Source organism: Streptomyces sp. NPDC033216 (assembly GCF_055577115.1).
The window spans coordinates 323,910-381,580 of the sequence record NZ_JBVIQK010000001.1; the positions used below are offsets into that span (position 1 = coordinate 323,910).

A 57,671-nucleotide genomic window follows, 5' to 3' on the forward strand; every position below is an offset into this window, starting at 1 on the left:
GGGGCGTGGCGGTGCGGCGGATCTTCCTGCTCGGCGCGGCGGCGGAGCTGCCGGCCGTGCAGGCGGCGGCGCCCGCGCTGTTCGGGGCACAGGTCGTCGTACCGCAGCCCGCGGACTACGCGGCGATCGGCGCGGCGCGGCAGGCCGCCTGGGCGCTCGGGGTGTCGCAGGGCACGCTCGATCCGCGCCATCCGCCCGCCTGGCCCGGTCCGGCGGCGCAGGTGCTGGACCCGGGCGAGGAACTGGCCGTGGGTCAGGCCGTGCGGCAGCAGTACGTGTCGGTGCGGGAGCAGACGCATCCCACGGCGTTCCGTTCGTAGGGCCGGGGACGACCGTCAGCACGACGCGGTCGGCTTAATCAGTTGAGGTAACACCGGTGGGGTGTCGGACGATAGGGGCCAGGGGCAACCAATGCCCCTCACCCCGCCGACTCCGAGAGACGAAGCGTGCTCATACGACTTCTGCGCACCTACCTCAGGCCGTACAGGAAACCCATCGTCCTGCTGGTCCTGCTCCAGTTCCTCCAGACCTCCGCCACGCTCTACCTGCCCACGCTGAACGCCGACATCATCGATGACGGCGTGGTCAACGGTGACACCGGTTACATCCTTTCCTACGGCGCCCTGATGATCGGCATCTCCCTGGTGCAGGTGGTCTGCAACATCGGTGCCGTGTACTACGGCGCCAGGACGGCGTCGGCGCTCGGCCGGGACATGCGGGCGGCCGTCTTCGACCGGGTGCAGTCCTTCTCCGCCCGCGAGGTCGGCCAGTTCGGCGCGGCCTCCCTGATCACCCGGACCACGAACGACGTCCAGCAGATCCAGATGCTGACGCTGATGTCGTTCACGCTGATGGTGTCCGCGCCGATCATGTGCGTGGGCGGCATCGTCCTGGCCCTCGGCCTGGACGTGCCGCTGTCCGGGATCCTGGTCGCCGTGGTGCCGGTGCTGGGCATCTGCGTGACCTTGATCGTGCGGCGGCTGCGGCCGCTGTTCCGGTCCATGCAGACCCGGCTGGACACGGTGAACCGGGTGCTGCGCGAGCAGATCACCGGCAACCGGGTCATCCGTGCCTTCGTCCGCGACGCGTACGAGGAGCAGCGTTTCCGCAAGGCCAACGACGACCTCACCGACATCTCGCTGAAGGCCGGCAACCTGCTCGCGCTGATGTTCCCGGTGGTCATGACCACGGTGAACCTGTCGTCGATCGCGGTGGTGTGGTTCGGCGCCCACCGGATCGACAGCGGCGGGATGCAGATCGGCGATCTGACCGCCTTCCTCGCCTACCTCATGCAGATCGTCATGTCCGTCATGATGGCCACCTTCATGTTCATGATGGTGCCGCGCGCCGAGGTGTGCGCCGAGCGCGTCGAGGAGGTCCTGGACACGGAGTCCAGCGTCGTCCTGCCGAAGGCGCCGGTGCGCGAGCTGCGGCGCCACGGCCACCTGGAGATCCGGGGCGCCGGCTTCGGCTACCCGGGCGCAGAGGAGCCGGTGCTCAAGGGCGTCGACCTGGTGGCGCGGCCCGGTGAGACCACCGCCGTCATCGGCTCGACCGGCAGCGGCAAGTCCACGCTGCTCGGGCTGGTCCCCCGGCTGTTCGACGCCACCGACGGGCAGGTCCTCGTCGACGGCGTCGAGGTGGCCGACCTCGACGCGGCGCTGCTCGCCAGGACGGTCGGACTCGTGCCGCAGAAGCCCTACCTGTTCGCCGGCACGGTCGCCACCAACCTGCGGTACGGCAACCCGGACGCGACGGACGAGGAGCTGTGGCACGCGCTGGACGTGGCGCAGGCCAAGGAGTTCGTGCAGAAGCTGGAGGGCGGACTGGACGCTGTCATCGCGCAGGGCGGCACCAATGTGTCAGGTGGTCAGCGGCAGCGGCTCGCCATCGCCCGTACGCTCGTGCAGCGCCCGGAGATCTACCTCTTCGACGACTCCTTCTCCGCCCTCGACTACGCCACCGACGCGGCGCTCAGGGCGGCCCTCGGCCGGGAGACCGCCGAGGCGACCGTCGTCATCGTCGCCCAGCGGGTGGCCACCATCCGCGACGCCGACCGGATCATCGTCCTCGACGAGGGCCGGGTCGTCGGCGAGGGCACCCATCAGGAACTGATGGCGGACAACGAGACCTACCGGGAGATCGTGCTCTCCCAGCTCACGGAAGCGGAGGCTGCCTGATGGCCGGGCCCATGGGGCGCATGATGGCCGGGACCGGACCGGAGAGTCGCACGCTGGACTTCAAGGCGTCCGGCCGACGGTTGCTCGGCCACTTCAGGCCGGAGCGGCTCACCCTCTACGCGATGCTGTCCTGCGTCGTCCTGAGCGTGGGTCTGAACGTGATCGGGCCGAAGATCCTCGGCCGGGCCACCGACCTGGTGTTCGCCGGCATCGTCGGGCGGGAGATGCCGGCCGGGTCCTCCAAGGACCAGGTCCTCGACTCGATGCGCGAGCGCGGTGACGGCGATGTCGCCGACATGCTGAGCGGCACCGACTTCACCCCCGGTCAGGGCATCGACTTCGACGCCGTCGGCCACGTCCTGCTGTTCGCGGTCGCGGTGTTCGCGGTCGCCGGCCTGCTGATGGCGGTGGCGACCCGGCTGGTCAACCGGGCCGTCAACCGCACGATGTACCGGATCCGCGAGGACGTGCAGACGAAGCTGTCGCGGCTGCCGCTGTCGTACTTCGACAAGCGGCAGCGCGGCGAGGTGCTGTCCCGGGCGACCAACGACATCGACAACATCGGGCAGACGCTCCAGCAGTCACTGGGCCAGCTCGTGAACGCGCTGCTCACCATCGTCGGTGTACTGGCGATGATGTTCTGGGTGTCGTGGATCCTCGCCCTGGTCGCGCTGGTCACCGTGCCGTTGTCGGCGGTCGTCGCCGCCCGCGTGGGCAAGCGCTCGCAGCCGCACTTCGTGCAGCAGTGGCGCACCACCGGCAAGCTGAACGCGCACATCGAGGAGATGTACAGCGGCCACACGCTGGTGAAGGTGTTCGGCCGGCAGGAGGAGTCGGCGCGGCAGTTCGCCGAGCAGAACGACGCGCTGTACGAGGCCGGGTTCAAGGCGCAGTTCAACAGCGGGATCATGCAGCCGCTGATGTTCTTCGTGTCGAACCTCAACTACGTGCTGGTGGCCGTGGTCGGCGGTTTGCGGGTCGCCACCGGCTCCCTGTCGATCGGTGACGTGCAGGCGTTCATCCAGTACTCCCGTCAGTTCTCGATGCCGCTGACGCAGGTCGCGTCGATGACGAACCTGGTGCAGTCGGGCGTCGCCTCGGCCGAGCGGATCTTCGAACTGCTGGACGCGGAGGAGCAGCAGGCCGACCCGGTGCCGGGGGTGCGGCCCGAGGCACTGCGCGGGCGGGTGGCGCTGGAGCACGTGTCCTTCCGGTACGACCCCGACAAACCGCTGATCGAGGACCTCTCGCTGGTCGTCGAACCGGGCCACACGGTGGCCATCGTCGGCCCGACCGGCGCCGGCAAGACCACCCTGGTCAACCTCCTCATGCGGTTCTACGACGTCACCGGGGGGCGCATCACCCTCGACGGCGTCGACATCGCGCGGATGTCCCGCGACGAACTGCGCGCCGGGGTCGGCATGGTGCTCCAGGACACCTGGCTGTTCGGCGGCACCATCGCGGAGAACATCGCGTACGGTGCCGCGCGCGAGGTCACGCGCGGGGAGATCGAGGAGGCGGCGCGGGCGGCCCACGCCGACCGGTTCATCCGGACCCTCCCCGACGGCTACGACACGGTGATCGACGGTGAGGGCAGCGGGGTCAGCGCCGGTGAGAAGCAGCTGGTCACCATCGCGCGGGCGTTCCTGTCCGACCCGGTGATCCTGGTGCTCGACGAGGCGACGAGTTCCGTCGACACCCGCACCGAGGTGCTGATCCAGAAGGCGATGGCGAAGCTGGCGCACGGTCGGACGTCGTTCGTCATCGCGCACCGGCTGTCGACGATCCGGGACGCGGACACCATCCTGGTGATGGAGAACGGTGCGATCGTCGAGCAGGGCACGCACACGGACCTGCTGGCGGCGGACGGGGCGTACGCGCGGTTGTACAAGGCGCAGTTCGCCCAGGCGGTCGCGGAGGTCGACTAGGACCAGGGCGTGTCGCGAGAGGGGCGTCGTCGGCCCGCGGGGCGGGTCCGGCGGCGTCCGGTGCGTGCGACGGCGAGGCGGAGGGTCGCACCGGTGCCGGGTGTGTCGGGGCGATCCCGGCGAAGCGGGTGCGGGCGCCTCCTCTGCGGGAGTGCGTGCCAGGCGTCGCCGGGCGGACGGTACTTTCGGAGAACGGCCTGGAGAGACGGACGAGGGGGGGGCCGCGTCCCGGCGGGCGGCCCCCCGGTCAGTCCAGGTAGCCCCTGAGCTGGTCCGCGAAGGCGTGGTCGCGGAGCTTGCCGAGGGTCTTGGACTCGATCTGCCGGATGCGCTCCCGGGTGACGCCGAAGATGCGGCCTATCTCCTCCAGGGTGCGGGGGCGGCCGTCGGCCAGGCCGTAGCGGAGCTGGACGACCTTGCGCTCACGCTCGCCGAGCGTCGACAGCACCGCCTCCAGATGCTCCCTGAGCAGCAGGAACGCCGCCGACTCCACGGGGCTGGCGGCGTCGCCGTCCTCGATGAGGTCGCCGAGGTTCACGTCGTCCTCCTCGCCCACGGGGGCGTGCAGGGAGACCGGCTCCTGGGCCAGCCGCAGCACCTCCCCGACGCGCTCGGGGGCGAGGTCGAGCTGGGCGGCGACCTCGTCGGCGGTGGGCTCGTAGCCGCGCTCCTGGAGCAGCCGGCGCTGGACGCGGACGACGCGGTTGATCAGCTCCACCACGTGCACGGGGACGCGGATCGTGCGGGCCTGGTCGGCGAGGGCGCGGGACATGGCCTGCCGGATCCACCAGGTGGCGTAGGTGGAGAACTTGTAGCCGCGGGCGTAGTCGAACTTCTCGACCGCCCGGATCAGCCCGAGGTTTCCCTCCTGGACCAGGTCGAGCATGGTCAGACCGCGGCCGACATAGCGCTTGGCGACCGACACGACGAGGCGCAGGTTCGACTCGATGAGGCGGCGCTTGGCCATCCGGCCCATGACCACGAGCTTGTCCAGGTCGAGGGCCAGGTCGCTGTCCACGTCGGGGGTGCCGCTCAGTTTCGCCTCGGCGAACAGGCCGGCCTCCACGCGGCGGGCCAGCTCCACCTCCTCGGCGGCGGTGAGCAGCGGGATCCGGCCGATCTCGCGCAGGTACTGGCGGAACAAATCCGAGGAGGGGCCGGAGGTGTCGACGAAGCGCGGGGCGGGCGCATCGACGGGTTCGGGGACCTCGTCGAGCGCCTCGGCGGGCGGGTCCTCCGATGCCGGGCCGGCCGGCCCCGCCCCTGGCTCCGGCTCCATGGCCGTCTCCAGGTGACGTACGGCACGGTTCTGCGGTGGGACCGCGACCAGGACGCCCCTCTCGCCGTCCGGTTCCGTGCCGTCGGTACACGCGTCGGTCTGGGTGAGGGTCCGGGTCTGCACGGGGGCGACCTCCAGGGTGATCGCTGCCGGGAGATGCGGCAGCGCTGCTTCGAGGGCGGAGTCGGCGGCCTCGCCGCTGTCCGTCCCGTACGCGATGAGCGGAACCGCGGGGGTGAGGGACCCGTCGGGGACGGATCGGCCGCGCTCCGAGGACTCAGGCACCGCCACCCAGTGTGGAGTACGACACATCGCCGCCACGAGGGGCGTGCGATGAATTTTTGCGTCCGGTCCGTGACCGGGTGCTGATCCGCCGGTCGGAATCCGCTCAGAGCGCCGCGGCCCCGTGCCCGCGCAGTGCCTGGTCGTACTGCTGGAGGACCCACAGCTCGTTCTGTACGGCCGCCAGTTGGGCCGGGTCGCCGCCGGCGGAGAGCCGGGCCAGCTGGGACTGGACGTCGCGGACCCGGCGCTCCACGGCGCGCCGGCGGACCTGGACGAGGACGGTGCCCGCGTACACGTCGTCGACCGCGCGCCGCATGATCGGCTCCACGGCCAGCTCGGTGACCATGGCGCGGACCGTGTCGTCGGGCGCGGCGTCCCGCACCCGCACCAGGTACTCCTGTCCGTCCTGTACGCCCGACTCGGCGCCGCCCGCGTCCTGGATCGCCGCGCGTACGGCGGCGTAGGGGGCGGCGGTGAACTCGTCGACGCCGTACGCGTCGAAGGCCGGGGAGACCAGCTCGGGGCGCTGGAGGGCGAGCTTGAGCAGCTCGCGCTCGGTGGCGTAGACGGGGTTGCGCAGGGTGAGGGCGGGGCCGCCGGCGGCGGGGCGGGGGGCGGCCTCGTAGGGCTGGGCGGAGCCGCCGCGGGCCGGTGCCGGGCCCCTGCCGCCGCGGTCGCGGGCCCAACGGGCCAGCTGCGCCACGCGCTTGACGACGAACTGGGTGTCGAGGATGCCGAGCATGCCGGCCAGCTGGACGGCGACCTCGTGCTGGGCACCGCTGTTCTTGATGCGGGCGACGACCGGGGCGGCCTCGTCGAGGGCGGCGGCCCGGCCGCCCGGGGTCTCCAGGTCGTAGCGCGCGACGATCTGGCGGAGAGCGAACTCGAACAGCGGGGTGCGGGGTTCGACCAGGTCGGCGACCGCCTCGTCGCCCTTGGCCAGCCGCAGGTCGCAGGGGTCCATGTTGTCCGGCGCGATGGCGATGTACGTCTCGGCGGCGAACTTCTGGTCGTCCTCGAAGGCGCGCAGGGCCGCCTTCTGGCCGGCCGCGTCGCCGTCGAAGGTGAAGATCACGCGCGCGGAGCCGTTGTCCATCAGCAGGCGGCGGAGGATCTTGATGTGGTCGGTGCCGAAGGCGGTGCCGCAGGTCGCGATGGCGGTGGTGACGCCGGCCAGGTGGCAGGCCATGACGTCGGTGTAGCCCTCGACGACGACCGCGCGGGACGCCTTGGCGATGTCCTTCTTCGCGAGGTCGATGCCGTAGAGGACCTGCGACTTGCGGTAGATCGCGGTGTCCGGCGTGTTGAGGTACTTGGGGCCGTTGTCGCTGTCGTAGAGCTTGCGGGCGCCGAAGCCGACGACCTCGCCGCCGATGTCGCGGATGGGCCACATGAGCCGGCCGCGGAAGCGGTCGATGGGGCCGCGGCGTCCCTCCTGGGCGAGACCGGAGAGGACCAGTTCCTTGTCGCTGAAGCCCTTGCCGCGCAGGAAGCGGGTGAGGTGGTCCCAGCCCTGGGGGCTGTAGCCGACGCCGAAGTGGACGGCGGCGGCCTGGTCGAAGCCGCGCTCGGCGAGGAAGATCCGTCCGGCGTCGGCCTCGGGGCTGACGGCGAGCTGCTCGGCGTACCACTCCGCGGCGATCTTGTGGGCCTCGACCAGGCGGATGCGTTCGCCGCGCTGGTGGGAGGGGTTGTAGCCGCCCTCCTCGTAGCGCAGGGTGATGCCGGCCTGGGCGGCGAGGCGCTCGACGGCCTCGGAGAAGGTGAGGTGGTCGACCTTCATCACGAACGTGATGGTGTCGCCGCCCTCCTGGCAGCCGAAGCAGTGGAAGAGGCCCTTGCTGGGGCTGACCTGGAAGGACGGTGACTTCTCGTCGTGGAAGGGGCACAGGCCCTTGAGGTTGCCGCCGCCCGCGTTGCGCAGCTGGAGGTACTCGGACACCACGGCGTCGATCGGAACCGCGTCCCGAACCGCCTTCACGTCCTCGTCGTTGATCCGTCCTGCCACGTGGTGATTCTACGGGGGTGGACCGACAACCCCGGGACGGCGAACCCCGCGACGGCCGGGGCCTGTCGTTTGGAGCATCCCGGCGTCGCGGGGTCCGGCATGTGCGTCTGCGGATTTGTCGCCGGTTGCCGATGCTCCGCGTCGCCGCCCTCCTCCGCCGTGCAGCCGCACGCACCGGACCCCGCTCGGGTCGACCACGTGGCGCCGCAGCTCACGGCCAGGCTGATCCAAACGACAGACCTGGTTCTAGGCGGTCAACCCCTCGAGGGGCACGTGGGGATCCGCCAGCGCCTCGGTGTCGACCGGGACGCCCGTGCGCACCAGCTTCTGGATGTGCTCTGTGACGTCCCACACGTTCACGCTCATCCCCGCCAGCACCCGGCTCTCCTTCACCCAGAACGCGACGAACTGCCGCTTCCCCGCGTCCCCCCGGATCACCACCTCGTCGTACGTCCCCGGCGGCGCCCAACCGCTGTACTCCATCCCCAGGTCGTACTGGTCGGAGAAGAAGTAGGGCACGCGGTCGTAGCTGACGTCCCTGCCGAGCATGGCGCGGGCGGCGGCCGGTCCGCCGTTCAGGGCGTTGGCCCAGTGCTCGACCCGCAGCGTCGTGCCGAACGTGCCGAGCGGGAAGGACGCCACGTCGCCGGCGGCGTGGATGTCGGGGTCGGAGGTGCACAGCCTGGCGTCCACCGCGATGCCGCCGCCGTGGACCCGGTCGGCCAGCTCCAGCCCGGCCGCCTCGGCGAGCGCGGTGCGCGGGGCGGCCCCGATCGCGGCGAGCACGTCGTGCGCCGGGTGTTCCTCGCCGTCGTCCGTGCGGGCGGCGAGAACCATGCCGTCCTGGCCGACGATCTCGGTGAGCCGGACGCCGAAGTGGAAGCGGACGCCGTGCTCGCGGTGCAGCTCCGCGAAGACATTGCCCAGCTCCGGGCCGAGGACGCCGTGCAGCGGGGTCGGCTCCGGTTCGACGACGGTGACCTCCGCGCCGTACTCACGGGCCGCCGCGGCGATCTCCAGGCCGATCCAGCCGGCGCCGGCGATCACGAGGTGCCCGTTCTCGCGGCCGAGTGCGGCGAGGACGCCCTTGAGGCGGTCGGCGTGCGCGAGGCGACGCAGGTGGTGGACGCCCGCGAGGCCGGTTCCGGGGATGTCGAGGCGGCGGGGTTCGGAGCCGGTGGCCAGCAGCAGCTTGTCGTAGTGGACGAGGCTGCCGTCGTCGCCGAAGCGGACCGTCCTCGCCGTACGGTCGATCACGTCGACGGTCCGGCCCAGGTGCAGCTCGATGTCGTTGCGCGCGTACCAGGCGGGTTCGTGCACGAAGACGCTCTCGCGGCTCTCCTTGCCGAGCAGGAAGCCCTTGGAGAGGGGCGGGCGCTCGTAGGGGTGGTCCCGTTCGTCGCTGATCAGTATCACGCGGCCGGTGAAGCCCTCGGCCCTGAGTGTCTCGGCCGCCTTGGCGCCGGCCAGGCCCCCTCCGACGATGACGAATGTCTGATCCGCGTCGACCACGTGATGCCTCCTCGTAACAGTGCCGCCACCCGAGCGTCCCCCACGCGGCGGGAGGGGGGAAGAGGGGGTGACCCGATCAGGCCAGGGAGTGTCACGTGCGCGGCCGTGCGGGCGCGGGGGCCCGCGCCGTTCAGGACTTTCCGGTGAAGCGGGCGTGCAGGGAGCGGGCCGAGGCGTCGGTGAGGGAGGCGATCTGGTCGACGATCACCCGCTTGCGGGCGCGATCGTCGACGGCCCGGTCGAACAGGGCGCGGAACTGGGGGTCCAGGCCGTCGGGGGCACGCGCGGTGAACGCCTCGGCCAGCTCGCTGATGACCACGCGCTGGTCGGCGCGGAGCACTTCCTGCTCGGCGCGCTGCATGACGTACCGGTCGGCGACCGCCTTGAGGACCGCGCACTCCAGGCGCGTCTCGTGGGGTACGACGAGCTCGGCCGCGTAGCGGGTGAGGCGTCCCGAGCCGTACCTCGCGCGCGTGGCGACCTCGGCGGCCAGGCAGAAGCGCCCGATGAGCTGGCTGGTGGCGTCCTTCAGGCGGGCCTGGGCGACGGCCGTGCCGTCGTAGCCGTGCGGCCACCACTGCTGGTCCTGGAGCCGGTCCAGGGCGGCGGCGAGTTCTGCGGGGTCCGTGTCCGCGGGGACATAGCGGCCGACGGCGACGCGGAAGACCTCCGCGCGCTCCGGTTCGGCGTGCAGGCAGTTGGGGTCGATGTGGCCGGCGTGCAGGCCGTCCTCCACATCGTGCACCGAGTAGGCCACGTCGTCCGACCAGTCCATGACCTGTGCCTCGAAGCACGTGCGGGTGCCGGGGGCCTCCTTGCGGACCCAGTCGAAGACGGGGCGGTCGTCGTCGTAGACGCCGAACTTGGGGGACGCCGGGTCGGTGGGGTGGGCGCCGCGCGGCCAGGGGTACTTGGTGGCGGCGTCCAGGGTGGCGCGGGTGAGGTTGAGGCCGACGGAGCCCTCGGGGGTGAAGCGCTTGGGTTCGATGCGGGTGAGGAGGCGCAGCGACTGGGCGTTGCCCTCGAAGCCGCCGCAGTCGCGGGCGAAGTCGTTCAGCGCCTGTTCGCCGTTGTGTCCGAACGGGGGGTGGCCGAGATCGTGGGAGAGGCAGGACGCCTCGACCAGGTCCGGGTCGCAGCCGAGGGCCGCGCCCAGTTCCCGGCCCACCTGGGCGCACTCCAGGGAGTGGGTGAGGCGCGTGCGGGGGGTGGCGTCCCAGGCGTCGGTGCGGGTGCCGGGGGTCACCACCTGGGTCTTGCCGGCGAGCCTTCTGAGCGCCGAGGAGTGCAGGACGCGGGCGCGGTCGCGCTGGAATGCGGTGCGGCCGGGGCGCTTGTCGGGCTCCGCCGCCCAGCGTTCTGTTGACGGCACGTCGTAGGGCATGTCACGACAGTAAGCGGCGGCAGTGACAATCGGGGCGTCACCCGGCTGCCGGGTGGTGCGGAACGCGGCTTTGCCGCCCCGTGTGCCCTCAGGCGGCGTTGCTGCCGACGCTCACCGCGCATGCCTGGTCGTAGCGGTGCAGGACCAGGTGGGCCATCGCCTCGTGGGTGCCGAGGGGGGCCGCGGCGATCCAGGGGGCGGCCTGCGCGCACTCGGTGGCGAACCGGCCGGGGGCCGTGAAGCAGGAGGCGACGGCAACCCGGTGGCGGCCTCTCGCGGCCAGGGCGCGGATCGCCGCGGGAACCGTGGGCGCGGCCGTGGAGGCGTACGCCGGGACCACGGGGACGCCGAGACGGTCCGCCAGGAGCCGGGCCGTACGGCCGGTGTCGACGGCCGAGTCCGGGTCGCGGGAGCCCGCCGCCGCCAGGACCACCGCGCTCTCGCGGCGCTCGGCGTCCGTCATACGGGTGGGCCAGCCGGCCTCGACGAGACGCGCGTACAGGGTCTCCACGAGGAGGGGGTGCGGGCCGAGCGGTGCGGCCACGCGGGTGTGTACCCGCACCTCGGCGGCCATCTCGGGGATGTCCCGGCGCACGTGGTAGCCGCGGCTGAGCAGCAGCGGGACGAGGACCGCCGCCGCCGTGTCCGCCGCGTCGAGGCCGACGAGGGTGTCGGACAGCAGCGGCTCGTTGAGTTCGATGTGCCCGAGGTGCACGGGCAGGCCCGGACGCAGGTCGCGGACACGCTCCAGGAGCGTGCTGACGGTGATCAGGGCCCGCGGGTCGCGGCTGCCGTGGGCGACGACCACCAGGGCGGGCGGGCCGGGACGCCGGCGGCCGTCGAGCGGGACGAGGCTGGGCCGGCCGGCGGGCTGGGAGCTGATCCGGTTCATGAGGTGCGCCGTACTGTCGAGGTGGGAGCCACCGGGCAGCGGGCTGCCGGGGCGGTGGTGGGACTCGTCGTACATGGAGGGCGACGCTGTCATGGACCGATCCTGGCGGCGCGAGGTTGCGCCGCCGTTGCGTGACCGTCACGAGTGTTTTCCGGGGGTTCACCGCGCGCGTGGCCGCCTTGTGAGGTGCGGTGCGAGCCCTGGGGCCGGTGTGTGACGGGGCCGGTGTGACCAGAGTGACGCGAGCTGACCGAACCGGCCCGCCCCTCGTGGCGTCTTCCCGGGTCGAGGCCGCAAGGGCAGGCCGGACCGGCAGCAGGGGGCACCGTATGAAGATCCGCCGACCGCGGCTTCCGCACACCCGCACGGGGTGGCGGCGACTGGTGCAGGGCGTGATGGCCGCCTGTGTGCTCGGGCTGCTCCCGGCCACCTGGCTGTACGTGTCGACCGGTGACCGGCTGGGCACGACGGCCGACGCGCCGCGCACCGAGGTCGCGGTGGTGTTCGGTGCCGGTCTGTGGGCCGGTGAGCCGTCGCCCTACCTCGCGCACCGGCTGGACGCGGCGGCGACGCTGTACCGCGAGGGGCGGGTGAAGGTCGTGCTCGTCACCGGCGACAACAGCCGTGAGGACTACGACGAGCCCGACGCGATGCGCACCTATCTGACGAAGCACGGCGTTCCGGACGCGCGGATCGTCAGCGACTACGCGGGCTTCGACACCTGGGACTCCTGCGTACGCGCCAGGAAGATCTTCGGGGTCGACCGGGCGGTCCTCATCAGCCAGGACTTCCACATCCGGCGGGCGGTCGCGCTGTGCGAGGCCGCGGGCGTCGACTCGTACGGCGTCGGCGTCGCCGCCAAACACGACGCGACCTGGTACTACGGGGGAGCACGGGAGATCTTCGCGGCCGGCAAGGCGGCGCTGGACGCGGTGTTCGAACCGGATCCGCGGTTCCTCGGACCCGAGGAACCCGGTGTGACGCGAGCACTGGCGTCGGCCGGATAGGGGCCGTACAGCGCACCCGCCCGCGTCCGCCCCCCGCCGCGCCTCCCACCCGGCCCTGTGCCTCCTGCCCGCCCCCACACCCACGCCTCACGCCGGGCGGGCGCCCGCCGGGAGGGCACCACCACACCGCCGTAACAGGACACCGCACGGCGTGTAACACGGCCGAAGCACGCTGGAGCGCATGGAGACCACCTCGACGCCCACCCACTGCCCGTACTGCGCCCTGCAGTGCGGGATGAACCTGTCGCCCACGCCGGAGGGCGGCGTCGAGGTGACCGAGCGCGTGGACTTCCCGGTGAACCGGGGCGCGCTGTGCGGCAAGGGCCGCACAGCGCCGGCCGTGCTCTCGTCCCGGGTGCGGCTGACCTCCCCGTTGGTGCGCTCCGGCGGCACGCTCGTGCCCGCCACGTGGGACGAGGCACTCGACCGGATCGCAGGTGAGCTGGGCAGGATCCGGACGGAGCACGGACCCGACGCGCTCGGGGTGTTCGGCGGGGGCGGGCTGACGAACGAGAAGGCGTACACGCTCGGCAAGTTCGCGCGGGTGGTCCTCGGCACCTCGCAGATCGACTACAACGGCCGCTTCTGCATGTCCTCCGCGGCGGCCGGCGGCATCAAGGCCTTCGGCCTGGACCGGGGGCTGCCGTTCCCCCTGGAGGACATCCCGAGGACCGGCTGCGTGATCCTCGTCGGTTCCAACCTCGCGGAGACCATGCCGCCCTCGCTGCGCTTCTTCAGCGAGCTGCGCGAGAACGGCGGCACGCTGATCGTCATCGACCCGCGCCGCACGAAGACCGCCGAGCAGGCCGACCTGCATCTGACGCCCCGGCCCGGTACCGATCTCGCGCTCGCGCTGGGGCTGCTGCACCTGGTCGTCGCCGAGGGACGGGTCGACGAGGAGTACGTACGGGAGCGGACGTCCGGCTGGGAAGAGGCACGGGCGGCGGCGATGGCCCACTGGCCGGAGCATGTGGAACGGATCACGGGGGTGTCCGTTCCACAGCTCCGGGAGACCGTGCGGATGTTCTGCGAGCCGCAGTCCGCGATGGTGCTCACCGCGCGCGGTCCCGAGCAGCAGTCCAAGGGCACCGACACGGTCGGCGCGTGGATCAACCTGTGCCTGGCGACCGGGCGGGCGGGCCGCCCGCTGTCCGGGTACGGCTGCCTCACCGGGCAGGGCAACGGACAGGGCGGGCGCGAACACGGCCAGAAGGCGGACCAGCTGCCCGGCTACCGCAAGCTGGACGACCCGGCGGCGCGCCGGCACGTGGCCGAGGTGTGGGGCGTGGACCCCGACAGCCTGCCCGGTCCGGGGCGCAGCGCCTACGAGCTGCTCGACGCGATGGGCACCGACATCCGCTCACTGCTGCTGATGGCGTCCAACCCGGTGGTGTCCGCGCCGCGTGCCGCGCACATCGAGGAGCGCCTCAAGTCGCTCGACTTCCTCGCCGTCTGCGACGTGGTGCTGTCGGAGACGGCCGCTCTCGCGGACGTCGTCCTGCCCGTCACCCAGTGGGCCGAGGAGACCGGGACGACGACCAGCCTGGAAGGGCGCGTGCTGCTGCGGCGGCGGGCGATCACTCCGCCCGAGGGGGTGCGCAGCGACCTGGAGGTGCTGCACGAGCTGGCCGCCCGGCTCGGGGTGGAGAAGGGTTTCCCCACCGATCCCGAGGAGGTCTTCGAGGAGCTGCGCCGGGCGAGCGCGGGCGGGCCCGCGGACTACTCCGGGATCACCTACCGGCGCCTGGCGGAGGAGAACGGGGTGTTCTGGCCGTGCCCGGCGGCGTGGGGGGCGGCGGGCGCGGAGGGAGCGGCAGGCGCGAAGGGCGCCGTCGCGGACGGCGACGGCGAGGACGGCGGTTTCGACGTGTTCCCGGAGGACCCCGCGCACGACGAGGCCGGCACCGTCCACCCCGGAACACCCCGTCTCTTCCTCGACCGGTTCGCCACGGACGACGGCCGGGCGCGTTTCGTGCCGGTCTCGCACCGGCCCGTCGCCGAGGAACCTGATGAGGAGTACCCGGTGTTCCTCACCACCGGGCGGGTCGTGGCCCAGTACCAGTCCGGCGCCCAGACCCGGCGCGTGGACGAGCTGAACGCCGCCGCGCCCGGCCCGTTCGTGGAGCTGCATCCCCGCCTCGCGGCGCGGCTGGGTGCGGCCGAGGGGGATCCGCTGGCCGTCGTGTCGCGGCGGGGCCGGGCGGTGGCACCGGCCCGGATCACCACCGGCATCCGCCCCGACACCGTTTTCATGCCGTTCCACTGGCCCGGCGAGGGCCGCGCCAACACCCTGACGAACCCGGCTCTGGACCCGACCTCACGGATGCCCGAGTTCAAGGTCTGCGCGGTGCGGGTGGAGATCGCCGGAGCGTGAGACCCGGAGCGTGAGACCCGCTTGCCCGCGGGCGGACCACGCCCCTTGCGGAGCAGGCCCCAGCCCGACGACCGATGGGCGGCACCCGTGAAGGGGTGCCGCCCGCGGTCGTTCCCTGCTCCTGTTCCTGCTTCCCTGCGATAGGAGCGGTCAGTTGACGTTGACCGCGCTCCAGGCCGCCGCCACCGCGTTGTGCTCCGCGCTGCCGGCGCCGTAGAGGTCGCGGGCGGCGTTGAGCGTGGCCGTGCGGGCGCCCGCGTAGTTGGTGGACGACGTCATGTAGACGGTCAGCGCCCGGTACCAGATCTTGCCGAGCTTGTCCCGGCCGATGCCCGTCAGCGTCGAGCCGTTGGACGTCGGGGAGTTGTAGGTGATGCCGTTGACGGTCTGGCTGCCGCTGCCCTCCGCGAGGAGGAACGCGAAGTGGTTGGCGACGCCCGAGGAGTAGTGGACGTCCAGGCCGCCGACCGAACTGCTCCAGAAGTCGGCCGACTTGCCGTCCCTGGAGGGCTTGTCCATGTAGCGCAGGGCGTCCTTGCCGAAGCCGGAACGGACGATCTTCTCGCCGATGAGGTAGTCGCCGACGTCGGAGGAGTTGCCGGCGTGGAACTCCACGAGGGTGCCGAAGATGTCGGAGGTCGCCTCGTTCAGGCCGCCGGACTCGCCCGAGTAGGTCAGCTTGGCGGTCTTCGAGGTCACACCGTGGCTCATCTCGTGCCCGGCCACGTCCAGTGACACCAGCGGGCCGAGCTGGGTGCCGTCGCCGTCGCCGTAGGTCATGCAGAAGCAGCTGTCGTCCCAGAAGGCGTTGTTGTAGGCGTTGCCGTAGTGGACGCGGTTGTAGGAGCCCTTGCCGTCGTTGCCGATGCCGTTACGGCCGTGGACGTTCTTGTAGTAGTCCCAGGTGACGTTCGTGCCGTACTGCGCGTCCGCCGCCACCGTGGCGCGGTCCGCGGTCGCGCCGGTCCCCCAGTGGTTGTCGGCGTCCGTGAACACGGTCGAGGGGGCGCGGCTGATGCAGATGCCGAAGATGCACAGGTCGGTCTTGTTGGCCGCGTCGCCGGTGTACGTGTTTCCGCGGGTGGGGTCCTTGAGCTGGTACGCCGCTCCGGAGAGGGTCGTCTCCAGCGGGACCGTGCCCCCGTACAGGGACCTGCCGTCGCCGGTCGCGGTCTCCAGGGTGTCCCAGGCGTCGATCTGGGCGCCCGTGCGGGCGTCGGTCAGGACGGCGCGGGCCACCGGGTTGCCCTGGGCGTCCAGTGCGGCGACGTTCGTCTGCCAGGCCAGCTTCGGGGCGCCGTGCAGGGCGTCGACGACCAGCCGCGGCTTCGCGGTCACCTTCTTCAGGGCCTCGCCGAGGTGTGCGGCGCGCAGGGCGTTCGCGGCGGTGTCGGCGGCCTTGGGAGCTGTGAGGGCGGGGACGATGGTGGGCAGGGAGATCTCGCCCCCGGTGGCGCGGTCGGCGCCGCGGTAGCTGCCGTCGGGCCTGAGATGGACCACGAAGTCGCCGCCGAGGACGGGGAGTTCTCGGTAGGTGCGGTCGTAGCGGACGTGCTGGGTGCCGTCCTTGTCGACGATGACGTCCCGGACGGCGGTGCCCTGGGCCGCGGTCAGGCCCAGGCTCGCGGCACGCTCGGCCAGTACGGCGGCGGCGTTGTCCAGCGCGGTGGCCCGGTTCGGTCTGTCGGCCGCACCGGCGCCGGGGGCGAGTACGGCGGCCAGGAGGGTGGCCGTGGTGGCGGCGATGCCGGCGGTGGCGAGACGGGAACCTCGGGCGTGCTGCCGTATCCGACTCATCGGTCTCCTCGGGATCCTCGGGAAGGCGCCGTGCGGGCGCGTGGGGGGTGGCGCTGAGGTCGTCCTGAGATTTAAGGGGGCATGACATGTCATGTCCATAGCGCGTGCGTGCGGGTGCGGTGCGGGAGGAGCACCGGACCCGTGTGGACGGCGACCGTTCCCCCGCCCGCCACGGACGGGGCCGCACCGCTTCCCGAACCCGGTCCCGCCCCAGGTCACCCGTTCACACCCCCGCCCCGCCCCCTTCGGGTTCTTTTCCGCGGGCTGCCTCCCGCACGGCGGTGACCTGCCGAAACCCGAGTGGATGCACTCTCGCGGCCCATCCTCCTGACACCCGTTCACCACATTCCTGACGCCCGTTCGGGAAGCGCGCTCACGTCGCTGCCACTTACCTCGGAGGAGCAGGGGCGCGACCGACATAGCGGCACATGGGGATGTCGCGGGCCGCCCTCGCGAAAGCTCGGAGGAGCACGATGCGACCCACCGCCGCCCGCCTGTTGACCGGTACCGCGCTCGCGGTGGCCACCGCGGCCGGGCTCGCCGCGCCCGTCCAGGCCGCCGCCACCGCAAGCGGCAGCCTGGACGTGTACCCCTCCACCGCCGTGCCGGGCGACCAGGTCAGCGTGAACACGGCGGCGTGCGGCGACCCGGGGGCGGCCGCGGGCGACGCGGGCGCGGTCGGCGCCGGACCCTTCACGCTCGCGCCGAGCAGCCACGACGGTGAGGCGATCGGGCAGTTCCGGGTGCCGCCGAGCGCGCAGCCGGGGACGTACGAGATCGTCGCGCAGTGCGCCGAGGACGGACGCAGGGTCGCCGGGGACCTGGTGGTCGTCCTGAGTTCCGCGCGGGAGCAGGTGTATCCCCGGGGAAGTGTGAAGACGGGGGTCGGCGGCGCTCTGGGCCCCGACCCCGTGCAGACCGCGGCCGGCGTGACGGCTCTCGCCGTCGCCGCCGCGGGCGGTACCTGGCTCCTGCATCGCCGGGCGAGAGGCGACGGGATCTGACGGACACCCTCCGCTGTCCGTCCGCCGGTACCGCATGTCCCCTCCCCCTCCGGGTCCGACGCCCCTCGCGGCCCGGAGGGGGCAGGGGGTTCCGTCAGGGAGAGGGGTGTGCACACATGCGCGGAGTCGTCGGCGACACCGTCATAGCGGCCGTCACCGCGGTCGCCCTCTGCTCGGGTGCGTGGCTGCTGCACGGCGGCGCCGCGACGCACGCCCCGCCACAGCCGTCGGCCGCCGAGGCCCGTCCGGGCGGGGCCGACCCGCGGTCCGCTCCCGCGCTGCCGCCGTCCCCGCCCGACCGCGTCCGGATCCCCTCGATCCGGGTCGACGCCCCTCTCATGGGCCTCGGCCTGACCGCGTCCGGCAGCCTCGACGTGCCGCCGGACGCGAAGAAGAACCTCGCCGGCTGGTACGAGTCCGGCACGACCCCCGGTGAGACCGGCACCGCGATCGTCGCCGGGCACGTCGACGACGCGGACGGCCCGGCCGTCTTCTACGACCTCGGCGCCCTGCGCCGGGGTGCCACGATCGAGGTGGACCGGCGCGACGGCGGGACCGCGGTGTTCACCGTCGACGCGGTCGAGGTCTACGACGCCCGCGACTTCCCCGACGAGAAGGTGTACGGGGCCGCCACGCGGCCCGAGTTGCGGGTGATCACCTGTGGCGGCGGTTACTCGCGGACAACGGGTTACCGGGGGAACGTGGTGGTGTTCGCCCATCTGACGGGGAGCCGGTGAACCCCTGGGACCCGTCGGAGGGCCGCGGCCCGGCCCTCAGCTCCGCTGCCGTCCCCCGAAGCGTGTTCCCGAAGTCCCGTCCGTCCCGCGACGCCGGGCACGCACTCCCCCAGAAGGGGGCACCCCCGCCGCGTTGTCGGCACCGCCCCGACACACCCGGTGCCGGGGCGACCCTCCGCCTCGCGACCGGCACGCGCCGGACGCCGCCGGGCCCGCCCTGCGGGCGGACAACACCACTTTCTCGACGCCCTAGGCCACCCACTGCTCGTACGCCAGGTTCGCCACCAGCGCGAACACCACCGTCAGCAGCACGATCCGGACGAAGCCACTGCCCTTCTTCAAGGCCGTGTGGGCGCCGAGCATGCCGCCCGCGAGGTTGAAGGCGGCCATCGGGACCGCCAGCTGCCACAGCACCGCCCCCTGCCAGGCGAAGGTGGCCAGCGCGCCCGCGTTGGTGCAGCAGTTGACGATCTTGGCGGTGGCGGAGGCGGTGACCAGATCGAGATGGAGGACGGCGGTCAGGGCGAGGACCAGGAAGGTGCCCGTGCCGGGGCCGATGAGTCCGTCGTAGAAACCGATTCCGAGACCGGCGAGGCCGATCGCGGCGAGGACGCGGCGCGGGCCCGCCGGGCCGGTGCCGGGGGCGGTGCCGAAGGCCGGGCGCAGGATCACGAAGGCGGCCACGCCGAGCAGCACCACCATGATCACCGGCTTGAGGACGTCCGTGCTCATCCCGGCCGCGAAGAAGGCGCCCGCGGAGGACCCGGCGAGCGCGGCGAGCCCGATCCGTACGGCCACCCCCACGTCGACCGGCGCCTTGCGGGCGTACGTCACCGCCGCGCCGGAGGTGCCGACGATCGCGACCGCCTTGTTGGTGCCGAGGGCGTGCGCGGCCGGGGTGCCGGCCGGCAGGCCGAGCAGCAGGACCGGCAGGAGCAGGAGCCCTCCCCCGCCGACCACGGCGTCGATCCAGCCGGCCGCGAGGGCGGCGAGGCAGAGGACGACGACCATGGTCAGCGATATGTCGGGCATGATCGCGACCCTAGGGACCGGATACGTGGTTCGTCCATGGAACTGAGGCACTCCTGAGCTTCGGGCCGGTCACGCGCCCCGGCACCGGCCCGGCGACGGCTCACACCACCGCACACGGGCCAGGCGCCGGACGCCCCCTCCCCCCCACGCCGGCCGCGCGAACTCACACGCCGCCCCCCGCGCACCCCGGGAACCCTCACACCCCCGCCCCGCCCCCGCTGAGGGCAGCGTTCCGCGCGGGAAACAACGGTGATGCGGCCGGGTAACCTCCGCACCGCACGCTCGATGTCATGACCTCGAATCAGCGTGTGGTGGTGATCGGAGCCGGCCTGGCGGGCGTACGCCTCGCCCGCCGACTCGGTGAGCTGGGCACGCCCGCACTGCTGATCGGCGACGAGGAACACCGGCCGTACAACCGGGTCCTGCTCGCCGAGGTGCTGGCCGGCCGGTACGCCCCCGAGGTGATCGCCCTGCCCACGCCCGCCGAACTCGTCCGGGCCCGGGTGACCGCGATCGACCGCGAGCGGCGCAGTCTGGCCTGCGCGGACGGCTCGGAGATCGCCTACGACACGCTGGTGCTGGCCACCGGCTCCAACCCGGTGCTGCCGCCGCTGCGCGGACTGTTCACGCCGGACCACGAACTGCCGGAGGGCGTCCACGCCTTCCGCACCATGGACGACTGCCTGGGGCTGTCGAAGGCGGTCCGGCCGGGCGTGCGGGCCGTCGTCATCGGCGGCGGGCTCCTCGGGGTCTCCGCCGCCCGCGCACTGGCCGTACGCGGCGCGCAGGTGGTCCTCGCCCAGCAGTCCGAACGGCTCATGGAGCGCCAGCTCGACCCGAACGCCTCAGGGCTGGTGCTGCGGCACCTGCGGGACCTCGGTGTCGAGGTGCACACCGAGTGCCGGGTCCGGGACGTGCGCTGCGTCGGAGGCGCGGTCCGCTCGGTGGAGATGGCCGACGGCTACGCCCTCGACGCCGACCTGGTGGTCCTGGCCTGCGGGGTCCACCCCCGCACCGGCCTCGCCAGGGAAGCCGGACTCGCCGTCCACAAGGGCGTTGTCGTCGACGACCGGCTGCGCACCTCCGACCCGCACATCCGCGCGATCGGGGACTGCGTCCAGCACGAGGGCGAGGTCTACGGACTCGCCGCCCCCGCGCTGGAACAGGCGGACGTGCTGGCCGAGTCGCTGGCCGGTGACGCCGACGCCCGGTACTCGGGGACCCGATCCCTGACCCGCCTCACGCTCCACGGGCACTCCGCCTTCGACCTCGCCGCGTTCGGCGAGACCGAGGCGCGCCCCGGCGACGACGTCGTCCAGCTCACCGACGCGACCCGCGGCACCTACCGCAAGGTCGTCGTCCGCGACGACCGCCTGGTCGGCGGCGTGCTCGTCGGCGAACTCGGCACCGTCGGCGCGCTCGCCCGCGCCTGGGAGGGAGCAGAGCCGCTCCCCCACGACGGCCCCCTGCTCCACCTGCTCACCAACGACGGAGGCTCCTGAATGACCGCCACCCCGGGGGCCACCCCCACGATCGTGCTCGTCGGCCACGGCATGGTCGGCCAGCGCTTCCTCGAGGCGCTCGCCGAGCGCGGCCTGACCGCCACGCACCGTGTGGTCGTGCTGTGCGAGGAGCCGCGTCCCGCCTACGACCGCGTCCAGCTCACCTCCTATTTCTCGGGCCGGACGCCCGAGGACCTCTCCATGACCGACATGGAGTTCATCAAGGACCACGGCATCGAGCTGCACCTCGGCGACCCGGCGGAGACCATCGACCGTGACGCCCGCACGGTGACCGCCCGCTCGGGCCTGGTCGTCGACTACGACGTGCTGGTGCTGGCCACCGGCTCCTACCCGTTCGTGCCTCCGGTCCCCAACAAGGACGCCGAGGGCTGCTTCGTCTACCGCACGATCGAGGACCTCCTCGCCATCGAGGAGTACGCCAGGTCACGGGCCACGACGGGCGCGGTGGTCGGCGGCGGCCTGCTCGGCCTGGAGGCCGCGGGCGCCCTGAAGGGCCTCGGACTCACCTCCCACATCGTGGAGTTCGCGCCGCGCCTGATGCCGGTGCAGGTCGACGAGGGCGGGGGCGCGGCGCTGCTGCGCACCATCGAGGAGATGGGCCTGAGCGTCCACACGGGAGTCGGCACCCAGGAGATCGTGACGGACGACTCCGGTGCCGTCACCGGCATGAAGCTGTCCGACGGATCCGAACTCGCCACCGACCTGGTGGTGTTCAGCGCCGGCGTCCGCCCCCGCGACCAGCTGGCCCGCGACTGCGGTCTGACGGTCGGCGACCGCGGCGGCATCGCGGTCGACGAGCAGTGCCGCACGGTCGCCGACCCGCACGTCTTCGCGATCGGCGAGTGCGCGCTGGCCGCCGACGGCCGGGTGTACGGCCTGGTCGCTCCCGGATACGAGCAGGCCGAGACGGCCGCCGCGACGATCGCCGCCGACGAGGCCGCCTTCACCGGCGCCGACCTCTCCACCAAACTGAAGCTGCTCGGCGTGGACGTGGCCTCCTTCGGCGACGCGCACGGCACCGCCGAGGACTGCCTCGACGTCGTGTACTCCGACTCCCGCTCGGGCCTGTACAAGAAGCTGGTCATCGGCCGCGACGGCACGCTGCTCGGCGGCATCCTGATCGGGGACGCGGACGCCTACGGCACCCTGCGCGCCCTCACCGGCTCGGTCCCGCCGATCGCGCCCGAATCGCTGGTCCTGCCGGCCGGGGCCGGCGGCGGCGCCCAGCTCGGCCCGTCCGCCCTGCCCGACGAGGCGGTGGTCTGCTCCTGCCACAACGTCACCAAGGGCACCATCCGCGGCGCGGTCACCGAGCACTCCTGCACCACCGTGCCCGAGGTGAAGAAGTGCACCAAGGCCGGTACCGGTTGCGGCAGTTGCGTCAAGGTCCTCGGCCAGCTCGTCACCGCGGAGCTGGAGGCCGGCGGCGTGGAGGTCGACAAGGGCCTGTGCGGCTGCTTCTCGCAGACCCGCGAGGAGCTGTACGAGATGGTGCTCGCCCTGCGCATCAACACCTACCAGGACCTGCTCGACCGCTACGGCCGCGACGGCGCGCGGGGCGGCGACGGCTGCGACGTCTGCAAGCCCGCGATCGCCTCGATCATCGCGTCCCTCGCCCCCACGATCGGCGCGAGCGGCTACGTCCTGGACGGCGAGCAGGCAGCGCTCCAGGAGACCAACGACCACTTCCTCGCCAACCTCCAGAAGAACGGCTCCTACTCGGTCGTGCCGCGCATCCCCGGCGGCGAGATCACGCCCGAGGGCCTGATCGTCATCGGTGAGATCGCCCGCGACTTCGGCCTCTACACGAAGATCACCGGCGGCCAGCGGATCGACATGTTCGGCGCCCGCGTGGAACAACTCCCCCTCATCTGGGCCCGCCTGGTCGACGCGGGCTTCGAATCGGGCCACGCCTACGGCAAGTCCCTGCGCACCGTGAAGTCCTGCGTCGGCCAGACCTGGTGCCGCTACGGCGTCCAGGACTCCGTCCGCATGGCGATCGACCTGGAGCTGCGCTACCGGGGCCTGCGCTCCCCGCACAAGCTGAAGTCCGCCGTCTCCGGCTGCGCCCGCGAGTGCGCCGAGGCCCAGTCCAAGGACTTCGGCATCATCGCCACCTCCAACGGCTGGAACCTGTACGTCGGCGGCAACGGCGGGGCCACCCCGCGCCACGCCGACCTTCTCGCCCAGGACCTCGACGACGCCGGACTGATCCGCCTGATCGACCGGTTCCTGATGTTCTACATCCGCACCGCCGACCGGCTGGAGCGCACCTCGACCTGGCTGGAGCGGATCCCCGGCGGCCTGGACCACGTCAGGGACGTGGTGGTGGAGGATTCCCTCGGCATCTGCGAGGAGCTCGAGTCCCTGATGACCGCGCATGTGGCCCATTACGCCGACGAGTGGGCGACCACCATCAACGACCCCGAGAAGCTGGCCCGGTTCGTGTCCTTCGTCAACGCGCCGGACACTCCCGACCCGGTCGTCGGCTTCGTCCCCGAGCGCGACCAGATCAAGCCCGACCTGCCGCTGCTCTCCATCGGCAACCGTCCCCTGGAAGGGAGCGCCCAGCGATGACCCTGGCACTCGAGACGACCGACCTGCACGTGCAACTTCGGCTCGGCGCGGACTGGTTCACGGTGTGCGACCTGAGTTCGCTGGTCCCCGGCCGCGGCGTGGCGGCACTCCTGCCCGACGGCCGCCAGGTGGCCCTGTTCCGGGACCGGGCGGGAGAGCTGTACGCCGTCGACAACCGTGACCCCTTCAGCGGCGCGGCGGTCCTCTCCCGCGGCCTGACCGGCTCGGTCCAGGGCCGGCCGTTCGTCGCCTCGCCCCTGCTCAAGCAGCGCTTCGACCTGCGCAGCGGGCAGTGCCTGGACGACGACACGGTCCGCATCACGACGTACGACGTGCGCGCGACGCTGTGAACGCCCTTCAGCAGGTGGGCGGTTGCCGCCGGCCTCAGTTGCTGAGACCGGTGTAGGACACCCCGGTCAGTCGCTCCGACTCCGCCCACAGGCGGCGGCCCGCGCGGTCGTCCACGGTCCAGGGCGCCCGCCACGAGGGGGCGGGCGCCCCCCGCCACGTCGCGCGGGACGGGCCGGTGAAGGAGTCGGGGCGCACGTCCGGCGCGGTCGCCGCGTACAGGACGGGCAGCGCGCCGGCCTCGGCGGACTGGGCGAAGACGCGGTTGCCGGCCGCCATGAGCCGCTCGGCGATCGGGCGGCCCGCGGCCCGGGGCCCGGCCGTCTGGAGGCCGGTCGCCGCGTATCCGGGATGGGCGGCCGCCGCGACCACCTCGGCGCCGGACGCCTCCAGTCGGCGCGCCAGCTCGTGCGTGAACAGCAGGTTGGCGGTCTTGGACCGGCCGTAGGCGGTCCAACGACGGTAGCGGCGCTCGCTGTTGAGGTCACCGGGGTCGATGTTGCCGAGCAGGTGGGCCATGCTGGAGACGGTCACCACGCGAGCCCGGGGTGCCGCGAGCAGCGCGGGCATGAGCACTCCGGTGAGGGCGAAGTGCCCGAGGTGGTTCACCCCGAACTGGGTCTCGAACCCGTCGGCGGTCGTGCCGTACGGCATCGCCATCACGCCCGCGTTGTTGACGAGCAGGTCGAGGCGGTCGTAGGGGCGGGCGAAGCGGCGCACCGAGGCGAGGTCGCCGAGGTCCAGTCTGCGCAACTCGACGTCGGCGTCCGGCACCTCACCGGCCAGCCGGGCGACGGCTGCCCGCCCCCGTGTCTCGCTCCGGCAGGCGAGGACGACCCGCGCCCCTCTGCGGGCCATCTCCCGCGCGGTGACGTAGCCCAGTCCGCCGTTGGCGCCGGTGACGACGGCGGTGCGGCCGCTCTGGTCGGGGATGTCGCGCGTGTTCCAGCCGGGCATGGCCGTGCTCCCTCCGCTGCTGTCCCCAGCCTAGGCATTTCCCCGTCACGACGTGTCCACGACACGGACATCCGGCGCTCGTAGCCTCCCTGAGCACACGACCCCGCGGCCGACCGGCCGCGGGTGGTCACGACACCCCCTGGGAGTGAACGTGGAACGTCGTACCCTCCTGCGTGCGGCCGTCCTCGGCGGGTCCTCCGCCGTGCTCGGCGGAACCCTGTGGCGCGGCGCCGCGTACGCCGCGCCGGCACAGCCCGGCACGAGCCCGTACGGGGCGCTCGGCTCGCCGGACGCGAACGGCGTCAGGCTCCCGGCCGGCTTCACCAGCCGGGTGATCGCCCGCTCCGGGCAGACGGTGCCCGGCACGTCGTACACGTGGCACAACGCCCCTGACGGAGGGGCCTGTTACGCCGACGACGGGGGTGGGTGGATCTATGTCTCCAACTCGGAGATCAACCCGTCCGGCGGAGCGAGCGCGGTGAGGTTCTCGTCGACGGGCGCGGTCACCGGCGCCTACCGCATCCTGTCCGGCACTCGGCAGAACTGCGCGGGCGGGAAGACCCCGTGGAACACCTGGCTGTCCTGCGAGGAGGTGTCCCTGGGCTACGTCTACGAGACGGACCCGTGGGGCGTGAACGCGGCCGTGCGGCGGCCGGCGATGGGCCGCTTCAAGCACGAGGCCGCCGCCGCCGACCCGGTGCGCAAGGTGATCTACCTGACCGAGGACGAGACGGACGGCCGTTTCTACCGCTTCGTGCCGACGACGTGGGGCAGTCTGGCTTCCGGCACGCTCCAGGTCATGGTCGCCGGCAGCGCCACGTCCGGCTCGTTCACCTGGGCGAACGTCCCCGACCCCGACGGCTCCCCCACCACCACCCGCACCCAGGTGTCCGGCTCGAAGTCCTTCAACGGCGGTGAGGGCTGCCACTACGCGAACGACACGGTCTGGTTCACGACGAAGGGCGACAACCGGGTCTGGCAGCTCGACCTCACGAACAACACCTACGAGCCGGCGTACGACGACTCCCTGGTCACCTCCGGCACGGCCCCTCTCACCGGGGTCGACAACATCACCGGCTCCGCCTCCGGTGACCTGTTCGTCGCGGAGGACGGCGGCACCATGGAGATCTGCCTGATCACCCCGGCCGACGTGGTCGCCCCGTTCCTGCGCGTCGACGGACAGTCGGGCTCGGAGATCACCGGCCCGGCCTTCTCCCCCGACGGCACCCGCCTGTACTTCTCCAGCCAGCGCGGTACGTCGGGCAGTTCGTCCGGCGGGATCACGTACGAGGTGAAGGGCCCGTTCCGGGTCTGACCCTCCGTCCTCCCGCCGCGCCCCTCTCCGGGTGCGGAAGGAGCCCGACAGCCGAGGAGGGGGACACGGTCGCTCCTCCCTGCCCGCCCCCCCGTCCGAACTGGCCTGCGCCTTACGGACCGTGGACCGTCGCTACCGCTTCCGCACTCTGCCCGACCCCTGCACGGACACCTCCACACCGTGGTGGCACCGCCGCCTGGCGGAGGGAGCGGAGGGCCGGTGACCCCGACGGCGCCCACAGAACGATCACGAAAGGGTCCACCGGCTTCGACACCACCAGCGTCCACTACGCCAACTGCGCCGAGGCCCGAGCCGCGGGCGCGGCCCCCGTCCACGCGGGCGACCCCGGCTACGGCAGACACCTGGACCGGGACGGAGACGGAACGGGTGACGATCAGGGAACCCCGCGGGGGCCCCTGGCTCCGGTGGCCCGCGCCACGCCGCCGTCCGGGTCGGACTGATCGCACCGCCCCCGCGGCGGGAACGCGTGTCCGGCCGACCGCGCACAACCGCGCACAAGAGGGCGGCACCCCCGCACGGGTGCCGCCCTCTCTCGGTGCGCCGGAGCCGCCGCGATCGGTGCTGAGGGTCGGGGACCGCAGCGGCTCCGGGGTTGGAGGGGGGTGAGGAAGGTCCGTCAGGGGGTCCCCACCCCCCGGCTCAGCGGTGGTCGCTGCCCTCCGACTGGGTCGCCGCCCGGCCTGCCTCCAGTCGGGCGACCGGGATGCGGAAGGGGGAGCAGGAGACGTAGTCGAGGCCGACCTCGTGGAAGAAGTGGACGGACTCCGGGTCGCCGCCGTGCTCGCCGCAGACGCCGAGCTTCAGGTCGGGACGGGTCGCGCGGCCGGCTTCCGCGGCGGCCTTGACGAGGGAGCCGACGCCGTCCTTGTCGATGGTCTCGAAGGGGGAGACGCCGAAGATGCCCTTCTCCAGGTAGGCGGTGAAGAAGGAGGCCTCGACGTCGTCGCGGCTGAAGCCCCACACGGTCTGGGTGAGGTCGTTCGTGCCGAAGGAGAAGAACTCGGCCGCCTCGGCGATCTGGCCGGCGGTCAGCGCGGCCCGCGGCAGCTCGATCATCGTGCCGATGGACAGCTTCAGATCGGTGCCGGTGGCCTCCTGGACCTCGGCGATGACCTGGTCGGCCTCCTCGCGGACGATCTCCAGCTCCTGGACCGTGCCGACGAGCGGGATCATGATCTCCGCGCGCGGGTCGCCCTTGGCGGCCTTGCGTTCGGCCGCGGCCTCGGCGATGGCGCGGACCTGCATGGTGAAGAGGCCGGGAATGACCAGGCCCAGTCGTACGCCTCGCAGGCCCAGCATGGGGTTCTGCTCGTGGAGGCGGTGAACGGCCTGGAGCAGGCGCAGGTCGTTCTCGTGGGACTCCTGGCGGGACTCCGCGAGGGCGACCCGCACGGACAGTTCCGTGATGTCGGGGAGGAACTCGTGCAGCGGCGGGTCGAGGAGACGAACCGTGACCGGCAGACCGTCCATGGCCTCGAAGAGTTCCACGAAGTCCCGCTTCTGGAGCGGGAGCAGGCCCTTCAGGGACGCCTCACGCTCAGCTTCGGTGTCCGCGAGGATCAGGCGTTCCACCAGCTCGCGGCGGTCACCGAGGAACATGTGCTCGGTGCGGCACAGGCCGATGCCCTGGGCGCCGAAGCGGCGGGCGCGCAACGCGTCCTCGGCGTTGTCGGCGTTGGCGCGGACGCGCAGGCGGCGCTTGCGGTCGGCGAAGGCCATGATGCGGTGGACGGCCTCCACCAGCTCGTCGGCGTCGTCGGCGCCGGCGTGCATGCGGCCCTCGAAGTACTCGACGACGGGGGACGGTACGACGGGGACCTCACCGAGGTAGACCTTGCCGGACGAGCCGTCGATCGAGATCAGGTCGCCTTCCTCGACGACGTGTCCGCCGGGCACCGTCATCCGGCGGCGCTTGGTGTCGACCTCCAGCTCCTCCGCGCCGCAGACGCAGGTCTTGCCCATGCCGCGGGCGACGACCGCGGCGTGGGAGGTCTTGCCGCCGCGCGAGGTGAGGATGCCCTCGGCCGCGATCATGCCGTCGAGGTCGTCGGGGTTGGTCTCCCGGCGGACCAGGATGACCTTCTCGCCCGACCGGGACCACTTCACGGCGGTGTAGGAGTCGAAGACCGCCTTGCCGACGGCGGCGCCGGGCGAGGCGGCGATGCCCCGGCCGACCTGCTGGGTCCTGGCGTGCTCGTCGAAGCGGGGGAACATCAGCTGGGCGAGCTGGGCGCCGTTGACCCGCTGGAGGGCCTCGGTCTCGTCGATGAGGCCCTGGTCGACGAGCTGGGTGGCGATGCGGAAGGCCGCGCCGGCCGTGCGCTTGCCGACCCGGGTCTGGAGCATCCACAGCTGACCGCGCTCGATGGTGAACTCGATGTCGCAGAGGTCCTTGTAGTGGTTCTCCAGCGTCTCCATGATCTGCATCAGCTGGTCGTACGACTTCTTGTCGATGGTCTCCAGCTCGGCGAGCGGGACCGTGTTGCGGATGCCGGCGACGACGTCCTCGCCCTGGGCGTTCTGGAGGTAGTCGCCGTAGACGCCCTGGTGGCCGGAGGCGGGGTCGCGGGTGAAGGCGACGCCGGTGCCGGAGTCGGGGCCGAGGTTGCCGAAGACCATGGAACAGACGTTGACCGCGGTCCCCAGGTCGTGCGGGATGCGCTCCTGGCGGCGGTAGAGCTTGGCGCGGTCGGTGTTCCAGGAGTCGAAGACCGCGTGGATGGCGAGGTCCATCTGCTCGCGCGGGTCCTGCGGGAAGTCGCGCCCGGCCTCGGCCCTGACGATCTTCTTGAAGCGGGTGACCAGCTTCTTGAGGTCGGCGGCCTCCAGCTCGGTGTCGACGGTGACCTTCTTGGCCTCCTTGGCCGCCTCCAGCGCCTCCTCGAAGAGGTCGCCGTCGACGCCGAGGACGGTCTTGCCGAACATCTGGATGAGGCGCCGGTAGGAGTCCCAGGCGAAGCGGTCGTCGCCGGCCTGCCTGGCCAGGCCCTGGACCGACTTGTCGGAGAGGCCGATGTTGAGGACGGTGTCCATCATGCCGGGCATCGAGAACTTGGCACCGGAGCGGACGGAGACGAGCAGGGGGTCGTCGGCCTGGCCGAGCTTCTTGCCCATCCTCTCTTCCAGCGCGTCGAGGTGCGCACTCACCTCGTCACGCAGTGCCGCCGGCTCCTCGCCGCTGTCGAGGTAGACCTTGCAGGCCTCGGTGGTGATGGTGAACCCGGGCGGCACCGGCAGGCCGAGGTTGGTCATCTCGGCGAGGTTGGCGCCCTTGCCGCCGAGGAGGTCCTTGAGGTCCTTGTTGCCTTCGGTGAAGTCGTAAACGAACTTCACGGCCTCAACGCTCGTGGCCGTCCCGGCTACCGGGAGATCTTTGTTTTCCGACACGGGTCTCGACTCCTCGAGGACGCGGTGGCTGCCCTGACGGGCAGGAACATACCCAGATCAAAGGCATCTGGGTACGTCCACTTGCGCGTCATGCGCCTGTAACCCGTCGTCCGCCACTGGATCGAAAGTCAAAGCTTGGCCGACGCGGAGCAGCCGATGTTTTCACTTCTTGAACACACCCAGCCCTTCGGCACTCACTTTCTGCTCAGATGAGCGACTCCCACCACGCTTGATTTCGATCGATGAACGATCAGGGCGTGGCACTGAGTGCCACCCCTTGAGGAAGTGCAAACGAGCGCGCTCCGCTCATGTGAGCGCTACCCTTATCAAGGTGGCGAGAATCACGCTTCCACAGGCCGCCGGATTTCACCATCCGGACGCTCGCCCGGACCCGGTCCGTCCAGGAAACGCGCTCGTCACACGGGTCTCCGCCTTCCCGTTCACACCCCCAGCGCCAGCAGCCGTTCCTCCACCCGCGCGGGCGCGTACAGGTGCTCCACGACCAGCGCGCCGGCCCCCACCAGCCCCGCCCGCTCCCCCAGCCGTGAGGTCACCACCTCCAGTCGGGCCGTGGAGCGGGGCAGCGCCCGCTGGTAGAGCAGTTCGCGCACCCCGGTGAGGAAGGAGGTGCCGGCGAGGTCCCCGGCGATCATCAGCACACCCGGGTTGAGCAGCGTCACGACCGTCGCCAGCACGTCGCCGACCTGGCGTCCGGCCTCGCGGGCCAGCGCGGCCGCGCCCGGATGACCGGCGGCGAGCAGGTCCCGTACGTCCGCGCCGGAGGCGGCGGGCACCCCGGTCTCCGCCAGTCTCCGGGCCACCGCGCCGCCGCCGGCGACGGCCGCGAGGCAGCCGTGGGAGCCGCAGCGGCACGGCACCGCGGAGCCCACCCGGATGTGCCCGATGTCGCCGGCGCCGCCGTCGACACCCCGGAAGATCTCGCCGCCCACCACGACCCCGGCGCCGATCCCGGTGGACACCTTGACCAGCACGAACGCGGAGCATTCGGGGTATCGGGTGCGCTGCTCGCCGTACGCCATGAGGTTGGCGTCGTTGTCGACGAGGACGGGGACGGGCGCGGCGCCCGTGTGCCGCGTGAACGCCCTGGCGAGGCGGGAGCGGATGTCGTAGCCGTCCCAGCCGGGCATGATCGGCGGCTGGATCACCCGGCCCGTCTCGCTGTCGACGGGGCCGGGCACGGCGAGACCTATTCCGCATGCCTCGTCCGCCCGGTGGCCGGCCTTCTCCAGCAGTTCCGCGAACCAGCCGCCCAGCTCGCCGAGCACGGCGTCCGGACCGTCCTCCAGGGCCGGCGTGCCGGAGTGCTCGGCGAGGACCTCGCCGGTCAGAGACAGAACGGCCGCTCGCGCGTGCCGGGTGTCCAGGTCGGCGGCGAGGACGACGGCGTGCGTGTCGTCGAACTCGAGCGTGACGGAGGGACGGCCGCCCAGCGGGGAGTCGACCGGACCGCCCGCGCCCTCGCGCAGCCAGCCCGCGCGGAAGAGGCGGTCCAGGCGCTGTCCGACCGTGGCCCGGGACAGACCGGTGGCCTGCTGGAGGGCACCGCGTGTCGTGGCCCGGCCGGCGCGGACCAGCGCGAGCAGATCTCCCGCGCCATGTCGGCCGCCGCCCCTGCCCGTCCGTCCGGGCCGTCCGGGCCGTCCGGCCATGCGCACCCCCTGGTGTTGCTCAAGCCTTCGTCACATGGTGGGTTCCGCGTGTTAACCAGGCGTAACCCCGCGGTAACCACTACTCGGTCCGATGGGCGCCACCTGGCTCTTCCCCGATCGTGGTCCCGCCCGGCGCGTGACCGGACAGACCGGGGACGCGGCCCTCCCCCGTCGGCCGTAGCCGACGCCCGCGCGGCCGCCGGCGGGACGCTCGGCCACGGTGGCCCCACCTCGCGCGGCCACCTGGTCCACCGCGCCGGCCAGGGCCGCCTCGCCGACCGGCACCGCGAGGACCCGCCCCGCTCGGCGGCGGCCCCGTCGGTGCTGCTCACGGTGGTGGGCGGAGCCCAGGACCGCTCGTTTGCCGGGTGTTTGCCGACCGCTCGCCCGGACGGTTGAACACCGGGCGGGAGCACGCCGTACGAGACGATGGCGGCTCGGGTCCCACCACCGGGTCGCCGATCCACCCGGCTTCAGACGGAAGGACCCCTCGGGTGCCTGTCTTCACACGGTCTCGTGATCTGCCCGACTCCGGCGTCGGCGCGCCCGTCAGCGCCGAGGCGGCCGTGGAGGCCGAGTCGCCGGAGGGCGAGGCCGCGCCGCCCCGCACCCTCACGTCCCGTCTCGCGCACTGGTGGGCCTGGCGGGACCGCCATCCGCGGGCGGCGCGCGCGCTGTGGTGGACGACGACCGCGCTGGCCCTCGTGCTGGTGCTCGGGGCCATGGTGATGCCGAACCAGACGCAGCTCCTGCGGGCCGACCGGTTCGTGCGGCTGCCCGGCGAGGCGATCATCTCGGCGGCCGTGCTGCTGTCGCTGCCGCGCCGCCCGCGGGTGGTGGCCGCGGCGGCGCTCGGGGCCGGCCTCGCGGCGCTGACCGTGGTCAACGTCCTGGACATGGCGTACTCGCAGTACCTGGGCCGCGGCTTCAACCTGGTCCTGGACTGGGGGCTGCTGGACGACGCGCAGTCCTACGTCGCGGACTCGATGGGCGGGACCACGGCTCTCGCCGCCACGATCGGCCTGCTCCTGCTGATCGTCGCGCTGTTCGTCGTGATGGCCCTGGCGGCGGTGCGGCTGAGCGACGTGCTCACGCTCAACGTGTCCGCGGCGACCCGCGGCACGCTGGTCGCCGGCACGGTCTGGATCACCTGCTCCGTCCTCTCCGTCCAGTACGCCGGACTGCCGCTCGCGTTCAACCGCGCGGTCAGCGCCGTCACCGTCAAGGCCAAGGACGTACGGCAGACCCTCCAGGACGAGGCCGCCTTCGCCGAGGAGGCCCGCACGGACCCCTTCGGCGACACCCCGCCCGCGCAGCTCGTGCCCGACCTGCGCGGCAAGGACGTGATCTTCGCCTTCATCGAGAGCTACGGCCGCAGCGCGATCGAGGACCCGCTCATGTCCCCCGGCGTCGACCGGACGCTCACCGCGAGCACCGCCGCGCTGGCGAAGGCCGGGTACCACGCCAAGAGCGGCTGGCTGACCTCGGCGACCTTCGGCGGGAGCAGCTGGCTCGGTCACTCCACCACACTGTCCGGGCTGTGGATCGACAACCAGCAGCGCTATCGCACGGTCATGAACAGCGACCACCTCAGCCTGCCCAAGATCTTCCAGAAGACCGGGGCCTGGGACACGGTCGGCGTGATGCCCGGCATCCAGAAGGCCTGGCCCGAGCAGAGGCACTACGGCCTCGACAAGGTCTACAACGCCTTCCAGATGGGCTACCGGGGACCGAAGTTCAGCTGGTCGACGATGCCCGACCAGTACGCGCTGGAGGCGTTCCAGCGGCTGGAGCACGGCAGGGACCGCGACAAGCCGCTGATGTCGGAGATCATCCTGACCTCCAGCCACCAGCCGTGGGCCCCGCTCCCGGAGATGGTCGGCTGGGACGAGGTGGGCGACGGCTCGGTCTTCGACGGCATCCAGAAGGCCGGCGAGAAGGCGTCCGACGTCATCGCCGACTCGACCAGGTCCCGCAAGGCGTACGGCAGGTCGATCGAGTACTCGGTGACCGCCCTCACCCAGTGGCTGGAGCGCTACGGCACCGAGGACACCGTCCTGGTGTTCCTCGGCGACCACCAGCCCATCGCCCGGGTCAGCGGTGACGACGCCAGCCGGGACGTGCCGATCTCGATCGTCGCCAAGGACCCGAAGGTCCTCGACAAGGTCGCCGCCTGGAACTGGTCCGAAGGCCTCAAGCCGGCCCACGACGCCCCGGTCTGGAAGATGGACCTCTTCCGGGACCGCTTCCTCACGGCGTACGGGTCGACCCCGCATCCGTCGAAGGGCTGAACCGACCGGGGTGCCTCAGCCGCCGGAGGTGTCCAGTTCCGCTTCCTCGCCGATGCCCGCACAGTCGTAGGGGTCCTTGAGCCAGCCGTCCGGGAGGACGACCCTGTTGTTGCCGGAGGTGCGGCCGCGGGGGCCGTCGGCGCCGGTGGGCCAGGGCTGGTCGAGGTCCAGTTCGTCGAGTCCGGCCCGGAGCTCTTCGAGGGACGAGGTGATCGCGAGTCGCTTGCGCATCTCGGAGCCGACCGCGAAGCCCTTCAGGTACCAGGCCACGTGCTTGCGGAAGTCGACGACGCCCTTCGACTCGTCGCCGATCCACTCGCCGAGGAGGGTGGCGTGCCGGACCATGACGTCGGCGACCTCGCGCAGGGACGGGCGCGCGATGTCCTCGCCGCGCCCCTCGAAGGCGGCGACCAGGTCCGCGAACAGCCACGGCCGGCCCAGGCAGCCGCGGCCGACGACCACGCCGTCGCAGCCCGTCTCGCGCACCATCCGCAGCGCGTCCCCGGCGGACCAGATGTCGCCGTTGCCGAGGACGGGGATCTCCGGGACGTGTTCCTTCAACCGGGCGATCGCCTCCCAGTCGGCGGTGCCGCCGTAGTGCTGGGCGGCGGTACGGCCGTGCAGGGCGATGGCGGTGACCCCCTCCTCGACGGCGATGCGGCCGGCGTCGAGGTAGGTGATGTGGTCGTCGTCGATGCCCTTGCGCATCTTCATGGTGACGGGGAGGTCGCCGGCGCCGCTGACGGCCTCGCGGAGGATCGCACGGAGCAGGTTGCGCTTGTACGGGAGGGCGGAGCCGCCGCCCTTGCGGGTGACCTTCGGGACCGGGCAGCCGAAGTTGAGGTCGATGTGGTCGGCCAGGCCCTCTTCCGCGATCATGCGGACGGCCTTGCCGACGGTCGCCGGGTCCACGCCGTACAGCTGGATCGAGCGCGGTTTCTCGCTCGCGTCGAAGTGGATCAGCTGCATGGTCTTCTCGTTGCGCTCGACCAGGGCCCGGGTCGTGATCATCTCGCTCACGAACAGGCCCCTGCCGCCGCCGGCCCCGTCCTGCGACCCGCCTTCGGCGAAGTGCCGGCACAGGGTGCGGAAGGGTGCGTTGGTGATACCGGCCATGGGGGCGAGGACGACCGGCGGCGCAACGGTGTGCGGGCCGATGCGCAGGGGGGAAACGGGCGTGGACATCCGCCCATTGTCGCGCATGGACGGTGATCATGTAACGGTCATTAGTTAACCGCACTATTGAAATCCGCGTACCATGACCGCATGTCAGAGTTGAGCCAGCGACGACGTCTGCTCGTGCTCGCGATCTGCTGCATGAGCCTGCTGATCGTGAGCCTCGACAACACCGTCCTCAATGTCGCCCTCCCCGCGATGGAGCGCGACCTGAACGCCGGCACCTCCGGCCTCCAGTGGACGATCGACGCGTACACCCTCGTACTCGCCTCCCTGCTGATGCTCGCCGGATCCACGGCCGACCGGATCGGCCGCAGAAAGGTCTTCCTCGCGGGCCTGGTCGTGTTCTCGCTCGGCTCCCTGCTCTGCTCCCTCGCCCCCAGCCTGGAACTGCTGGTCGTGGCCCGCATGGTGCAGGCGGTCGGCGGCTCGATGCTCAACCCGGTCGCCATGTCCATCATCACCAACACGTTCACGGACCCGCGTGAGCGCGCCCGCGCGATCGGCGTGTGGGGTGCGGTCGTCGGCATCTCCATGGCCGCCGGACCCCTGATCGGCGGCCTGCTGGTGGAGTCCGTCGGCTGGCGCTCCATCTTCTGGGTCAACCTGCCGGTCGGCCTCGCCGCCCTCCTGCTGACCCTGCGCCACGTCCCCGAGTCCCGCGCCCCGAAGGCCCGCCGCCCCGACCCGGTGGGCCAGCTCCTCGTCATCGCCCTCTTCGGCTGCCTGACGTACGCGATCATCGAGGCCCCCGAAGCGGGGCCGGGCACGAGCCTGCCCTTCGCGGCCGTCTCCCTTGCCGCCCTCCTCGGGCTCCTGCGCTACGAGCCCCGCCGCGACGAGCCCCTCATCGACCTGCGGTTCTTCGGTTCGGCGCCGTTCAGCGGGGCCACCGTGATCGCGATCAGCGCGTTCGCCGCCCTCGGCGGATTCCTGTTCCTGTCCACGCTGTACCTCCAGAACGTGCGCGGTCTCGACGCCCTCCACGCCGGACTGTGGATGCTGCCGATGGCCCTTCCCACGTTCCTGTGCGCGCCCCTGTCCGGGCGGCTCGTCGGCAGCCGGGGGCCACGGGTGCCGCTGTTCGTCGCCGGGCTCGCGATGACCGCGAGCGGGGTGCTGTTCGCCGCCTTCGACGCGGAGACGTCCGACACCACGCTGCTCCTCGGATACGTGCTGTTCGGCATCGGCTTCGGCTTCGTCAACGCGCCGATCACCAACACGGCGGTCTCCGGGATGCCTCGCGCCCAGGCCGGCGTCGCCGCCGCCGTCGCCTCCACCAGCCGACAGCTCGGCCAGACCCTCGGGGTCGCGGTGATCGGGGCGGTGCTCGCGGGGGGCATCGGGGCGTCGGCGTACCGGGAGACCTTCGTGTCCGCGGCGGTACCGGGGTGGTGGATCCTCGCCGGGTGCGGGGCGGTGGTGCTGGTGGTGGGAGTGCTCAGCAGCGGGGCCTGGGCGCGGGGGACCGCCGCGCGGACGGCCGGACGGTTGGCTTCTCCCGAGGTTCGCGAAGGTTCACAGGTCGGCGCGTAACGCGTGCGGCCGGCTCGGGGGGGCACGGGCTGCCGGGTGAGGACGGTCCGCGGCCGGCCGGCCGCGGGACGGAGCCACGGACCGGCGCGGCCCCGCGCCCGAGGGCCCGCGCTCACGTCGGTCGAGAGGCCGAGGCCGGCCGACGCCTCAGCAGTGCCTGCTCCACCCCTGGCAGTGCCCTCTGGCCCGCCAGGGCCAGGGCTATCGCCGCCAGGACTCCCGCCCAGGCCACGGGGCCCAGCGGGGTGCAGCCGAAGAACCGGCTCGCTCCCGGCGTCTCCACCAGGGCGAACAGTGCCGCTGCCGAGCCCAGGGACGTGAGGCGGACCAGGCGGCTGTCCCGGCGGTCGGCCAGGGTCTGGGCCAGCTGGGTGCCCACCACCGCGCACAGGGCCATCGTCGTCGAGCGGCGGTTCGTGCCGGGGGTGAAGCGGCCGATGAGCCAGGCGACGGTGGCGCCGAGGCAGGTGGTGAGGGCCCGGTGGCGGATCTGGCGGATGAGGGGGGCGCCGAGGACGGCCGTACCCAGGGGGGCGTCGGTCTCCGGGGAGTCGGTCTCCTCCTTGGGGGTCACCGCCACCGCCATCGCCGGGAACAGGTCCGTGAACAGGTTGACCAGCAGCATCTGGCGGGTGGACAGGGGGGCGGAGCCCGACAGGAGGGTGCCGAGGACGCCGAAGCCGACCTCACCCGCGTTGCCGCCGATCAGGATGGCGATGGCGTCGGCGACGCTGTGCCAGAGGGACCGTCCTTCCTGGACGGCCTCGATGAGGACCGACAGGTCGTCGCCGGTGACGACGAGGTCGGCGGCGTTGCGGGCGGCGGCCGAACCGCGGGCGCTGATGCCGACGCCGATGTCGGCCGCTCGGATCGCGGCGGCGTCGTTGGCGCCGTCGCCGACCATGCCGACGACCCGGCCGGCGTCCCGGAGGGCCTCGACGACCTGGAGCTTCTGCTCGGGCGCGACCCGCGCCACGACATCGGCGTCGCGGAGCATCCGGGAGCGGACGGAGCGGTCGGCGGCGGCGAGTTCGTCACCGGTGACCACGTTCGCGTCGTCCGGCCAGCCCAGTCCGACGGCGATGGCGTGGGCGGTCCGCGGGTGGTCGCCGGTCAGGACGACGGGCCGTACGCCCGCCTCGCGCAGCCCGCGGACCAGGGCCGGCGAGGTCTCTCGCGGCACGTCGGCGAGGGCAACGAACCCGGTGAACTCCAAATCCGCCAAGGGGGTTTCGAGGACGTCCGCCGCCTTGTCGGCGTCCGCCAGGGGACGTCGGGCGACCGCCAGGACGCGCAGGCCGTCGCCGGCGAGGGACTGGGACCTGTCCTGGATGTGGGCGGGCAGGCCGGCGCACATGGACAGGACCGTCTCGGGGGCGCCCTTGACGACCAGGACGGGTGAACCGTCGGCGGCGCGGCCGACCGCCGCCGCGTAGCCCCGGCCGGCCTCGAAGGCCAGTCCCTCGCTCTGCCGCCATTCGGGGTCCGGGCCGGCGGCGTCCAGCACGGCCTCGTCGGTGGCGTGGACCGGGCGGTGCGGGTCGCCGTCGAGGCGGGGGCAGGCTCGGGCCGCGGCACGCAGGGTCTCGGCGGCGGCCGGGTCGTCGGGGCTGTGGACCGTGCCGTCCGGGCCGGCCACCCGCACCAGGCGCAGCCGGTTCTCCGTGAGGGTGCCGGTCTTGTCGAAACAGATGGTGTCCATGCGGCCCAGCGCCTCCAGGGTGCGCGGGGTGCGGACGAGGAGGCCGCGGCTGCTGAGCCGGCGGGCGGCGGCGAGCTGCGCGACCGTGGCGACCAGGGGCAGCCCTTCGGGTACGGCGGCCACGGCGACGGCGACCCCGCCGCTCACGGCACGGCGGATCGGGGTGCCCCGCAGCAGCGCCAGGCCGGTCACCGCGGCACCGCCCGCCAGGGTCAGCGGCATGGCCTTGCGGGTCAGTTCCTGAAGGCGGGCCTGTACTCCGGCGGCCGGCGGGATGCGCGCGGCGAGGGAGACGGCTCGGGCGGCCTCGGTGCGGTCGCCGGTGTCGACGACGACGGCCCGGGCGTGCCCGGCCACCACGGTCGTCCCCTCGAAGACCATGCAGTGCCGTTCGGCCACGGGGGCGCTCGGAGTGGCGTCCACGGCCTTGTCGACCGGCAGGGACTCGCCGGTGAGCGCCGACTCGTCGACCTCCAGTCCGTCCTCCCACAGCAGGCGGGCGTCGGCGGGCACCACGTCGTCGGTCGTGAGGTCGATGACCTGGCCGGGGCCGAGCCTGGCGGCGTCGACCACGTGGGTGGTTCGCTGGTCGGCGACCCGCGCCTTCTGCTTCTGCCCGGCGACCAGCCCCGACAGGGCACGCTCGGCCCGTAGCCGCTGGATGCCGCCGACCAGGGCGTTCAGGTCGAGGGCGCCGACGACCAGCAGGGCGTCCACGACCGAGCCGAGGATCGCGGACGCCGCCGAGCCGACGATCAGCACCGGAGTGAGCGGGTCGTCCAGCTCACCGCGCACGGCCCGTGCGAGCTGCCCCGACCAGCGCGCCGGCGCCAGCACGGGAAGTCGTACGACTCTGTCGGACGCCGTGCGCACACGGGCCGCCGCCCGTTCGACGGGGGTCGGCTCCGGGGGCGCCTCGCGCGCCAGCCGGTCCCGCACGTCGTCCGGATGCAGGGAGTGCCAGGCGACCCGGGGCCGGGGACGCGGAGGACGGGCCAGGGCGACGCCGAGAGCCGCGCGTGCCCCGGTCAGCAGAGCCGCCGCCGCGCCCGCGTCGACGGGCGCGTGCCGCAGGCCCGGCAGCGGGGAGACCGGGCGCCCGCGGGACTCGCCGACGGCCACGAGCAGGCCCGACAGCGCGGCGCCGGACCGGGCCAGGGTCTGCGACCGGCCGCCGACGCGGCGGGCCGCCGGCACGGCGGTCAGCAGCCGCCACACGTCCGCCAGACCGTGCGGGGCGAGGACGTCCGCGCCCCACACCACCTGGCCGTCCTCGTCGGTGAGGGCGACGGCCACGTCACCGCGCAGCAGACCGGCGGTGACGTCCGCGTCGCCGTGCGGGCGGGGGCGGGCGACGGTGACGACACCGCCGCCGCCCCGCAGTCCGTCGACCACGTCGCTCAACGGGCGGTCCGCGCCCACCACCTGGTCGGCGAGGCCGGTGAAGTCGGCCAGCGCCGGGTCGTCGACGACCACGACGCGCAGGCCCGCCCGACGGGCGGCGTCCAGGACGGGCTCGGTCCACGGGTCGGCGCCCGCGCCGGGCTTCCTCAGCGCGCTGGGGTGCAGGACGACCGTCCCGGCCATCTCCAGCTGCCGCAGCCGGTCCGGGTCGCGCACCAGCACGCCCGCGCGAGAGAGGGCCCCGCTGAGGACGGCGTGGAAGACGGCGGGCCCGTACCGCGCCGCCTTCGGGGAACCGGCCAGGACCGCCTCGGCCGACTCCGAGAGGTCGTGCTTGACGATCAGCGCCGCCGCCGCGCCCAGGACGCTGCCGGCCGAGGCGTGGGCGGCGTACTCCTGGGCCGGGGAGGTGCGCAGCGGCGGGCGTGCGGACGGATCGGCGGGCACGCTGTGCCGGTGCGGCGCGCACAGCTCGTCGTGCACGGTCTCGAAGGCGGCCGTCCGCACCACCGCCTCCGCGAGCTGGCCGGCGCGCAGCGTCCCGTCGAGGACCAGCGAGGTGGGCGTGTGCCCGGCGCCGTGCACGGCCGCGTTGGCGACGGCGGCGACGACCTCCATGCGGGCGTCGCCCAGCCGGGCCCGCAGCCAGGACCGGAAACGGGGATTCTCCCGCAGCAGCGTGACCACGGCGGTCACCAGGCGCGGCGAGGCCGGCAGCCGCATCGCGGATCCCGCCAGCGCGGCCACGACCCCCACGGCGTCGGCCGCGAGGGTCTCGGCGGCGGTCCGCACGGAGGCGGGATGGCCGGGGTGTCCGAGGTCCTCCACGTCGTCCCCGGCGGGCACCAGCCCGTGCCGCTCCGCGAGTGCCGTCGCCCGGTCGAGGACGTTGTCGCTCACTGCCTCCTCGACCGCCACCACGACCAGCCGCGCCAGCCCGCTGTCCCAGTAGGCGAGGGCGACGTCCGGGTGCTCGGCGAGCGCGGCGGCCGCGCGACGGGCACGGTGCTCGAAGGAGTGGGTGCGGACGGTGGCGTCCGCGGGGGGCCCGGCGGCCGGGCCGTCCGGTTGCGCGGCCTCCCCGAGGGCCTCGGCCGCCGGTCGGCGCGGACCGTCGGGGGCGGTGTCCGCGCCGGCCTCGGTGCCCGGCCGACGCGGTCCCTCGGGCATGGCGTCCGCAGGGGGCTCGGCGTCCGGTCGGCCCCGTTCCTCGGGGGCGGCTTCCCGCAGGATCAGGTGGGTGCGGGGGCCGGCGTGCCAGTGGGGGGAGCCGCCCGGCAGGGCGGTGCGGGTGACCCGGGCCATGCGCATCGCTGAATCCGCGGCGCGTACGCCGGCCCTGGCCGTGCCCGCGACCGCGCCGGCGGCGACGCCGACCGCCGGGGCCGTTCCGCGGGCGATCAGGCGTGGACCGGCCAGGACCAGGCCGGCGGCGGCCGCCGTGGGGCGGGTGAGGATTCCAGCGGCCATCACTCACCCCCGGGCGTCTCGTCCGGCACGCGGCGGTGGCGGGTGGGCAGCTTGCCGGAAGGGGTCGCGGGTGCCGTCGTGCTCTCCGCCGCGGCAGCCGCCGCCGACTGCCTGGCGAGCACGTTCGGCGTGGGCGGGACGCTGGACGCCGCTTCCTCGGTACGGTTCCCGGTCTCGCTCGGGCCCGCGTCGGCCCCCGTACCCGCCGCGTCGCCGTCCGCCCGCCGCCGCGGCCGTGGCTGGGTCAGCCAGGCCACCGCCGCTCCGGTGACCGCGATGGGCCATTCCACGACCCCCGCGACGCCGAGCACCCCGGCGCCGGTGTAGACGGCGAGCCGCCGACCGCGCGGCGACACCGCGCCGACCTTGTCCAGCGTGCCCTCGGCGGCCCGCCCCACCAGGCCGGCGCCCGGCACCCTGCCCAGCACCGAGGCGGCCGCCCGCAGCGGCTGTGGGAGTTCCCGCGTCGACTTCTGCTCGGTCATGGCTCTCACTCCTCGGGAGGGGCCCCCTGTCCGAGTTCCCCGCACCGCGCACACTCACCCGCTCGGCAGGGTTGGTGTCCTTGATCTCTCCCGGTCCGGGGTCCGCCGGCGCGCCCGCGTGCGGCCGCCGCTTCGGCCGGGCCCGCCACTCCTCGTCCGCCGGGGTGTGCGTCACCCCGCGCGACCCGTTCCGGGCCGGCGACAGCTCGGCGTGACCGACCCCTCGACGACGATCCGGCCGACGTCCGCGGCGCACCGGCGTGGGGGCAGCACGAAGCCCCCGCCTCCCGGGGAAGGGAGGCGGGGGCTTCGGTGGGCGGTGGGGCTCAGGCGCCGATCAGACGGGCGGCGAGGTAGCCCTCGATCTGGTCGAGGGACACGCGCTCCTGCTTCATGGAGTCCCGCTCGCGCACGGTCACCGCGTTGTCCTCGAGCGTGTCGAAGTCGACGGTCACGCAGTACGGCGTACCGATCTCGTCCTGGCGGCGGTAGCGGCGGCCGATCGCGCCGGCGTCGTCGAAGTCGATGTTCCAGTTCTGCCGCAGCGTCTGGGCGAGACCCTTGGCCTTGGGCGACAGCTCCGGGTTGCGGGACAGCGGCAGCACCGCGACCTTCACCGGGGCGAGGCGGTGGTCGAGGCGCAGCACCGTGCGCTTCTCCAGCTTGCCCTTGGCGTTGGGCGCCTCGTCCTCGACGTAGGCGTCGAGGAGGAACGCCAGCATCGCGCGGCCGACACCGGCCGCGGGCTCGATGACGTACGGCGTCCAGCGCTCCTGAGCCTCCTGGTCGAAGTAGGAGAGGTCCTGGCCGGAGGCCTTGGAGTGGGCGCCGAGGTCGTAGTCCGTGCGGTTGGCGACGCCCTCCAGCTCACCCCACTCGTTGCCGCCGAACTGGAAGCGGTACTCGATGTCGGCGGTGCGCTTGGAGTAGTGGGAGAGCTTCTCCTTCGGGTGCTCGTACCACCGCATGTTCTCTTCGCGCAGGCCGAGACCGGTGTACCAGTTCCAGCGCTGCTCCATCCAGTACTCCTGCCACTTCTCGTCCTCGCCCGGCTTGACGAAGAACTCCATCTCCATCTGCTCGAACTCGCGGGTGCGGAAGATGAAGTTGCCGGGCGTGATCTCGTTGCGGAAGGACTTGCCCATCTGGGCGATCCCGAACGGCGGCTTGCGGCGCGAAGTGGTCTGCACCTGGGCGAAGTTGGTGAAGATGCCCTGGGCGGTCTCGGGGCGCAGGTAGGCGATGGAGCCGGTGTCCTGCGTGGGGCCGAGGTGGGTGGAGAGCAGACCCGAGAACTGCTTGGGCTCGGTGAACTGGCCCTTGTTGCCGCAGTTGGGGCAGTTCACGTCCGCCAGGCCGTTCTCCGGCAGGCGGTTGTGCTTGGCCTCGTAGGCCTCCTCCAAGTGGTCCGCGCGGAACCGCTTGTGGCAGGAGGTGCACTCGGTGAGGGGGTCGGAGAAGGTGGCGACGTGACCGGAGGCCACCCACACCTCGGGGGCCAGGATGACGGACGAGTCGATACCGACCACGTCCTCGCGCGACGTCACCATGTAGCGCCACCACTGGCGCTTCAGGTTCTCCTTGAGCTCGACACCCAGCGGTCCGTAGTCCCAGGCGGCGCGCTGGCCGCCGTAGATCTCACTACAGGGGAATACGAAGCCACGGCGCTTGCTCAGGCTGACGATGGTGTCGATCTTGTCGGCGGCCACGGTGCTCTCTTCATAACGACGACGGGCGACGAAGCGAGGTGCTTCCAGCGAATTGACTCAGGGTACCGGCGGGGGCTCCCTCTCGGCCAAATCGGTGCCCTTTCACGGGCGTACGGAGGCCCGTGGAGCCTCCTCACCCCGCCCTCGCCCCAGTCCTTACCCCCCGCTTTGTTGACAACGGTTTCCATATTTGTTGAAAATGACTGTCATGAACGTACGACGACACCACATATCCGGGATGGCCCTCGCGGCCGTCACCGCCCTCGGCCTCGGGACGCTCTCCGCCTGCTCGACCGACAGCGCGGCCGCCGGCGGCACGGAGAAGTTCGACGTCGTCGCGTCGTTCTACCCGATGGCCTTCCTCGCCGAGCAGATCGGCGGCGGCCATGTGAAGGTCACCAGCCTCACCGAGCCCGGCCAGGAACCGCACGACCTGGAGATCAGCGCCCAGCAGCGCGCCCAGCTGGAGAAGTCCGACGCCGCCCTCTACCTCAAGGGCCTCCAGCCCTCCGTCGACAAGGCCGTCACCCAGTCCGGGATCAAGACCAAGATCGACGCCGCGACCCTCACCGCGATGGAGGAGCACGGCAACGAGGTCGGCGGCCACGCGGCCGAGCACGACGACGAGCACGAGCACGAGGAAGCCGGCGGCAAGGACCCCCACGTCTGGCTCGACCCGGTGAAGTACGCCGAGGTCGCCGAGGGCGTCGGCAAGGCCTTCGAGAAGGCCGACCCGGACCACGCGGCCGACTACCGGAAGAACACCGCGGCCCTGGTCGCCAGGCTCGGCACCCTCGACACCGAGTTCAAGAACGGCCTGGCCGGCACCAAGACCAAGGTCTTCATCACCACGCACGCCGCGTTCGGCTACCTCGCCGAGCGCTACGGCCTGACCGAGGAGGCCATCAGCGGCCTCGACCCCGAATCCGAGCCCAGCGCCGCGCGCGTCAAGGAGCTTGAGAAGATGGCCAAGGCCGACGGCGTCACCACCGTGTTCTACGAGACGCTCGTCAGCGACAGGACCGCCAAGACCATCGCCGCTGACGCGAACCTCGAGACGGACGTCCTCGACCCCCTCGAGGGCATCACCGAGAAGTCCCGCGGCACGGACTACTTCGCGGTCCAGAAGGCCAACCTCAAGGCCCTCCAGACGGCCCTGGGAACCACATGAGCTTCACGGAGGGCGTGATGGACACCAAGAGCGAGCCGGTCATATCGCTGCGCGGTGTCCGCGCCGAACTGGGCTCGCGCCCCGTCCTGCGCGGCATCGACCTCACCGTGCACCGCGGTGAGGTCGTCGCCCTGCTCGGTGCCAACGGCTCCGGCAAGTCCACCGCCGTACGCAGTGTCATCGGCCAGGTGCCGCTCAGCGCCGGACGCATCGAGCTGTTCGGCACCGAGCGGCGGCAGTTCGGGGACTGGCGGCGGCTGGGCTACGTGCCGCAGCGCACCACGGCCGCGGGCGGCGTCCCGGCGACCGTCACCGAGGTCGTGTCCTCCGGACGTCTGTCGCGGGCCCGCTTCGGGGTCCTGCGCAAGGCCGACCACGAGGCCGTACGCCGCGCGCTGGACCTCGTCGGCATGGGCGACCGCGCCAAGGACTCCGTCGACGCCCTCTCCGGCGGCCAGCACCAGCGGGTGCTGATCGCCCGCGCGCTCGCCGCCGAACCCGAGCTGCTGATCATGGACGAACCGATGGCGGGCGTCGACCTGGCCAGCCAGGAGGTCCTGGCCGAGACCCTGCGCGAGCAGGTCGCCCAGGGCACCACCGTTCTGCTCGTCCTGCACGAGCTGGGCCCCCTGGAGCCCCTCATCGACCGCGCCGTCGTCCTGCGCGACGGCTGCGTCACCCACGACGGCCCACCGCCGCGGGCGCTCGGCCAGCACGCGCTGCCCGGCCACGACCACGTACACCCGCACGCTCCGGCGGGCACCGAACCGATCCGCACGGGACTGCTGAGCTGATGGACTTCCTCGACTACGCCTTCATGCAGCGGGCGCTGCTCGCCGCCGTCCTGGTCGGCATCACCGCCCCCGCCGTCGGCATCTACCTCGTCCAGCGCCGCCAGGCCCTCATGGGCGACGGCATCGGCCACGTCGCGATGACCGGCGTCGGCCTCGGCTTCCTGCTGTCCTGGTCCCCGGTCTGGATGGCCACCGCCGTCTCCGTCGTCGGCGCGGTCCTCATGGAACTGATCCGCTGGTACGGCAAGACGCGCGGCGACATCGCCCTCGCCATGCTCTTCTACGGCGGCATGGCCGGCGGCGTGATGTTCATCAACCTCGCTCCGACCGGCTCCAACGCCAACCTGACGTCGTACCTGTTCGGCTCGCTGTCGACGGTGTCCGAGTCGGACGTGACCGCGATCTGTGTCCTCGCGGCCTTCGTCGTCCTCGTCACCGTCGGACTGCGCCGGCAGTTGTTCGCCGTCAGCCAGGACGAGGAGTTCGCGCGGGTCACCGGTCTGCCGGTGCGGGCCCTGAACCTGCTGACGGCGATCACCGCGGCGGTCACGGTCACCGTCGCCATGCGGGTCGTCGGCCTGCTGCTGGTGTCGGCGCTGATGGTGGTGCCGGTGGCGGCGGCCCAACAACTCAGCCGTAGTTTCGCGGCGACCTTCTCGATCGCCGTCGCCCTCGGCGTCAGCGTGACCATCGGCGGCACGGTCACGTCGTACTACCAGGACGTCCCGCCCGGCGCGACGATCGTGCTGCTGACCATCGGCGCGTTCGTCGTGCTGACCGCGCTGGCCGCCCCGCTGGCCCGGCGCCGGGCCCGCGCCGCCGCCGCCGCGCATCCCGCCGGGGACCCGGCCGAGTGTGCGATTCCGGCCAGCCGCGGCTCCGGTGAGGGAGTCGGCGTCTGACCACGCACGGCCCGGACTGGCACAATGGCCCGGCAAAGCGCAGACGTGAGGAGGCAACGGTGACGACCGCTGGATCGCCCGTGAAGGGCCGAGCCACCCGGCAGCGTGCCGCCGTGGCGGCGGCGCTCGACGAGGTCGAGGAGTTCCGCAGCGCTCAGGAACTCCACGACATGCTCAAGCACAAGGGTGACTCCGTCGGGCTGACCACGGTCTATCGCACCCTCCAGACCCTCGCCGACGCCGGCGAGGTCGACGTGCTGCGCACCTCCGACGGCGAGTCCGTCTACCGCCGCTGCTCCACCGGCGAACACCACCACCACCTCGTCTGCCGCGCCTGCGGCAAGGCGGTCGAGGTCGAGGGACCGGCGGTCGAGAAGTGGGCGGAGGCCATCGCCTCGGAACACGGGTTCGTGAACGTGGCCCACACCGTGGAGATCTTCGGCACCTGCGCGGAGTGCTCCGTGGGCTGAGCCGGCTCTCGTGCGGGCCGGTCGCCGGACCGTCCGGGGCTCCCCGGACCCCGGCCGGCGGCCCCGAGCGGGCCCCGGCCTCCCCCTGCCCGCTGTGGGCACGCCCGGACGGGCCGTGTCACTCCTGCCCGCCCTCCATGGCCAGCAGTTCCTCGTTGGGGATCGCACCGCCGAAGCGGCGGTCCCTCGAGGCGAATTCCAGGCAGGCCCGCCACAGGTCGCGGCGGTCGAAGTCCGGCCACAGGACGTCCTGGAAGACCATCTCCGCGTAGGCGCTCTGCCACAGCAGATAGTTGGACGTGCGCTGCTCACCGCTCGGACGCAGGAACAGGTCCACGTCCGGCATGTCCGGGTAGTACATGTACTTCTGCAAGGTCTTCTCGTTGACCTTCGAGGGGTCGAGACGCCCCGCCTTCACGTCCTGGGCGAGGGCCTGCGCCGCGTCGGCGATCTCCGCGCGGCCCCCGTAGTTCATGCAGAAGTACAGCGTGAGACGGTCGTTGCCCTTCGTCTGCTCCTGGGCGATCTGAAGCTCCTTGGCGACCGACTTCCACAGCTTGGGCATACGGCCCACCCAGCGCACCCGGATGCCCAGCTCGTCGAGCTGGTCGCGGGTCTTGCGGATGAAGTCGCGGTTGAAGTTCATCAGGAAGCGCACCTCGTCGGGCGAGCGCTTCCAGTTCTCGGTCGAGAAGGCGTACAGGGAGATGTTGCGCACACCGATCTCGACGCCGCCCTGGAGGACGTCCAGCACCCGCTCGGCGCCCACCTTGTGGCCCTCGGTGCGGGGCAGGCCCCGCTCCTTCGCCCAGCGGCCGTTGCCGTCCATGACGATCGCCACATGCTCGGGGACCAGTTCGCCGGGGAGCTTCGGCGCGCGGGCGCCGGACGGGTGCGGCTCCGGCGCCTTGTACTCCCGACGCTGGCGCCCCAGGAACCCGCGTACGACCATGTGCTTCTCGTCTCCTCTTGTGTCTCGGCTTGCTTCTACTTCTCGACGTACCGGAGGGAACGCAGACCGCGCTCCAGATGCCAGTGCAGGTACGCGGACACCAGCCCGCTGCCCTCCCGGACGTACCGCGCCTCGCAGGCGTCCGCGGTCTCCCAGTCTCCCGTGAGCAGCGCCCCCAGCAGGACCAGGGCCTGCGGTGAGGGTACGACGCTTCCGGGCACCCGGCAGTCGGCGCAGACGGTGCCGCCGGAGGCGACGGAGAAGAACCTGTTGGGGCCGGGCATGCCGCACTTCGCGCAGTCGCCGAAGCTGGGCGCGTAGCCGTTGACGGCGAGGGAGCGCAGCAGGAAGGCGTCCAGGACGAGGTGGGGGGCGTGCTCGCCGCGGGCGAGGGTGCGCAGGGCGCCGACGAGCAGCAGGTACTGCTGCACGGCCGGTTCGCCCTCGTGGTCGGTGAACCGCTCGGCGGTCTCCAGCATGGCCGTGCCGGCGGTGTAGCGGGCGTAGTCGGTGACGATGCCGCCGCCGTACGGCGCGATGGTCTCGCTCTGCGTACAGAGCGGGAGCCCGCGCCCGATCAGCTCGCTCCCCCGCGCGAAGAACTGCACGTCCACGTGCGAGAAGGGCTCCAGCCGGGCCCCGAACTTCGACTTGGTCCGCCGCACCCCGCGGGCGACGGCACGCACCCGGCCGTGGCCTCGGGTGAGCAGCGTGATGATGCGGTCGGCTTCGCCGAGCTTCTGCGTCCGCAGCACGATGCCGTCGTCCCGGAAAAGACTCATCGCGCACCGCCGCGGAGCGGCCGGGGGTGCGTCCCGCGCCGCAGCCGCCCTCGGAGGCCGTGTCCCTGACGAGGTCGCAGCGTGATCCTGTCCGCCTCGCCCAGCTTCGGGGTGCGCAGCACGATGGCGTCGTCGCGGAACAGACTCATGCCGCCATTCTCGCCTACGCCGGGAGAGCGGTGTGCCCTACCCACTACGATCGCCCGGTTCGCGAAGGACGGAGGGAGCGCGGTGGCAAGGCGTGCGCTGGGGCGGTCGTTCGGGTGGTTGTGGGGGGCGTACACGGTCAGTGCCTTCGGGACACGGCTGGCGTTCGACGCGTTCACGCTGATCGCGGTGCTCGTCCTGCACGCCGGGCCGGGTGAGGTGGCGGCGCTGGCGGCCGTGGGGCCCGCGGTGGGGGCGGCGCTGGCGGTGCCGCTCGGGCCGTGGGTGGAGTTCCGCCGCAAGCGGCCGGTGATGATCGCGGCGGACCTGGTGCGGTGCGCGGCCCTGACGAGCGTCCCCGTGGCCTTCGCGCTGGGCGCTCTCGGCGTCGGGCAGCTGCTGCTGGTGTCGATGGTGGTGGCCGCGGCCGACATCTGTTTCACGGCGGCGAGCGGGGCGTTCCTGAAGTATCTGGTGCCGCCGGAGGACCTGCTCGTCGCCAACGGCCGTTTCGAGTCGACGACGTGGACGGCGACCATGCTGGGGCCGCCGCTCGGCGGGGCCGCGGTAGGTCTGTTCGGGCCGGTGGTGACGGTGGCGGCGGACGCGGTCAGCTATCTGCTGTCGGCGGTGGGCCTGCGCGCGGTCGGCGGAGACGAACCGGCGCCCGTACGGAAGGGGCCCGTGCGCCGGCTGAGTGCGGGGGACGTGCTCGCGGGCTGGCGGCATCTCCTGGCCCATCCGGCGCTGCGGCCGCTGTTCCTCAACACGCTCCTGGTCAATGGTCTGATCATGGCCGCGTCCCCGCCGCTGGCGGTGCTGATGCTGGGTCCGCTGGGCTTCGCGCCCTGGCAGTACGCCCTCGCCTTCGCCGTGCCGTGCGCCGGCGGGCTGCTCGGCTCCCGGCTGGCGCCGCGGCTGGTCGCCCGGTTCGGGCGGCGCCGGGTCCTGCTGACCTCGGGGACGCTGCGCGCCTGCTGGCCGATCGGACTGGCCTTCGTGCGGCCGGGGCCGGCCGGGCTGGTCCTGGTGATGGCCGTGGAATTCGGGCTGATCACCTGCATCGGCGTCTACAACCCGGTCCTCGCCACCTCCCGGCTGGAACTGACCCCGGCCGACCGTCTCACCCGCACACTCGCGGCCTGGTCGGTCAGCACCAAGGCCGCCATCGCCTCGTTCACGGCCGCGTGGGGCGGCCTGGCGGCCCTCACCGGCGCCCGCACGGCCATCGCGCTGGCGGGCGTGCTCCTGCTGACGACCCCGCTGCTGCTCGCAACCGTGCGGCGGGAAGGGGCGTCCGTGACGGAAGGGGCCGCGGAGACCGCCGAGGTTCCCTGACCCAGTCACCGACGGACGGAGAGAACGATTTCAGGCTCGACGAACCGCCGTACCCTGCTCACCACCGCGGGCGCCGTCACGGCGGCCTCCCTGCTGGGCGTCGGTCAGGCCCGGGCAGCCCACGGGGCCGGCCCCGTCACCGCCCGCCTGCGCTCCCTGGAGGAGGCGCACGGGGCCCGTCTCGGCGTCTTCGCGCACAACGTGCGCACCCGGCGTTCCGTGCGGTACCGCGCCGGCGAACGCTTCCCGGTCTGCTCCCTGTTCAAGGTCCTCGCGGTGGCCGCCGTCCTGCGCGACCTGGACCGGGACGGTGAGGTGCTGGCCCGCCGCATCCACTTCACCGACCGCGACGTGGTGGAGAACTCGCCTGTCACCAAGGACCATGTGGCCGACGGCATGACCGTCGACGAGCTGTGCGACGCGGCGCTCCGGCGCAGCGACAACACGGCCGCCAACCTGCTGATGCGTGAGCTGGGCGGCCCGGCCGCGGTCACCCGCTTCGCCCGGTCGATCGGTGACCGGGTCACCCGGCTGGACCGGTGGGAGCCGGAGCTGAACTCGGCCGAGCCGTGGCGGGTGACGGACACCACCACCCCGTACGCGATCGGCCGCTCCTACGCACGGCTGGTGCTGGGGGACGCGCTGGCGACCGGCGACCGGCGGCGGCTGACGGACTGGATGCTCGCCAACCGCACCAGCGACAACCGCTTCCGCGCGGGGCTGCCGCCCACGTGGACGCTCGCCGACAAGACCGGCGGCGGCTGGTACGGGGCCAACAACGACGCCGGGATCGCCTGGACGCCCGACGGCGCGCCCGTCGTGCTGGTGGTCCAGGTCACCCTGCCCGACCGGGAGGCGGCCTACGACCACGACCTGATCGTCGAGACGGCGAGGCTGCTGGCGGCGGAGCTCGGCTGAGTCACCCCCCTTGCCCCGGGTCGGCCCGGACGGTGCCTCACGTGCCGTCCGGGTCGGAGCCCGGCGTCAGCACGGGCACGGTGTCGGGCGTGCCGTTCGGGGAGATGTCCGCGGAGGCGTCCCACAACTGGTCGAAACGCCGGATCAGCGGCTGGACCTCGTCCGCGCGGGCGTTCACCGTGGTCGAGGAGTTCACGCTGAGCTGGTCGGCGTGGATCTCGTACGACAGGGCCCCGTCGAAGACGATCCAGTCGATCATCTTGCCGCGCCGCAGATGGGCGGGGAGCTGTTCCAGGACCACCACCCGGACCTGGATCCCGATCTGGCGCTGTTCCTCGCAGATCGGGGCCAGCGCGGAGCGCTCGCGGGGTTCCTTGACGATGAACAGCCGCCGTACGGTGACGCCCCGCTCGAGGATCGCCTCGCGCTGGGCCGTGAGATAGCGGCTCGCGGGTTCGGTGGACCAGAAACCGTCGTCGACGACGCTGGTGCTGATGGCGTCGATGCTGCTTCTGGTGCACTTGGTCAGCGTCATCAGCCAGTCGTGGTTCTCGCCGGGGGTCTCGGCGCTGAGGTTGGTGAGATCCTCCATCTGCGCGGCGAGACGGTTGATCTCCTCGTGCGCGAACTCGTGCAGGATGTCCGGCCCCATGGAGACCACCTTGGTGGCGTGTTCGGCGAGCCGGGGCACCCCGTCGCCGCGCAGCTTCTCGACCTCGTTGAAGAGTTTGGTGGCCTCCCCTATGTCGGCGAAGCGCTTCTCCACGACGTCCTTCAGTTCGCTGAGCTGGTTCACGAAGGACGCCATGAACTGCACGATCAGGACCGTGCCGCCGCACAGCACGGACAGGACCAGCTGCCAGGGACCTTCCTCCTTCGGCAGCAGCACATTGGTGAGTACGTAGACCACTCCGCCCACCACTACGGTGACCAGGAGTTTCAGCGTGAGCTGACGTGCGCTGTCGTTGTCGGACCGCCGCTGCTGATCGCTTCGGAAGTACGAGTTCGTCGGTGCGCTCATCTCTCTTTCTCCCCCCGTTGGGATCGTGCGTCGAGTTGTGCGTCGGATCGTGCTCGGACAGATGCGGTGCTGTGCGTACCGTGGTGGTCAGGCGCGGTGGTGCCGCCGTCAGGACGGGACCGGCGCGTCGCTCCGGCTGAGGAGCTGTACGGCGAGCTGGTCCCGGATGCGCTGGGCCAGGCTCGTCCACTGTCTGCTGAACCCCGGTGTCTCCTCCAGTTCCTCCCACAGGGTGTGCAGGGTGCGGTCGACGCGGGCCCGCGGCATCCACAGGTGCAGCAGGTGGTCGACGAGCGGGCGCAGCACCTTCAGGGCGGCCCGGCCGTCGTCGGAGCCGAGCCGCAGGCCGTCGAGCTTGTCGGCGACGGTGGTGAGCAGCCAGTCGTGCAGGGCGAGGTCCTCGCAGAGCGCGGCCGCCGCGGCGGGTGGGGTCCCCCGAGGCAGCCGCAGTTCGACGGCCCGTCGGCCGTCGTCGGCGACGGTGAAGTGCGGGGCGGCCGCCTCGCCGTCGGCCGCCGGTAACGCGGCCCAGCGCAGGCTGGTGTCGGTGGTGTTGAGCGGGGTGTCGTAGTCGAGCAGCCGGTGCTGGCGGGAGATGCGCGCGAGGAGGCTCTCGGCGACCGGGCCGACGTCCAGCTCCCCCCGCTGTTGTCCGGTCAGAAACCCTGTGACCACGGCCCGTGCGGAGAGTTTGCCGACGGGGACGAGGACGCCGGGGCGGACCAGGTAGTACCCCCAGGGCTGGCGCCGGTCGGGGCCGTCGGCCGGGGCGGAGAAGTGGGCGGTGGCCTGGAGCACCCGGCCCTCGACGAGGGCGGCGCGGGCGGTCACCGTGCCGACGGCGCGGATCTGGGCGCCGCCCGCGGTGGGGAGCCGGCAGTCGACGCCGGTGAGGACGTCGGGGGAGACGGCGTGCCGGTTGGGGCGCCGCGAGAGCCGGACGCGTTCGTCGGCGCGCAGCCGCAGCAGGCGTTCGGCGACCTGCTCGTTCACCGCGTCCCGCGTGGGCAGCAGGCACGTCCGCACCTCGCCGCAGGCGAGGACGGTCCCCGTCTCCGCTTCCCAGGACTCCTGCGGGCCGCTCATGTCACAGCCCCGGCGGGAAGACGTAGGAGGTGCGGTCCACGACGCCCGCGGGGACGGGTCGGCCCTCCGCGGCGGACCGCTCGGCGACCTGCCGTAACGCCTCGGACTCGACGTGGACCTGGTCGAGGACGACGCGTACGGCGTGCTCGACGGGCAGGAAGCGGGCCGGGAGGATGCTGCACGTGGCGTACGCGGTGAAGGGCGCGGCGAGGGGGTTGAGGCGCATCACCGGTGGCAGGGCGTCCCACTCGGCGGGGAACTCCTTCTCGTCCCAGGGAGCGGGGGTCAGCACGGCCTGGCCGTCGTGGCGCAGCAGGCCGAGCCGGACGAGTTGCCAGACGGAGGCCAGGAAGGCGCAGGACCAGAGGCGCTCGTCCTCGGGTCCGCTCCACAGCTCGACGTCGACGAAGACGGAGTGGCCGCGGGCACCGGTCTCGCTGGGCGGCTCCCAGGCGGTGCCGGTGGCATCCAGGGCGGCGGAGGTGCGGTGCGAGGGGGTGCGCCGGCCGTTGGTGAGCCAGCCCGAGCGGCTGACGGGCGGGCGGAAGCCGTTGCTGCCGGGCGGCGGGGACTCCACCAGCCGGTGCAGGACGGCCTCGGCGAGTCCGGCCCGGTCACGGTGGCCGGGTTCGGCGACGGCGCAACCGGACTCGCGGGCCAGGTAGTCGATGCTCAGGCCGGCCTCGGTGGCGGCCGCCAGCAGGGGCGGGATGAGTTCGGCGGGTGTGGACAGCCGGCTGAAGTAGTCGTCGATGAGGAAGCAGGTGCTGATCCTCGGCCGTCTGCCGCCCGGCAGCGGGTCGACGGAGGCGCGGGCGGCATCCGCCCAGGGCCGGACGGCGGCGAAGTGGCGGCGCAGCCGGGCGGGGCCCTCGGCGAAGTCCTCCATGTACAAGTGGCCTAATTCCAGGGAGAGATGGGAGAACGGCACGGATGCGGTGCGCGGCTGGGCGCTCGTTTCCCGGAAGACGGTTCCCGGCCCGCTCACAGTTGCCCCCAGTACTTGTCCTCGGTCAGGCGCTGGGCGAGCTCGCCCATTTTCTGCCACGTCTCCACATTGGCGATGCGCCGGTCGTGCACGTCTTCGTCGGTGATGAGCCGCTCCTGCCACTGGAGGACGGGTTCCAGCGGAATGGACGACAGGACGCGGGTCTTGCCGATGCCACGACCGGCCGCGATTTCCTCCAGCTGGGTGTCGCACTGCCGCATCCAGGCGTACTGCGCGGTCGAGACCTGCGACCACATCGGCGAGTCGAGATCGGGTACGGCGGCGCGGACGAAGCGGATCGAGGCGGAAAGCGCGTCGGTGTCGTGGCCCATGGCGACGCCGGCCTGCACAATGCCCTGCTTTCCGTGAACGAGTTCGGCGGCGGCCATGACGTGCTGGCGGGTCCACCGGTGATAGACGAGCCAGCGTGTTTTCAGGCGGCCGAGTCCGCCGCGGGGTGAGGTGGCGGCGAGGGCGAGGTCCATCGCATAACTGCGTCCGGCGCTCAGGTCCACGATGATGACGTCGAATTCGCGTTTCAGGCGCAGGACGAGATCGACCGTGCGGTGCAGGTTCTCCTCGTCGGTGACGAATTCGCCGCCCGTACGGTCGCCGGGCAGCAGGACGAGCCGTCCCGAGCCGCCGGGCCGGCTGCGCAGCACGGGGTGTTCGGTGCGCGACCAGACGTCGACGCGCAGGGGTTCGCCGGTCTTCCCCTTGAGGTAGGAGTGCAGGCCGTGCCCCTCTGCCTCGGAGAGGACGTCGGGCAGGTCGAACACGGCGGCCGCGGTGGGCGATCCGAAGTCGAAGTCCAGGTAGCAGACGTCGTCCCCGTCCAGCGCGCGGTGGTAGGCGAGGTTGGCGCTGGTCACGGACCGGCCGGTGCCCCCCTTGTCGGAGGCCGCGAACACGAGCACGTCTCACACCCCCCGGCTGCCGGTGCCGCCGCGGGCGCGGGAGAGGGAGTCCAGCCGGCTGAGCACGCCGAGGGCCAGCGCGTAGGCGGTGCCGGGCTGTTCGTCGACGAGCAGGCGGGCCCGGCGCAGGTCGGCCTCGATGCCCTTGATCTCCTCGCCCTGGGGGCTCTTGGGGCCGGGGGCGGGTTGTTCCATCTGCTCCTTGCCGAAGAGGTGAGCCGACTCGCTGATCAACGCCCTTGCCAGCAGCGACAGTTCGGCACTGCGGATGGGCGGCTGGTCGTAGAGGGCGTGCGCGGCGACCATGCACTCGGTGACGCGCTCGGTCATGCTCCACGACAGCGGGCCCTGGCGTTCCGGGGATTGCGGGTAGACGGCGTGCACGTTGTCCCAGAGGCCGACGCCCGCTCCCTCGCTGACGCGGCGCTGCCAGAGGTGGTCGAGGATGTCCTCGGCGAGCCGCAGCAGCCGGTCCTGGGAGGCGATGTTGCGGGACAGGGAGCAGAGTTGGACGGTCCGCTTGAGGAGCTGGGCGGAGAAGTCGGTCATCGTCCACTTCATGGGCGGGCCGAGGGCCTCGCTGCCCAGCAGCGGCAGGGTGACGCCGGGGTTGTGCAGGCCGACCGCGGGGTCGTCACGGGTCATGCCGCTGGTGATCCGGCCGCGTTCGGCGAGGCGTTCCATGACGGCGACGGTGCGGGTGAGGTCGTCGTCGGTGGCGCGGCGACGCACCAGGTCGTGGACGAGGATGGAGGCGACGGAGAGGGAGAAGTATTCCGACTCCAGCTGCTGGAGCGTGGTGCGCCAGGGGATCTGCTCCAGCGGCCAGGTGCCGTCGCCGAACCGGGCGATGGCCGACCAGTACTGCTGGGTGATCTCCCAGCGCAGCCGCAGGGCGTCGGCGAGCTTCTGCTGTTCGGCGGTGAGCAGACCGAGGACGAGGGTGCGCTCGGAGAACAGGTCGGGGATGCCGTCGAGGGCGACGACGGTGAAGTAGAGGTAGGGCGTGGGATGGGCGACGCCGGCGGGTTGTTTGCCGATGGCTTCGGCGGTCGCCGGTTCCACCTCGACGTCGGGCGCGCCCTTCACCAGGCTCCATGCCCAGCCGCACTCGAAGAAGCGGTTCTCGTTGCGCAGTTCGTCGGTGACGTCGGTGTCGAGACCCAGGGTGACGCTCTCACTGATGACGGCGCGCAGGGCCTTGAAGCGCTCCTGGAAGCGCTGGAGCACCTGCCGTTCGGAGAGCCGGCCCTGGCCGAGCAGCCGGGTGAGGGACTGCCCCTGGTCGGAGGCGACGTCGACGACGTTGACGGTGAAGGAGCGCAGCAGGCTCACCATGGCCGCGGTCAGCCGGGCGCTGGTGGAGTCCCAGAGCCGGTCGATCTGCTGAAGGGTGCTCGCGCGCTGGGTCTTGCCCCGGTAGACCTTGAGGAATCCGAGGGTGGCGAGGCAGAGGGTGACGGACATGGAGTAGCTGTCGACCACCCCCAGGTCCCGCTGTTCCTTGGAGAGTTCCTGCTTCGGGTTCTCGGCGGCGAAGTAGTAGCCGCCGGAGAAGGTGGGGCTCTCCTCGCCGCGGTGTTTCTCCATGAAGTCGGCGAGGACCTTGACCAGGTTGCCGGGGATCTCACTGGAGTCGCCGGCGGTCCTCAGCGCCCTCTCCACGTCCCGCTGGGTGGTGTCGGGGTCGTCGAGGCGGAAGGCGGCGATCTCGGTGGCCGGGTACAGCAGGCAGAGCAGTCGCTCGGCGTCGGCGACGCTGCTCAGGCCGCCCCAGTCCCCCCAGTCCCAGTCACCGTCCTCGAAGGAATGGCGGGCGACGGCCTGCCACACTTCGAGCAGATTCTGTCTCGGCTTGATCTGCATGCCCATTCCCCTCGCACAGGCCCGCACCACGCATTCCACACATGAGCCCCCCGGTGGAACGCTGGAACGTCACTTTTTCCGTCGTCGGCCGCAGGCCAGAATCATTCCGGTGTATCCATGGCGCACCAGTTGCTTCGGATTGTCCAGACAGACGACCTTCATGTCCGCTTCGGCATACGGGCCGAGCACGGTGCGCACTTCGCCCTCGTCGATGTCCCGGGCGGGAAAGTCCTGCGCACCCACGCGGTAGCCCTCGGAATGCTCCATGAAAGCGGCGGCGAAGGGCGCCCCGTCTTTCAGTGCCCCCATGAAGCAGCCCACACCGCGCCGGAATTCCTCGAGCGAGGTGGTGATGGATTCCGCGACGAAGAACATGGTGCCGAGATCCCAGCCGGGCTTCTTGTTGTCGCAGAGGTCGAAAAGACTGCCGGGTTCGGGTTCCCGGACCGCTTCCCTGAAGCGCGTCCTGGGGTCGACGCCGAGGCCCGTGTAGGCCGCGCCCTCGCCGTGCGCGCCACTCTTGAGCACTTCCCAGAACTGGTCCCAGTTGGCGTCGTAACCCGACAGCTGACCGCGGAGGTATTCGAGGTTCGACTCGGACCGCTCGAGGAGCGTGATCCGGCCGCACCAGGGCAGCATCGCCAGGGCCGGATAGAGATTGGGCCCCGCGCCCACGTCGATACCGGAACCGCCACGACCGCCGAACTTCTTGAAATGATCAGTGAAATGATCTCGCACCCGGGTGAGGATCGCCCTGTCCACGGGCTGGATCTCAAGGTAATTGCGCTTGATGTACTCGTCGGGATCAAAGGCGTCCCAGGGCACATCGGCATTCAGCTTTTCGGCGGTGGTGGGCGGTCCCGAGGTCATTGGTTCAGCCTAGCAGGGGGACGCGCTCTTGAAGGAGTGGATGCATCAGGCAATGATGGGCGGTCGGGTATGCATATCGGACAAGAGCGAGCAGGCGCGTCATTCACTTTGTCGATCCTTCACAAGGGGACTGCATGACTCCTCTTCCCCGAGATCGTTCTCGGTCGGTCGCCGGTTCGACCGTGAGCCAGGTGCCCCAGGAAAGGCGCTTACGGATCAGAGCGGCCACGGAGGACGATCTCCCCCGTATCGTCCGGCTCGACGAGGAGGCCTTCCCGACCGCCCCGTACCCCTACTTCGTGCTGCGCCAGCTCCTGGCCTCGTTCCCCGACTTCGTGTTCGTCGTGGACATGGGCGAGGACCTGGGCGGCTACGTGCTCTCGACACCGCCCGACGCGGCGCGGAGCTGGATCCTCAGCCTCGGCATCTCCGCGCCGCTGCAACGGCAGGGGCTCGGCC

The 57,671-nt window shown here is 72.2% G+C and carries 43 protein-coding genes and 1 pseudogene (2 of these 44 cut by a window edge); 21 read left to right on the forward strand and 23 right to left on the reverse strand.

Features of this window, described 5'->3' with window-relative positions; genetic code table 11:
* From ACZ5Y0_RS01455 to ACZ5Y0_RS01465, 3 genes are all read left to right on the forward strand, one after another.
* Window positions 1–320, forward strand: the final stretch of a protein-coding gene (locus ACZ5Y0_RS01455) for an FGGY family carbohydrate kinase (protein ID WP_469126606.1). 1,135 nt of this gene lie to the left of the window's left edge; the window shows 320 of its 1,455 coding nt (coding positions 1,136–1,455); the start codon falls outside the window, past its left edge; the stop codon is at window positions 318–320.
* Window positions 321–446: 126 nt separating this feature from the next.
* Entirely contained in the window at window positions 447–2,180 is a 1,734-nt protein-coding gene (locus tag ACZ5Y0_RS01460; RefSeq protein WP_469126607.1) for an ABC transporter ATP-binding protein, read from the forward strand.
* Window positions 2,180–4,108 carry an ABC transporter ATP-binding protein gene (locus tag ACZ5Y0_RS01465; protein WP_469126608.1) on the forward strand — a complete coding sequence of 643 codons (1,929 nt, stop codon included), beginning with the start codon at window positions 2,180–2,182 and terminating at the stop codon, window positions 4,106–4,108. The genes ACZ5Y0_RS01460 and ACZ5Y0_RS01465 overlap by 1 nt, the downstream gene beginning before the upstream one ends.
* A 247-nt stretch (window positions 4,109–4,355) precedes the next feature.
* Here the strand turns inward: ACZ5Y0_RS01465 and ACZ5Y0_RS01470 are convergent, their stop codons facing one another.
* The 5 genes from ACZ5Y0_RS01470 to ACZ5Y0_RS01490 form a co-directional block, all read right to left on the reverse strand.
* Window positions 4,356–5,672 carry an RNA polymerase sigma factor gene (locus ACZ5Y0_RS01470; protein ID WP_469126609.1) on the reverse strand — a complete coding sequence of 439 codons (1,317 nt, stop codon included), beginning with the start codon at window positions 5,670–5,672 and terminating at the stop codon, window positions 4,356–4,358.
* Between the two features lie 103 nt (window positions 5,673–5,775).
* Window positions 5,776–7,680, reverse strand: coding sequence for a DNA primase (dnaG, locus tag ACZ5Y0_RS01475; RefSeq protein WP_469126610.1), 1,905 nt, complete (start codon window positions 7,678–7,680; stop codon window positions 5,776–5,778).
* Window positions 7,681–7,926: 246 nt separating this feature from the next.
* Entirely contained in the window at window positions 7,927–9,192 is a 1,266-nt protein-coding gene (locus ACZ5Y0_RS01480) for an NAD(P)/FAD-dependent oxidoreductase (protein ID WP_469126611.1), read from the reverse strand.
* A gap of 130 nt (window positions 9,193–9,322) precedes the next feature.
* Window positions 9,323–10,576, reverse strand: a complete 1,254-nt coding sequence (locus ACZ5Y0_RS01485) for a deoxyguanosinetriphosphate triphosphohydrolase (protein ID WP_469126612.1) — start codon at window positions 10,574–10,576, stop codon at window positions 9,323–9,325.
* Window positions 10,577–10,664: 88 nt separating this feature from the next.
* Complete coding sequence (locus ACZ5Y0_RS01490; RefSeq protein ID WP_469126613.1) at window positions 10,665–11,561, reverse strand: sirohydrochlorin chelatase; 897 nt, start codon at window positions 11,559–11,561, stop codon at window positions 10,665–10,667.
* A 236-nt stretch (window positions 11,562–11,797) separates the two neighbouring features.
* Between ACZ5Y0_RS01490 and ACZ5Y0_RS01495 the strand changes: the two genes are divergently transcribed.
* Both ACZ5Y0_RS01495 and ACZ5Y0_RS01500 read left to right on the forward strand, forming a co-directional pair.
* The gene (locus tag ACZ5Y0_RS01495) at window positions 11,798–12,475 is read left to right on the forward strand and encodes a SanA/YdcF family protein (RefSeq protein WP_469126614.1); all 678 of its coding nucleotides are present in this window, start codon (window positions 11,798–11,800) and stop codon (window positions 12,473–12,475) included.
* Window positions 12,476–12,656: 181 nt separating this feature from the next.
* The gene (locus tag ACZ5Y0_RS01500) at window positions 12,657–14,849 is read left to right on the forward strand and encodes a molybdopterin oxidoreductase family protein (RefSeq protein WP_469126615.1); all 2,193 of its coding nucleotides are present in this window, start codon (window positions 12,657–12,659) and stop codon (window positions 14,847–14,849) included.
* 150 nt (window positions 14,850–14,999) lie between these two features.
* Here the strand turns inward: ACZ5Y0_RS01500 and ACZ5Y0_RS01505 are convergent, their stop codons facing one another.
* On the reverse strand, window positions 15,000–16,646 hold the full coding sequence (locus ACZ5Y0_RS01505; RefSeq protein WP_469126616.1) for a M4 family metallopeptidase: 1,647 nt from the start codon (window positions 16,644–16,646) through the stop codon (window positions 15,000–15,002).
* Window positions 16,647–17,119: 473 nt separating this feature from the next.
* On the opposite strand from ACZ5Y0_RS01505, the gene ACZ5Y0_RS01510 reads away from it, so the two are divergent.
* Window positions 17,120–17,650: a hypothetical protein gene (locus ACZ5Y0_RS01510; RefSeq protein ID WP_469126617.1), complete on the forward strand. Its 531-nt coding sequence runs from the start codon at window positions 17,120–17,122 to the stop codon at window positions 17,648–17,650.
* Window positions 17,651–17,766: 116 nt separating this feature from the next.
* Complete coding sequence (locus ACZ5Y0_RS01515) at window positions 17,767–18,387, forward strand: class F sortase (protein WP_469126618.1); 621 nt, start codon at window positions 17,767–17,769, stop codon at window positions 18,385–18,387.
* Between the two features lie 249 nt (window positions 18,388–18,636).
* Here the strand turns inward: ACZ5Y0_RS01515 and ACZ5Y0_RS01520 are convergent, their stop codons facing one another.
* On the reverse strand, window positions 18,637–19,419 hold the full coding sequence (locus ACZ5Y0_RS01520; RefSeq protein WP_469126619.1) for a sulfite exporter TauE/SafE family protein: 783 nt from the start codon (window positions 19,417–19,419) through the stop codon (window positions 18,637–18,639).
* Window positions 19,420–19,709: 290 nt separating this feature from the next.
* Here ACZ5Y0_RS01520 and ACZ5Y0_RS01525 point away from each other — a divergent pair, with 290 nt between their 5' ends.
* From ACZ5Y0_RS01525 to nirD, 3 genes are read left to right on the forward strand one after another with little or no spacing between them, the layout of a single operon-like run.
* Window positions 19,710–20,921 carry an NAD(P)/FAD-dependent oxidoreductase gene (locus ACZ5Y0_RS01525; RefSeq protein ID WP_469126620.1) on the forward strand — a complete coding sequence of 404 codons (1,212 nt, stop codon included), beginning with the start codon at window positions 19,710–19,712 and terminating at the stop codon, window positions 20,919–20,921.
* Complete coding sequence (gene nirB / locus ACZ5Y0_RS01530) at window positions 20,922–23,519, forward strand: nitrite reductase large subunit NirB (protein WP_469126621.1); 2,598 nt, start codon at window positions 20,922–20,924, stop codon at window positions 23,517–23,519. It abuts the gene before it with no gap.
* Complete coding sequence (gene nirD / locus ACZ5Y0_RS01535; protein WP_469126622.1) at window positions 23,516–23,869, forward strand: nitrite reductase small subunit NirD; 354 nt, start codon at window positions 23,516–23,518, stop codon at window positions 23,867–23,869. Before nirB ends, nirD begins: the two co-directional genes overlap by 4 nt.
* Window positions 23,870–23,903: 34 nt before the next feature.
* Here the strand turns inward: nirD and ACZ5Y0_RS01540 are convergent, their stop codons facing one another.
* A complete protein-coding gene (locus ACZ5Y0_RS01540; protein WP_469126623.1) occupies window positions 23,904–24,824 on the reverse strand; it encodes an oxidoreductase in 921 nt (306 codons plus the stop codon).
* 151 nt (window positions 24,825–24,975) lie between these two features.
* Between ACZ5Y0_RS01540 and ACZ5Y0_RS01545 the strand changes: the two genes are divergently transcribed.
* Both ACZ5Y0_RS01545 and ACZ5Y0_RS01550 read left to right on the forward strand, forming a co-directional pair.
* Entirely contained in the window at window positions 24,976–26,139 is a 1,164-nt protein-coding gene (locus tag ACZ5Y0_RS01545) for an alkaline phosphatase PhoX (protein WP_469126624.1), read from the forward strand.
* 278 nt (window positions 26,140–26,417) lie between these two features.
* A pseudogene (locus ACZ5Y0_RS01550) lies at window positions 26,418–26,528 on the forward strand (excalibur calcium-binding domain-containing protein); the annotation flags it as partial.
* A gap of 271 nt (window positions 26,529–26,799) precedes the next feature.
* Here the strand turns inward: ACZ5Y0_RS01550 and ppdK are convergent.
* Window positions 26,800–29,547, reverse strand: a complete 2,748-nt coding sequence (gene ppdK, locus ACZ5Y0_RS01555; RefSeq protein WP_469126625.1) for a pyruvate, phosphate dikinase — start codon at window positions 29,545–29,547, stop codon at window positions 26,800–26,802.
* A 440-nt stretch (window positions 29,548–29,987) separates the two neighbouring features.
* Entirely contained in the window at window positions 29,988–31,217 is a 1,230-nt protein-coding gene (locus tag ACZ5Y0_RS01560) for an ROK family protein (protein WP_469126626.1), read from the reverse strand.
* 494 nt (window positions 31,218–31,711) lie between these two features.
* Here ACZ5Y0_RS01560 and ACZ5Y0_RS01565 point away from each other — a divergent pair, with 494 nt between their 5' ends.
* On the forward strand, window positions 31,712–33,508 hold the full coding sequence (locus tag ACZ5Y0_RS01565) for a CDP-alcohol phosphatidyltransferase (RefSeq protein WP_469126627.1): 1,797 nt from the start codon (window positions 31,712–31,714) through the stop codon (window positions 33,506–33,508).
* A 15-nt stretch (window positions 33,509–33,523) separates the two neighbouring features.
* Here ACZ5Y0_RS01565 and dusB read toward each other — a convergent pair whose 3' ends face one another.
* The gene (dusB, locus tag ACZ5Y0_RS01570; protein WP_469126628.1) at window positions 33,524–34,693 is read right to left on the reverse strand and encodes a tRNA dihydrouridine synthase DusB; all 1,170 of its coding nucleotides are present in this window, start codon (window positions 34,691–34,693) and stop codon (window positions 33,524–33,526) included.
* Window positions 34,694–34,774: 81 nt separating this feature from the next.
* Between dusB and ACZ5Y0_RS01575 the strand changes: the two genes are divergently transcribed.
* A complete protein-coding gene (locus ACZ5Y0_RS01575; RefSeq protein WP_469126629.1) occupies window positions 34,775–36,220 on the forward strand; it encodes an MFS transporter in 1,446 nt (481 codons plus the stop codon).
* 112 nt (window positions 36,221–36,332) lie between these two features.
* Here ACZ5Y0_RS01575 and ACZ5Y0_RS01580 read toward each other — a convergent pair whose 3' ends face one another.
* The 3 genes from ACZ5Y0_RS01580 to ACZ5Y0_RS01590 form a co-directional block, all read right to left on the reverse strand.
* The gene (locus tag ACZ5Y0_RS01580; protein ID WP_469126630.1) at window positions 36,333–40,796 is read right to left on the reverse strand and encodes an HAD-IC family P-type ATPase; all 4,464 of its coding nucleotides are present in this window, start codon (window positions 40,794–40,796) and stop codon (window positions 36,333–36,335) included.
* The gene (locus tag ACZ5Y0_RS01585; protein ID WP_469126631.1) at window positions 40,796–41,281 is read right to left on the reverse strand and encodes a hypothetical protein; all 486 of its coding nucleotides are present in this window, start codon (window positions 41,279–41,281) and stop codon (window positions 40,796–40,798) included. Before ACZ5Y0_RS01585 ends, ACZ5Y0_RS01580 begins: the two co-directional genes overlap by 1 nt.
* Window positions 41,282–41,607: 326 nt before the next feature.
* Window positions 41,608–42,990 (reverse strand): glycine--tRNA ligase, encoded by a 1,383-nt coding sequence (locus ACZ5Y0_RS01590; RefSeq protein ID WP_469126632.1) that lies wholly within the window; start codon window positions 42,988–42,990, stop codon window positions 41,608–41,610.
* Window positions 42,991–43,198: 208 nt separating this feature from the next.
* Here ACZ5Y0_RS01590 and ACZ5Y0_RS01595 point away from each other — a divergent pair, with 208 nt between their 5' ends.
* Genes ACZ5Y0_RS01595 through ACZ5Y0_RS01610 form a run of 4 tightly spaced genes read left to right on the forward strand, consistent with a single transcriptional unit; the run spans window position 43,199 to window position 46,327 of the window.
* Window positions 43,199–44,161, forward strand: a complete 963-nt coding sequence (locus ACZ5Y0_RS01595) for a metal ABC transporter substrate-binding protein (RefSeq protein WP_469126633.1) — start codon at window positions 43,199–43,201, stop codon at window positions 44,159–44,161.
* Window positions 44,158–44,955, forward strand: a complete 798-nt coding sequence (locus tag ACZ5Y0_RS01600) for a metal ABC transporter ATP-binding protein (protein ID WP_469126634.1) — start codon at window positions 44,158–44,160, stop codon at window positions 44,953–44,955. The genes ACZ5Y0_RS01595 and ACZ5Y0_RS01600 overlap by 4 nt, the downstream gene beginning before the upstream one ends.
* The gene (locus tag ACZ5Y0_RS01605; protein ID WP_469126635.1) at window positions 44,955–45,857 is read left to right on the forward strand and encodes a metal ABC transporter permease; all 903 of its coding nucleotides are present in this window, start codon (window positions 44,955–44,957) and stop codon (window positions 45,855–45,857) included. Before ACZ5Y0_RS01600 ends, ACZ5Y0_RS01605 begins: the two co-directional genes overlap by 1 nt.
* A gap of 59 nt (window positions 45,858–45,916) precedes the next feature.
* Entirely contained in the window at window positions 45,917–46,327 is a 411-nt protein-coding gene (locus ACZ5Y0_RS01610; protein ID WP_469126636.1) for a Fur family transcriptional regulator, read from the forward strand.
* 118 nt (window positions 46,328–46,445) lie between these two features.
* Here ACZ5Y0_RS01610 and ACZ5Y0_RS01615 read toward each other — a convergent pair whose 3' ends face one another.
* The 3 genes from ACZ5Y0_RS01615 to ACZ5Y0_RS01625 are packed head-to-tail and all read right to left on the reverse strand — an operon-like array spanning window position 46,446 to window position 48,210.
* Window positions 46,446–47,279 (reverse strand): isoprenyl transferase, encoded by an 834-nt coding sequence (locus ACZ5Y0_RS01615; protein ID WP_469126637.1) that lies wholly within the window; start codon window positions 47,277–47,279, stop codon window positions 46,446–46,448.
* A gap of 35 nt (window positions 47,280–47,314) precedes the next feature.
* Window positions 47,315–48,061 (reverse strand): DNA repair protein RecO, encoded by a 747-nt coding sequence (gene recO, locus ACZ5Y0_RS01620; protein WP_469126638.1) that lies wholly within the window; start codon window positions 48,059–48,061, stop codon window positions 47,315–47,317.
* On the reverse strand, window positions 48,058–48,210 hold the full coding sequence (locus tag ACZ5Y0_RS01625; RefSeq protein ID WP_469126639.1) for a hypothetical protein: 153 nt from the start codon (window positions 48,208–48,210) through the stop codon (window positions 48,058–48,060). The genes recO and ACZ5Y0_RS01625 overlap by 4 nt, the downstream gene beginning before the upstream one ends.
* An 82-nt stretch (window positions 48,211–48,292) precedes the next feature.
* On the opposite strand from ACZ5Y0_RS01625, the gene ACZ5Y0_RS01630 reads away from it, so the two are divergent.
* Window positions 48,293–49,546 carry an MFS transporter gene (locus ACZ5Y0_RS01630; protein WP_469126640.1) on the forward strand — a complete coding sequence of 418 codons (1,254 nt, stop codon included), beginning with the start codon at window positions 48,293–48,295 and terminating at the stop codon, window positions 49,544–49,546.
* A gap of 27 nt (window positions 49,547–49,573) precedes the next feature.
* Entirely contained in the window at window positions 49,574–50,464 is an 891-nt protein-coding gene (gene bla, locus ACZ5Y0_RS01635) for a class A beta-lactamase (protein WP_469126949.1), read from the forward strand.
* Between the two features lie 37 nt (window positions 50,465–50,501).
* On the opposite strand, the gene ACZ5Y0_RS01640 is transcribed toward bla, so the two are convergent.
* The 6 genes from ACZ5Y0_RS01640 to ACZ5Y0_RS01665 all read right to left on the reverse strand — a co-directional run bounded on the left by ACZ5Y0_RS01640 (window position 50,502) and on the right by ACZ5Y0_RS01665 (window position 57,212).
* Complete coding sequence (locus ACZ5Y0_RS01640) at window positions 50,502–51,485, reverse strand: DUF6879 family protein (protein ID WP_469126641.1); 984 nt, start codon at window positions 51,483–51,485, stop codon at window positions 50,502–50,504.
* 108 nt (window positions 51,486–51,593) lie between these two features.
* On the reverse strand, window positions 51,594–52,571 hold the full coding sequence (locus ACZ5Y0_RS01645; protein ID WP_469126642.1) for an SCO2521 family protein: 978 nt from the start codon (window positions 52,569–52,571) through the stop codon (window positions 51,594–51,596).
* Between the two features lies 1 nt (window position 52,572).
* Complete coding sequence (locus ACZ5Y0_RS01650) at window positions 52,573–53,559, reverse strand: SCO2522 family protein (protein WP_469126643.1); 987 nt, start codon at window positions 53,557–53,559, stop codon at window positions 52,573–52,575.
* Window positions 53,556–54,476, reverse strand: coding sequence for an SCO2523 family variant P-loop protein (locus ACZ5Y0_RS01655; protein ID WP_469126644.1), 921 nt, complete (start codon window positions 54,474–54,476; stop codon window positions 53,556–53,558). Before ACZ5Y0_RS01655 ends, ACZ5Y0_RS01650 begins: the two co-directional genes overlap by 4 nt.
* Window positions 54,477–54,479: 3 nt before the next feature.
* A complete protein-coding gene (locus ACZ5Y0_RS01660; protein WP_469126645.1) occupies window positions 54,480–56,342 on the reverse strand; it encodes an SCO2524 family protein in 1,863 nt (620 codons plus the stop codon).
* Between the two features lie 69 nt (window positions 56,343–56,411).
* A complete protein-coding gene (locus tag ACZ5Y0_RS01665) occupies window positions 56,412–57,212 on the reverse strand; it encodes an SCO2525 family SAM-dependent methyltransferase (protein ID WP_469126646.1) in 801 nt (266 codons plus the stop codon).
* A gap of 191 nt (window positions 57,213–57,403) precedes the next feature.
* Between ACZ5Y0_RS01665 and ACZ5Y0_RS01670 the strand changes: the two genes are divergently transcribed.
* Window positions 57,404–57,671 carry the 5' portion of a GNAT family N-acetyltransferase gene (locus tag ACZ5Y0_RS01670; RefSeq protein ID WP_469126647.1) on the forward strand. The gene runs 194 nt beyond the window's last position, so only the first 268 of its 462 coding nucleotides appear in the window; the start codon lies at window positions 57,404–57,406; the stop codon falls past the right edge of the window.

Bases quoted from the DNA above. Each gene is read 5' to 3' on its own strand.
- ACZ5Y0_RS01465 (WP_469126608.1), top strand. From the start codon at position 2,180: ATGGCCGGGCCCATGGGGCGCATGATGGCCGGGACCGGACCGGAGAGT.
- ACZ5Y0_RS01485 (WP_469126612.1), bottom strand. From the start codon at position 10,576: ATGCCCTACGACGTGCCGTCAACAGAACGCTGGGCGGCGGAGCCCGAC.
- ACZ5Y0_RS01490 (WP_469126613.1), bottom strand. From the start codon at position 11,561: ATGACAGCGTCGCCCTCCATGTACGACGAGTCCCACCACCGCCCCGGC.
- ACZ5Y0_RS01495 (WP_469126614.1), top strand. From the start codon at position 11,798: ATGAAGATCCGCCGACCGCGGCTTCCGCACACCCGCACGGGGTGGCGG.
- ACZ5Y0_RS01500 (WP_469126615.1), top strand. From the start codon at position 12,657: ATGGAGACCACCTCGACGCCCACCCACTGCCCGTACTGCGCCCTGCAG.
- ACZ5Y0_RS01505 (WP_469126616.1), bottom strand. From the start codon at position 16,646: ATGAGTCGGATACGGCAGCACGCCCGAGGTTCCCGTCTCGCCACCGCC.
- ACZ5Y0_RS01510 (WP_469126617.1), top strand. From the start codon at position 17,120: ATGCGACCCACCGCCGCCCGCCTGTTGACCGGTACCGCGCTCGCGGTG.
- ACZ5Y0_RS01515 (WP_469126618.1), top strand. From the start codon at position 17,767: ATGCGCGGAGTCGTCGGCGACACCGTCATAGCGGCCGTCACCGCGGTC.
- ACZ5Y0_RS01520 (WP_469126619.1), bottom strand. From the start codon at position 19,419: ATGCCCGACATATCGCTGACCATGGTCGTCGTCCTCTGCCTCGCCGCC.
- ACZ5Y0_RS01525 (WP_469126620.1), top strand. From the start codon at position 19,710: ATGACCTCGAATCAGCGTGTGGTGGTGATCGGAGCCGGCCTGGCGGGC.
- nirB (WP_469126621.1), top strand. From the start codon at position 20,922: ATGACCGCCACCCCGGGGGCCACCCCCACGATCGTGCTCGTCGGCCAC.
- nirD (WP_469126622.1), top strand. From the start codon at position 23,516: ATGACCCTGGCACTCGAGACGACCGACCTGCACGTGCAACTTCGGCTC.
- ACZ5Y0_RS01540 (WP_469126623.1), bottom strand. From the start codon at position 24,824: ATGCCCGGCTGGAACACGCGCGACATCCCCGACCAGAGCGGCCGCACC.
- ACZ5Y0_RS01560 (WP_469126626.1), bottom strand. From the start codon at position 31,217: ATGGCCGGACGGCCCGGACGGCCCGGACGGACGGGCAGGGGCGGCGGC.
- dusB (WP_469126628.1), bottom strand. From the start codon at position 34,693: ATGTCCACGCCCGTTTCCCCCCTGCGCATCGGCCCGCACACCGTTGCG.
- ACZ5Y0_RS01575 (WP_469126629.1), top strand. From the start codon at position 34,775: ATGTCAGAGTTGAGCCAGCGACGACGTCTGCTCGTGCTCGCGATCTGC.
- ACZ5Y0_RS01580 (WP_469126630.1), bottom strand. From the start codon at position 40,796: ATGGCCGCTGGAATCCTCACCCGCCCCACGGCGGCCGCCGCCGGCCTG.
- ACZ5Y0_RS01585 (WP_469126631.1), bottom strand. From the start codon at position 41,281: ATGACCGAGCAGAAGTCGACGCGGGAACTCCCACAGCCGCTGCGGGCG.
- ACZ5Y0_RS01595 (WP_469126633.1), top strand. From the start codon at position 43,199: ATGAACGTACGACGACACCACATATCCGGGATGGCCCTCGCGGCCGTC.
- ACZ5Y0_RS01600 (WP_469126634.1), top strand. From the start codon at position 44,158: ATGAGCTTCACGGAGGGCGTGATGGACACCAAGAGCGAGCCGGTCATA.
- ACZ5Y0_RS01605 (WP_469126635.1), top strand. From the start codon at position 44,955: ATGGACTTCCTCGACTACGCCTTCATGCAGCGGGCGCTGCTCGCCGCC.
- ACZ5Y0_RS01615 (WP_469126637.1), bottom strand. From the start codon at position 47,279: ATGGTCGTACGCGGGTTCCTGGGGCGCCAGCGTCGGGAGTACAAGGCG.
- recO (WP_469126638.1), bottom strand. From the start codon at position 48,061: ATGAGTCTTTTCCGGGACGACGGCATCGTGCTGCGGACGCAGAAGCTC.
- ACZ5Y0_RS01625 (WP_469126639.1), bottom strand. From the start codon at position 48,210: ATGAGTCTGTTCCGCGACGACGCCATCGTGCTGCGCACCCCGAAGCTG.
- ACZ5Y0_RS01640 (WP_469126641.1), bottom strand. From the start codon at position 51,485: ATGAGCGCACCGACGAACTCGTACTTCCGAAGCGATCAGCAGCGGCGG.
- ACZ5Y0_RS01645 (WP_469126642.1), bottom strand. From the start codon at position 52,571: ATGAGCGGCCCGCAGGAGTCCTGGGAAGCGGAGACGGGGACCGTCCTC.
- ACZ5Y0_RS01660 (WP_469126645.1), bottom strand. From the start codon at position 56,342: ATGCAGATCAAGCCGAGACAGAATCTGCTCGAAGTGTGGCAGGCCGTC.
- ACZ5Y0_RS01665 (WP_469126646.1), bottom strand. From the start codon at position 57,212: ATGACCTCGGGACCGCCCACCACCGCCGAAAAGCTGAATGCCGATGTG.